64 protein-coding genes and 1 pseudogene (1 of these 65 running past the window's edge) are annotated in these 57671 nt (G+C 32.5%); 43 read left to right on the top strand and 22 right to left on the bottom strand.

All coding sequences use genetic code 11. The annotated features are described in order from the left end of the window. From ACFWM3_RS20825 to ACFWM3_RS20815, 3 genes are all read left to right on the top strand, one after another. Positions 1–19, top strand: partial view of a phosphocarrier protein HPr gene (locus ACFWM3_RS20825; protein ID WP_056474173.1) — the end only. 245 nt of this gene lie to the left of the window's left edge; only the last 19 of its 264 coding nucleotides appear in the window; the start codon falls outside the window, past its left edge; its stop codon occupies positions 17–19. After that, positions 19–1728: a phosphoenolpyruvate--protein phosphotransferase gene (gene ptsP, locus ACFWM3_RS20820; RefSeq protein ID WP_390312792.1), complete on the top strand. Its 1710-nt coding sequence runs from the start codon at positions 19–21 to the stop codon at positions 1726–1728. The genes ACFWM3_RS20825 and ptsP overlap by 1 nt, the downstream gene beginning before the upstream one ends. Before the next feature lie 172 nt (positions 1729–1900). Then, positions 1901–2200 (top strand): ArsR/SmtB family transcription factor, encoded by a 300-nt coding sequence (locus ACFWM3_RS20815; protein WP_056474180.1) that lies wholly within the window; start codon positions 1901–1903, stop codon positions 2198–2200. A 65-nt stretch (positions 2201–2265) separates the two neighbouring features. Here the strand turns inward: ACFWM3_RS20815 and ACFWM3_RS20810 are convergent, their stop codons facing one another. Further along, positions 2266–2880, bottom strand: a complete 615-nt coding sequence (locus tag ACFWM3_RS20810; RefSeq protein WP_056474182.1) for a nitroreductase family protein — start codon at positions 2878–2880, stop codon at positions 2266–2268. Positions 2881–3110: 230 nt separating this feature from the next. Between ACFWM3_RS20810 and ACFWM3_RS20805 the strand changes: the two genes are divergently transcribed. Both ACFWM3_RS20805 and ACFWM3_RS20800 read left to right on the top strand, forming a co-directional pair. Beyond that, the gene (locus ACFWM3_RS20805) at positions 3111–4001 is read left to right on the top strand and encodes an NAD(P)-dependent oxidoreductase (RefSeq protein WP_156339721.1); all 891 of its coding nucleotides are present in this window, start codon (positions 3111–3113) and stop codon (positions 3999–4001) included. A gap of 22 nt (positions 4002–4023) precedes the next feature. Continuing rightward, positions 4024–4473 (top strand): RDD family protein, encoded by a 450-nt coding sequence (locus ACFWM3_RS20800; protein ID WP_387361291.1) that lies wholly within the window; start codon positions 4024–4026, stop codon positions 4471–4473. A gap of 59 nt (positions 4474–4532) precedes the next feature. Here ACFWM3_RS20800 and ACFWM3_RS20795 read toward each other — a convergent pair whose 3' ends face one another. Then, positions 4533–5693, bottom strand: coding sequence for an aminotransferase A (locus ACFWM3_RS20795; RefSeq protein WP_390312791.1), 1161 nt, complete (start codon positions 5691–5693; stop codon positions 4533–4535). A gap of 146 nt (positions 5694–5839) precedes the next feature. Between ACFWM3_RS20795 and corA the strand changes: the two genes are divergently transcribed. Both corA and ACFWM3_RS20785 read left to right on the top strand, forming a co-directional pair. After that, positions 5840–6784 (top strand): magnesium/cobalt transporter CorA, encoded by a 945-nt coding sequence (gene corA, locus ACFWM3_RS20790; RefSeq protein ID WP_056474196.1) that lies wholly within the window; start codon positions 5840–5842, stop codon positions 6782–6784. 164 nt (positions 6785–6948) lie between these two features. After that, positions 6949–8265, top strand: a complete 1317-nt coding sequence (locus ACFWM3_RS20785) for an ATP-binding protein (protein ID WP_390312790.1) — start codon at positions 6949–6951, stop codon at positions 8263–8265. A gap of 96 nt (positions 8266–8361) precedes the next feature. Here the strand turns inward: ACFWM3_RS20785 and ACFWM3_RS20780 are convergent, their stop codons facing one another. The 5 genes from ACFWM3_RS20780 to ACFWM3_RS20760 all read right to left on the bottom strand — a co-directional run bounded on the left by ACFWM3_RS20780 (position 8362) and on the right by ACFWM3_RS20760 (position 12464). Continuing rightward, complete coding sequence (locus tag ACFWM3_RS20780; RefSeq protein WP_056474203.1) at positions 8362–9666, bottom strand: DUF3967 domain-containing protein; 1305 nt, start codon at positions 9664–9666, stop codon at positions 8362–8364. Positions 9667–9947: 281 nt separating this feature from the next. Further along, positions 9948–10211, bottom strand: coding sequence for a phage holin (locus ACFWM3_RS20775; protein WP_056474275.1), 264 nt, complete (start codon positions 10209–10211; stop codon positions 9948–9950). Positions 10212–10408: 197 nt separating this feature from the next. Further along, on the bottom strand, positions 10409–10948 hold the full coding sequence (locus tag ACFWM3_RS20770) for a YkyB family protein (RefSeq protein ID WP_082459565.1): 540 nt from the start codon (positions 10946–10948) through the stop codon (positions 10409–10411). A gap of 144 nt (positions 10949–11092) precedes the next feature. Then, positions 11093–11500 carry a hypothetical protein gene (locus tag ACFWM3_RS20765; protein WP_390312803.1) on the bottom strand — a complete coding sequence of 136 codons (408 nt, stop codon included), beginning with the start codon at positions 11498–11500 and terminating at the stop codon, positions 11093–11095. 130 nt (positions 11501–11630) lie between these two features. Next, complete coding sequence (locus ACFWM3_RS20760; protein WP_390312789.1) at positions 11631–12464, bottom strand: metallophosphoesterase; 834 nt, start codon at positions 12462–12464, stop codon at positions 11631–11633. A gap of 122 nt (positions 12465–12586) precedes the next feature. Between ACFWM3_RS20760 and fadH the strand changes: the two genes are divergently transcribed. Beyond that, the gene (gene fadH / locus ACFWM3_RS20755; RefSeq protein WP_056474213.1) at positions 12587–13351 is read left to right on the top strand and encodes a 2,4-dienoyl-CoA reductase; all 765 of its coding nucleotides are present in this window, start codon (positions 12587–12589) and stop codon (positions 13349–13351) included. 13 nt (positions 13352–13364) lie between these two features. Continuing rightward, positions 13365–14579, top strand: coding sequence for an EAL-associated domain-containing protein (locus ACFWM3_RS20750; RefSeq protein WP_390312788.1), 1215 nt, complete (start codon positions 13365–13367; stop codon positions 14577–14579). A gap of 71 nt (positions 14580–14650) precedes the next feature. Here ACFWM3_RS20750 and ACFWM3_RS20745 read toward each other — a convergent pair whose 3' ends face one another. Beyond that, positions 14651–15382 (bottom strand): class I SAM-dependent methyltransferase, encoded by a 732-nt coding sequence (locus tag ACFWM3_RS20745; RefSeq protein ID WP_390312787.1) that lies wholly within the window; start codon positions 15380–15382, stop codon positions 14651–14653. 517 nt (positions 15383–15899) lie between these two features. Beyond that, positions 15900–16133 (bottom strand): glutaredoxin domain-containing protein, encoded by a 234-nt coding sequence (locus ACFWM3_RS20740; protein ID WP_390312786.1) that lies wholly within the window; start codon positions 16131–16133, stop codon positions 15900–15902. Between the two features lie 250 nt (positions 16134–16383). On the opposite strand from ACFWM3_RS20740, the gene ACFWM3_RS20735 reads away from it, so the two are divergent. The 13 genes from ACFWM3_RS20735 (at position 16384) to ACFWM3_RS20675 (ending at position 25948) form a co-directional block, all read left to right on the top strand. Beyond that, the gene (locus ACFWM3_RS20735) at positions 16384–16620 is read left to right on the top strand and encodes a YkuJ family protein (protein WP_056474223.1); all 237 of its coding nucleotides are present in this window, start codon (positions 16384–16386) and stop codon (positions 16618–16620) included. 134 nt (positions 16621–16754) lie between these two features. Next, a complete protein-coding gene (locus ACFWM3_RS20730) occupies positions 16755–17255 on the top strand; it encodes a GNAT family N-acetyltransferase (RefSeq protein WP_390312785.1) in 501 nt (166 codons plus the stop codon). Between the two features lie 241 nt (positions 17256–17496). Next, a complete protein-coding gene (locus ACFWM3_RS20725; protein ID WP_390312802.1) occupies positions 17497–17970 on the top strand; it encodes a ribonuclease H-like YkuK family protein in 474 nt (157 codons plus the stop codon). A 53-nt stretch (positions 17971–18023) separates the two neighbouring features. Further along, positions 18024–18215 (top strand): antirepressor AbbA, encoded by a 192-nt coding sequence (gene abbA / locus ACFWM3_RS20720; RefSeq protein ID WP_056468609.1) that lies wholly within the window; start codon positions 18024–18026, stop codon positions 18213–18215. Positions 18216–18510: 295 nt separating this feature from the next. Next, complete coding sequence (cbpB, locus tag ACFWM3_RS20715) at positions 18511–18957, top strand: cyclic-di-AMP-binding protein CbpB (RefSeq protein ID WP_056468606.1); 447 nt, start codon at positions 18511–18513, stop codon at positions 18955–18957. A gap of 118 nt (positions 18958–19075) precedes the next feature. After that, on the top strand, positions 19076–19951 hold the full coding sequence (locus ACFWM3_RS20710; RefSeq protein ID WP_390312784.1) for a transcriptional regulator CcpC: 876 nt from the start codon (positions 19076–19078) through the stop codon (positions 19949–19951). A 76-nt stretch (positions 19952–20027) separates the two neighbouring features. Beyond that, on the top strand, positions 20028–20744 hold the full coding sequence (gene dapD, locus ACFWM3_RS20705; protein WP_056468599.1) for a 2,3,4,5-tetrahydropyridine-2,6-dicarboxylate N-acetyltransferase: 717 nt from the start codon (positions 20028–20030) through the stop codon (positions 20742–20744). Between the two features lie 428 nt (positions 20745–21172). Next, complete coding sequence (locus ACFWM3_RS20700; RefSeq protein WP_056468595.1) at positions 21173–22288, top strand: N-acetyldiaminopimelate deacetylase; 1116 nt, start codon at positions 21173–21175, stop codon at positions 22286–22288. 111 nt (positions 22289–22399) lie between these two features. Beyond that, on the top strand, positions 22400–22942 hold the full coding sequence (locus tag ACFWM3_RS20695; RefSeq protein WP_098231953.1) for a peroxiredoxin: 543 nt from the start codon (positions 22400–22402) through the stop codon (positions 22940–22942). 246 nt (positions 22943–23188) lie between these two features. After that, positions 23189–23644 carry a TlpA family protein disulfide reductase gene (locus ACFWM3_RS20690; protein ID WP_390312783.1) on the top strand — a complete coding sequence of 152 codons (456 nt, stop codon included), beginning with the start codon at positions 23189–23191 and terminating at the stop codon, positions 23642–23644. Positions 23645–23970: 326 nt separating this feature from the next. Next, the gene (locus ACFWM3_RS20685; protein WP_390312782.1) at positions 23971–25005 is read left to right on the top strand and encodes a cytochrome d ubiquinol oxidase subunit II; all 1035 of its coding nucleotides are present in this window, start codon (positions 23971–23973) and stop codon (positions 25003–25005) included. Positions 25006–25182: 177 nt separating this feature from the next. Next, positions 25183–25632, top strand: coding sequence for a hypothetical protein (locus tag ACFWM3_RS20680; RefSeq protein WP_390312781.1), 450 nt, complete (start codon positions 25183–25185; stop codon positions 25630–25632). Between the two features lie 79 nt (positions 25633–25711). Continuing rightward, positions 25712–25948 carry a DUF3977 family protein gene (locus ACFWM3_RS20675; protein ID WP_390312780.1) on the top strand — a complete coding sequence of 79 codons (237 nt, stop codon included), beginning with the start codon at positions 25712–25714 and terminating at the stop codon, positions 25946–25948. A 179-nt stretch (positions 25949–26127) separates the two neighbouring features. On the opposite strand, the gene rnjA is transcribed toward ACFWM3_RS20675, so the two are convergent. After that, entirely contained in the window at positions 26128–27795 is a 1668-nt protein-coding gene (gene rnjA, locus ACFWM3_RS20670; RefSeq protein WP_056468579.1) for a ribonuclease J1, read from the bottom strand. 3 nt (positions 27796–27798) lie between these two features. Further along, entirely contained in the window at positions 27799–28011 is a 213-nt protein-coding gene (locus ACFWM3_RS20665) for a DNA-dependent RNA polymerase subunit epsilon (RefSeq protein ID WP_056468578.1), read from the bottom strand. Between the two features lie 348 nt (positions 28012–28359). Here ACFWM3_RS20665 and ACFWM3_RS20660 point away from each other — a divergent pair, with 348 nt between their 5' ends. Both ACFWM3_RS20660 and ACFWM3_RS20655 read left to right on the top strand, forming a co-directional pair. Then, positions 28360–29268, top strand: coding sequence for a DMT family transporter (locus ACFWM3_RS20660; RefSeq protein WP_390312779.1), 909 nt, complete (start codon positions 28360–28362; stop codon positions 29266–29268). Between the two features lie 15 nt (positions 29269–29283). Continuing rightward, on the top strand, positions 29284–30057 hold the full coding sequence (locus tag ACFWM3_RS20655) for a Cof-type HAD-IIB family hydrolase (RefSeq protein WP_056468572.1): 774 nt from the start codon (positions 29284–29286) through the stop codon (positions 30055–30057). 191 nt (positions 30058–30248) lie between these two features. On the opposite strand, the gene def is transcribed toward ACFWM3_RS20655, so the two are convergent. After that, positions 30249–30806 (bottom strand): peptide deformylase, encoded by a 558-nt coding sequence (gene def, locus ACFWM3_RS20650; protein ID WP_056468569.1) that lies wholly within the window; start codon positions 30804–30806, stop codon positions 30249–30251. A 189-nt stretch (positions 30807–30995) separates the two neighbouring features. Beyond that, a complete protein-coding gene (locus ACFWM3_RS20645) occupies positions 30996–31139 on the bottom strand; it encodes a YjcZ family sporulation protein (RefSeq protein WP_069035541.1) in 144 nt (47 codons plus the stop codon). 163 nt (positions 31140–31302) lie between these two features. Between ACFWM3_RS20645 and ACFWM3_RS20640 the strand changes: the two genes are divergently transcribed. The 6 genes from ACFWM3_RS20640 to ACFWM3_RS20615 all read left to right on the top strand — a co-directional run bounded on the left by ACFWM3_RS20640 (position 31303) and on the right by ACFWM3_RS20615 (position 38022). Continuing rightward, entirely contained in the window at positions 31303–31950 is a 648-nt protein-coding gene (locus ACFWM3_RS20640; protein ID WP_056468566.1) for a YkyA family protein, read from the top strand. Positions 31951–32415: 465 nt separating this feature from the next. Further along, on the top strand, positions 32416–33495 hold the full coding sequence (gene pdhA / locus ACFWM3_RS20635) for a pyruvate dehydrogenase (acetyl-transferring) E1 component subunit alpha (RefSeq protein ID WP_390312801.1): 1080 nt from the start codon (positions 32416–32418) through the stop codon (positions 33493–33495). Positions 33496–33498: 3 nt separating this feature from the next. Further along, positions 33499–34476: an alpha-ketoacid dehydrogenase subunit beta gene (locus ACFWM3_RS20630; protein ID WP_056468564.1), complete on the top strand. Its 978-nt coding sequence runs from the start codon at positions 33499–33501 to the stop codon at positions 34474–34476. Between the two features lie 128 nt (positions 34477–34604). Next, complete coding sequence (locus tag ACFWM3_RS20625) at positions 34605–35960, top strand: dihydrolipoamide acetyltransferase family protein (RefSeq protein WP_390312800.1); 1356 nt, start codon at positions 34605–34607, stop codon at positions 35958–35960. A 5-nt stretch (positions 35961–35965) separates the two neighbouring features. Beyond that, positions 35966–37378 carry a dihydrolipoyl dehydrogenase gene (lpdA, locus tag ACFWM3_RS20620; protein ID WP_056468560.1) on the top strand — a complete coding sequence of 471 codons (1413 nt, stop codon included), beginning with the start codon at positions 35966–35968 and terminating at the stop codon, positions 37376–37378. Positions 37379–37782: 404 nt separating this feature from the next. Continuing rightward, on the top strand, positions 37783–38022 hold the full coding sequence (locus tag ACFWM3_RS20615) for a hypothetical protein (RefSeq protein WP_056468558.1): 240 nt from the start codon (positions 37783–37785) through the stop codon (positions 38020–38022). Position 38023: 1 nt separating this feature from the next. Here the strand turns inward: ACFWM3_RS20615 and ACFWM3_RS20610 are convergent, their stop codons facing one another. Then, positions 38024–38419 carry a DUF1885 family protein gene (locus ACFWM3_RS20610; protein WP_335412811.1) on the bottom strand — a complete coding sequence of 132 codons (396 nt, stop codon included), beginning with the start codon at positions 38417–38419 and terminating at the stop codon, positions 38024–38026. 161 nt (positions 38420–38580) lie between these two features. Here ACFWM3_RS20610 and ACFWM3_RS20605 point away from each other — a divergent pair, with 161 nt between their 5' ends. Further along, positions 38581–38874: a DUF3055 domain-containing protein gene (locus ACFWM3_RS20605; RefSeq protein WP_056468552.1), complete on the top strand. Its 294-nt coding sequence runs from the start codon at positions 38581–38583 to the stop codon at positions 38872–38874. Between the two features lie 167 nt (positions 38875–39041). Next, complete coding sequence (locus tag ACFWM3_RS20600; protein WP_056468549.1) at positions 39042–39164, top strand: GapA-binding peptide SR1P; 123 nt, start codon at positions 39042–39044, stop codon at positions 39162–39164. A gap of 159 nt (positions 39165–39323) precedes the next feature. Here the strand turns inward: ACFWM3_RS20600 and ACFWM3_RS20595 are convergent, their stop codons facing one another. Together ACFWM3_RS20595 and ACFWM3_RS20590 are read right to left on the bottom strand one after the other, a co-directional pair. Continuing rightward, positions 39324–40148: a protein-glutamine gamma-glutamyltransferase gene (locus ACFWM3_RS20595; RefSeq protein ID WP_286131622.1), complete on the bottom strand. Its 825-nt coding sequence runs from the start codon at positions 40146–40148 to the stop codon at positions 39324–39326. Positions 40149–40487: 339 nt separating this feature from the next. After that, positions 40488–41939: an aminotransferase class I/II-fold pyridoxal phosphate-dependent enzyme gene (locus ACFWM3_RS20590; RefSeq protein ID WP_056468543.1), complete on the bottom strand. Its 1452-nt coding sequence runs from the start codon at positions 41937–41939 to the stop codon at positions 40488–40490. Between the two features lie 276 nt (positions 41940–42215). Between ACFWM3_RS20590 and ACFWM3_RS20585 the strand changes: the two genes are divergently transcribed. Then, a complete protein-coding gene (locus ACFWM3_RS20585) occupies positions 42216–42485 on the top strand; it encodes a UPF0223 family protein (RefSeq protein ID WP_390312778.1) in 270 nt (89 codons plus the stop codon). Between the two features lie 210 nt (positions 42486–42695). On the opposite strand, the gene ACFWM3_RS20580 is transcribed toward ACFWM3_RS20585, so the two are convergent. Continuing rightward, positions 42696–43325 carry a YktB family protein gene (locus ACFWM3_RS20580; RefSeq protein WP_390312777.1) on the bottom strand — a complete coding sequence of 210 codons (630 nt, stop codon included), beginning with the start codon at positions 43323–43325 and terminating at the stop codon, positions 42696–42698. 195 nt (positions 43326–43520) lie between these two features. Here ACFWM3_RS20580 and ACFWM3_RS20575 point away from each other — a divergent pair, with 195 nt between their 5' ends. Together ACFWM3_RS20575 and ACFWM3_RS20570 are read left to right on the top strand one after the other, a co-directional pair. Then, positions 43521–43709: a hypothetical protein gene (locus tag ACFWM3_RS20575; RefSeq protein WP_056468536.1), complete on the top strand. Its 189-nt coding sequence runs from the start codon at positions 43521–43523 to the stop codon at positions 43707–43709. A gap of 214 nt (positions 43710–43923) precedes the next feature. Continuing rightward, on the top strand, positions 43924–44724 hold the full coding sequence (locus ACFWM3_RS20570) for an inositol monophosphatase family protein (RefSeq protein WP_056468534.1): 801 nt from the start codon (positions 43924–43926) through the stop codon (positions 44722–44724). Between the two features lie 210 nt (positions 44725–44934). Here ACFWM3_RS20570 and ACFWM3_RS20565 read toward each other — a convergent pair whose 3' ends face one another. Continuing rightward, on the bottom strand, positions 44935–45120 hold the full coding sequence (locus ACFWM3_RS20565) for a DUF5325 family protein (protein ID WP_056468531.1): 186 nt from the start codon (positions 45118–45120) through the stop codon (positions 44935–44937). 199 nt (positions 45121–45319) lie between these two features. Here ACFWM3_RS20565 and typA point away from each other — a divergent pair, with 199 nt between their 5' ends. From typA to ACFWM3_RS20550, 3 genes are all read left to right on the top strand, one after another. Further along, positions 45320–47167 (top strand): translational GTPase TypA, encoded by a 1848-nt coding sequence (gene typA / locus ACFWM3_RS20560; protein ID WP_056468618.1) that lies wholly within the window; start codon positions 45320–45322, stop codon positions 47165–47167. A gap of 149 nt (positions 47168–47316) precedes the next feature. After that, on the top strand, positions 47317–47634 hold the full coding sequence (locus tag ACFWM3_RS20555; protein WP_235821791.1) for a YlaH-like family protein: 318 nt from the start codon (positions 47317–47319) through the stop codon (positions 47632–47634). A 30-nt stretch (positions 47635–47664) separates the two neighbouring features. Next, complete coding sequence (locus ACFWM3_RS20550; RefSeq protein WP_056468528.1) at positions 47665–47937, top strand: hypothetical protein; 273 nt, start codon at positions 47665–47667, stop codon at positions 47935–47937. A gap of 126 nt (positions 47938–48063) precedes the next feature. On the opposite strand, the gene ACFWM3_RS20545 is transcribed toward ACFWM3_RS20550, so the two are convergent. Continuing rightward, the gene (locus tag ACFWM3_RS20545; RefSeq protein WP_056468526.1) at positions 48064–48264 is read right to left on the bottom strand and encodes a YlaI family protein; all 201 of its coding nucleotides are present in this window, start codon (positions 48262–48264) and stop codon (positions 48064–48066) included. A 153-nt stretch (positions 48265–48417) separates the two neighbouring features. Between ACFWM3_RS20545 and ACFWM3_RS20540 the strand changes: the two genes are divergently transcribed. Both ACFWM3_RS20540 and ACFWM3_RS20535 read left to right on the top strand, forming a co-directional pair. Next, the gene (locus ACFWM3_RS20540; RefSeq protein ID WP_390312776.1) at positions 48418–48873 is read left to right on the top strand and encodes a PNPOx family protein; all 456 of its coding nucleotides are present in this window, start codon (positions 48418–48420) and stop codon (positions 48871–48873) included. 158 nt (positions 48874–49031) lie between these two features. Then, positions 49032–50360 carry a PhoH family protein gene (locus ACFWM3_RS20535; RefSeq protein WP_129689248.1) on the top strand — a complete coding sequence of 443 codons (1329 nt, stop codon included), beginning with the start codon at positions 49032–49034 and terminating at the stop codon, positions 50358–50360. A gap of 70 nt (positions 50361–50430) precedes the next feature. On the opposite strand, the gene ACFWM3_RS20530 is transcribed toward ACFWM3_RS20535, so the two are convergent. Next, entirely contained in the window at positions 50431–50919 is a 489-nt protein-coding gene (locus tag ACFWM3_RS20530) for a peptidyl-prolyl cis-trans isomerase (RefSeq protein ID WP_390312775.1), read from the bottom strand. A gap of 332 nt (positions 50920–51251) precedes the next feature. Here ACFWM3_RS20530 and ACFWM3_RS20525 point away from each other — a divergent pair, with 332 nt between their 5' ends. From ACFWM3_RS20525 to pyc, 3 genes are all read left to right on the top strand, one after another. Next, complete coding sequence (locus ACFWM3_RS20525; RefSeq protein WP_056468514.1) at positions 51252–51542, top strand: Fpa/YlaN family protein; 291 nt, start codon at positions 51252–51254, stop codon at positions 51540–51542. Positions 51543–51718: 176 nt separating this feature from the next. Further along, complete coding sequence (locus ACFWM3_RS20520; RefSeq protein ID WP_056468511.1) at positions 51719–52861, top strand: FtsW/RodA/SpoVE family cell cycle protein; 1143 nt, start codon at positions 51719–51721, stop codon at positions 52859–52861. 79 nt (positions 52862–52940) lie between these two features. Then, the gene (pyc, locus tag ACFWM3_RS20515; protein ID WP_390312774.1) at positions 52941–56390 is read left to right on the top strand and encodes a pyruvate carboxylase; all 3450 of its coding nucleotides are present in this window, start codon (positions 52941–52943) and stop codon (positions 56388–56390) included. 120 nt (positions 56391–56510) lie between these two features. On the opposite strand, the gene ACFWM3_RS20510 is transcribed toward pyc, so the two are convergent. Beyond that, entirely contained in the window at positions 56511–57446 is a 936-nt protein-coding gene (locus ACFWM3_RS20510) for a COX15/CtaA family protein (protein ID WP_390312773.1), read from the bottom strand. Positions 57447–57577: 131 nt separating this feature from the next. After that, positions 57578–57671: pseudogene (locus tag ACFWM3_RS20505) on the bottom strand (hypothetical protein); the annotation flags it as partial.

The raw sequence follows: 57671 nt of genomic DNA, 5'->3' as shown, positions 1-57671 counted from the left end.
AGAAGGTTTAGGCGAATAATGTCTTTACATATCAAAGGTATTGCCGCTTCTAGTGGAATTGCAATTGCAAAAGCATTTCGCTTAGAAAATCCTGAATTAAACATTGTTAAAAAACAAATTTCAGATATCGATGCTGAAATTGCTAAACTTGACAATGCAATTCAAGTTTCTAACACTGAATTAGAAAAAATTCGTGATCATGCGAATGCTGAACTTGGTGAAGATAAAGCTGCAATCTTTTCTGCGCACATCTTAGTTTTAAATGATCCAGAGCTAGTTAACCCAGTTAAAGATAAAATTAAGTCTGAAAGTGTAAACGCTGATTTTGCTATGAATGAAGTTGCTTCAATGTTCGTTCAAATGTTTGAAAGCATGGATAATGAATATATGAAGGAACGTGCTGCAGATATCCGCGATGTTACGAAACGTGTAATGGCGCATCTTTTAGGTGTTACCATTTCTAACCCTGCCAATATTACTGAAGAAGTAATCATTATTGCAGAAGATTTAACACCATCTGATACAGCGCAATTAAACCGTAAATATGCTTTAGGTTTTACAACTGATATTGGTGGTCGTACATCTCACTCAGCGATCATGGCTCGTTCTCTTGAAATACCTGCTGTTGTAGGGACAAAAGAAGTGACAAGTAAAATCGAAAATGGCGTAATGGTCATTGTAGATGGATTAGATGGTCATGTAATAGTAGATCCTTCTAATGAAGAATTAGAAGAGTATAAAGCTAAAAAAGAAAAATTCGAGCTTCAAAAAGTTGAATGGGCTAAGCTGAAAAATGAGCCAACTGTTACAAAAGATGGACATCATGTTGAGTTAGTAGCTAATATTGGTACACCAAATGATGTAGAAGGCGTTATCAATAATGGTGGTGAAGGTGTTGGCCTTTACCGTACTGAGTTCCTATATATGGGACGCGATAACTTCCCATCAGAAGAAGAGCAGTTTGAATCTTATAAATCAGTTCTTGAAAGTATGGGTGACAAACCGGTAGTAGTAAGAACACTAGATATCGGTGGAGATAAAGAATTATCTTATTTACACTTACCAAAAGAAATGAACCCATTCTTAGGATACAGAGCGATTCGTTTATGTTTAGATCAGAAGGACATATTCCGTACTCAATTACGCGCATTACTTCGTGCTAGTGTTTATGGTAATTTAAAAATTATGTTCCCGATGATTGCAACTTTAGATGAATTTAGAGCTGCAAAGGCTGTTTTATTAGAAGAAAAAGAACAGTTAATAAAAGAAAATGTTCAAGTCTCAGACAATATTGAAATTGGTATGATGGTTGAAATCCCTGCTTCTGCTGTTCTAGCAGATGTATTTGCTAAGGAAGTTGATTTCTTTAGTATTGGGACAAACGATTTAATCCAATATACAATGGCTGCAGACCGTATGAATGAACAGGTTGCATATTTATATCAACCATATAACCCATCTATTTTAAGATTAGTTAAAATGGTAATCGATGCTGCAAATAAAGAAGGTAAATGGGCTGGAATGTGTGGAGAGATGGCTGGAGATGCATTAGCTATTCCTTTACTTGTTGGATTAGGCTTACATGAATTCTCTATGAGTGCTACTTCAATCCTACCTGCTCGTAGTCAAATGGCTAAACTTTCTAAAGCTGAGATGGAATTATTAGCTGAAAAAGCTTTATCTATGTCTACAGCTGAAGAAGTTGTTAATTTAGTAAATAGCATCTAAAATAAAACAACAGGGAAACCTGTTGTTTTATTTTTAGGATTTATATATATATTCAGTAACAAACCGAATCGAAAAGTTCCTACTGTTGACAAATTCGCTTCTTTAATTTAGTGTATGTTTAAATTATTAAACGAATAAGATTATTTTTGGATAATAAAAGTAGGTGGAAGATTTGAGTAAAGAAGCAATTGAAGTATTTAGAGAATGTATTCCCTTGTTCCAAGCGTTAAGCGATCCTTATAGACAGGATATCATTTTAATGTTATCAGAAGGTGCAGCGCTAACTGTTAATGAAATTACAGAAAAAACTTCATTATCTAGACCTGCTATATCACATCATTTAAAGATATTACGTGATAATCAATTAGTTCAAATTGAGCAAAAAGGCACTCATAGATATTATTCATTAGCAATTGATTCTTCTCTAGAATTACTTAAGAAATTAATCATAACTGTTGAACAACATTGTTAATGAATCGTAATGACATAAAAGGGACTCCGACTATTGTCAGAATCCCTTTTACTTTTCATGTACTATTAAATCCAAATAGACATTTCTTTTGCAGAAAAACGTTTAGTAGGATGTCCAGGTACTTTTTCTTTACCAATGGCAACCAACATCGTTGGAATATAGCGATCATCAGTTAAGAAAGTTTCTTTAAATGCTTGTTCGTTAAATCCACCGATTGCACAAGTGTTCCAACCTTTTGCAGATGCAGCCATTATTAATTGCATACCAGCAAGAGAAGAATTCAAAATACCTTGTTCGCGATTACGTTGCTCTGTTGCATAAGCATTTTCAACATTGGCTTTTAATTTGTCTTTTGCTTCTTGTTTCATAAAACCAGCTTCCACTGCAGGTCCGAAAACTAAGTCAACATTTTTTGCTGATTGTGTATCGGCTAATACAGCAATTACACATGAAGCATCTTTAATCTGACCTTGGTTATATGCAACAGGTAATAATTTACCTTGTGCGTTTTCACCATGGAATACAACGAATTTCCAATGTTGTAAATTCCAAGCAGATGGTGCAGTCATTGCAGCATCAAGAAGCTCAGTAATTTCACTGCTACTGATTTCAGTAGAAGAGTCGAATACTCGAGTAGAGTTTCGTTCTTTAATCATTTCAAAAAATTGTTCATTTTTCATATGAAATACCTCCAAATATTAGGTGCATTAGTTACATTTTTATGTACTTATTTAATATAGATAGTTCCATTATTAGAGTCAACAAATTAGTGTTGAAATAACCTAAATTTAATTTGAATAAGGTTTAGTTTACTTATTTTTTTATAAGAATAGCTCATGCTTTTTTATTAATAATTTTTATGGTAATTTTATTTGTGGATATTAAATGAGGAGTGTGTAAAATGGAAGCAATTAATTTAAAAGATTTACAAGTTGGATTTATCGGAATTGGCGTTATGGGTAAAAGTATGGCAAAGCATTTAATCAATGCAGGTGCAAAATTACATATTTATAACCGTACAAAAGAAAAAGCAAATGAATTAATTGATTTAGGTGCTACTTGGTATGATACACCTAAAGAATTAGCACCAAATTGTCAGGTTATTTGTACGATGGTCGGTTATCCAAGTGACTTAGAAGAAGTATATTTTGGCGATAATGGGATCATCCAATCGGCTTCAAAAGGGACGACTTTTATCGACTTTACAACTTCGACACCAACTTTAGCAAAAAAAATTGATGAACTAACGAAATCAGTAGGTATGTCATCATTAGATGCACCTGTGTCAGGTGGGGATTTAGGGGCAAGAGAAGCTAGATTAGCGATTATGGTTGGTGGAGAAGAAGAAACTTTTCATAAAATGTCCACATTATTTGATGTTTTAGGAAAAAATATTGCTTATCATGGAAATGCTGGTAGTGGACAACATGTAAAAATGTGTAATCAGATTGCAATAGCTTCAGGTATGTTAGGAGTTTGTGAGGCGCTTGCATATGCTTCATCAGCAGGATTAGACGGTGAAAAAGTATTAGGAAGTATTTCTACTGGTGCAGCAGGTAGTTGGTCATTATCTAATTTAGCACCTCGTGTATTAAGAGGCGATTTCGAGCCAGGATTCTATATTAAACATTTTATAAAAGATATGGGAATCGCAATTGAAGAAGCGGAAAAGATGGAATTAAATCTACCAGGACTTTTACTTGCAAAAAAATGCTACGATGAACTGTCTAAAAATGGTTTAGATGAAAAAGGAACGCAAGCACTTTATACTTTATACGATCCGTCTCACCACATTCAATAATTTAATGAATAGAGGTTAACAAGTGCAGAATTTTCAACTTGCAAAGTTTTATCAACGATTAAGTGCGTTTTTATTCGATACGTTTATTGTTTCAGTAGCCTATGGGATCATTATCGCTATTATTACAATGAATCCTGAGAAGATATTAAGTCGTTTTAATTCTACATCAGGAAATTCAACGGTCGATTTAATCGTTATTTCAATTATTATGATCATATTATTTGTAGTTGTTCCACAATTTAATAAAGGGATGACATTTGGTCAAAGATTTTTAGCTATTAAAATGATAAAAGATAACTATGAAGAAACAACAATGATCCTATTTTTCATTCGTTTTATCTTTATCGCAGCAATATCAGTTCTACTTTTAGGTGTACCATTAATAGCTAATGTCTATTTAATGTTATTTAGAAAAGATCATAAAACAATTCAAGATTTGTTATTCAAAACAAGAGTAATACAAGCTAGATAAAAAAAGCAGGGAAGGATTAAGAAATCCACCCCTGCTTTTTTATTTCCGTAATTTAACTTTTAATTTCTAAGACTAGTTACAAACTCTTCTAATCGATCACACGCAAGTTCTAGTTCCTTCATTGAATAAGCGTAAGATAGTCGAATATATGAATCTCCATATTCAGAAAAAGCTTCTCCTGGAATGACGGCCAGATTATGTTTTTCTACTAGATTTAGTGCGAATTCCATGGAAGGCATATTGAATTCTTTAATTGAAGGGAATAAATAAAATGCACCTTCTGGCTTAATACAAGGTAGCCCCATCTTTTCTAATCGATCAATCATATAATTACGTCTTATTTTATATTCCTTTGCCATTTCGATCGGAGAATCAATGCAATCAGTTAATGCTGTAATTGCTGCATATTGAGAGATTGATGTAGCGCATGATACGTTATACTGATGCACTTTTAAGATTTCCTGAGCTAAATAAGCAGGCGCATAGATAAAACCAATTCTCCAACCAGTCATAGAATGTGATTTACTAAGACCGTTTATGACAATTGTCTTTTCTCTCATTCCAGGGAAACTGGCAATAGAAGTATGAGTAGTATCATATGTCAGTTCACTATAGATTTCATCAGATAAAATGAATAGATCTTTCTGAGATAAATAGTTAGCTAAATTCTCAAGTTCCTCTTTCGTTAATGTGACACCTGTTGGGTTATTTGGATAAGGTAAAACAATACAGCGTGTTTTTTCAGTAATCTGTTCTTCTAATAATTCAGGCGTTATTTTAAAACCACTAGTAGATGTATCTACAAATACTGGTTTTGCACCACATGTTTGAATAATTGGTGCATAGCCAGGATAGATTGGTGCTGGAAGAATAACCTCACAATCATCGTTAAGAATTGTTCTAAATGTAACGTCGAGTGCTTGACTAGCTCCTACTGTAACAATTACTTCGTTCGTTGGATCATAGGATAAAGAATATTTTTTCTGTAAAAAATTAGAAGCAGCATTTCTAAGTGCAGGCAGTCCTGCATTAGGGGTATAAACTGTTTGATTTTGATTAATTGCATGAATAGCAGCTTCTTTAATAGGTGCTGGAGTTGGAAAATCAGGTTGACCCAATGTCAATGCAATGACATTGTCATATTTTTCAATTTTTTGGGCAAATTTTCTAATACCAGAGATTTGAATTTCTTTTACACTTTCGTTTATAAATCTGTTCATTTTATATCCCTCAACTTATTATTTTTATATTAAAATTAAAACTTTTTAATCGAACTATTCAATGAAATTTCCTTCATTTTACCATATAATAAAAAAAGTATTTAGTAGTGAAATAATTTGATTGACTAAAGAAGGTGAGTAAAAACTTGTTACAAGTAATCGGAATAACTAAAAATAAAGTTATCGATCGTAATATAACGATTGCAGATGCTAAATCAAATAATTACCTATGGTACTGGGTAGATATTAATGAACCGACCGAAGATGAGATTCAACTTTTATCAACTGAATTTAATTTTCATCCTTTAGCGATTGAAGATTGTTTGGAATATGTACAACGACCTAAACTTGACTACTATGAAGGATATCATTTTTTAATTTTGCACGAATTAAATAAATTAGACTTAGATGAAACGGAATTGGATATTTTTGTAAGTGATCATTATGTTATCACCTTTCATATACATAAAAGTCCGATTGTACAACTAGTTTTAGATAATATAATGTCAGATCGTCGAGCTTCGAAGAGTCCACTTCATTTAACTCATCGAATTATTGATGAGCTTGTAGATAGTTATTTTCCATTAATTTATCGTTTGGAGGATGAACTATCAGACCTAGAAATTGATCCATTAAGGAAACAAGTAGATAATGCTGTAGAAAGATTATATGATACTAAATCGGATTTATCGAAATTAAGAAGAACGATTTTACCAACGCGTGATTTATTATATCGAATCCTTAACTCGAATCGATTTAAAGATATATCTGAACATCGAATTTATTTTGAAGATATACACGATCATTTAATGAAGCTTTCGGATATGATTGAGACGAATCGAGATTTAGCTTCTGATATTCGAGAAAGCTATTTTTCATTAAGCTCAGAAAAAATGAATAATATTATGAAAACATTAACAATCATATCATCTTTCTTTTTACCACTAACGTTTATCGTAGGTTTATATGGAATGAATTTCCACTATATGCCAGAATTAACATGGAAATATGGTTACTTATTTATCTTAATTTTAATGGGATTTGTTACGATCATAATGTACATATTTTTTAAAAGAAAAGGTTGGTTTTAAGTCGTTAAGCGCTTAAGCTTGACGACTTTTCTTATATTTTAGAATACTTTGTAATAATGTGACGTTCTATGTAGAAATGTTTTTTTCGAATTTTTTGTATTAATAATTAGAAGTTTAAATAACTATGTTATAATTTGTTGAAAGAAGGGGTGGGGGACACTTTAATGCTGCAATTAAAAGATTTATTAATTCAATTTGCAATCATAATCATTCCGGTCTTTTTATACGAAATGTTCTGGCTTAGTAGATACCACAATACAAGCCCGAAACAAAATAGAATATTAGTTGGATTGCTAACTTTTTTTAATATTTTTATTTGCTTGCTTTACCCAATTCACATTAGTAAAAGCATGGCTATTACTTTTAGTATTTTATTAATCTATTCATCTATTTTATATGGTGGAAGATTGATCGGAACGATTATTATTTTAACGAAAGCAGTTTTTGTGTATTTGCTATATGGTTTAGCATCTTTGAAATCTTTACCTTTTGAATTGATTTCGTGTATTTTACCATTTATTGTTTCACCACATTGGGTTAGTTTTTCTAAACGAAAGAAATTTGCTTTAAGTATACTAATGCCAATTTTATTTTCGTTCAGTATGATCTGTTTGCTTTATTATGAAGCAACGGTAAATGGTATTAAAGAGTACCAATCAGATCAAACAATTTTTTCGGCGTGCATATTTTTTACTGTTTTAACAATTACAATGCTGTTTCATGTTTATTTACGAGAGTTTCTATTTGAAAATGCTGAAATTCGTGTTCAAATGCAGAAATCGGAGAAATTAAATATGGTGAGTGAACTTGCGGCGAGTGTAGCTCATGAAGTTAGAAATCCATTAACAGTTGTAAGGGGTTTCATTCAGTTGATTGAGAATCAAGAAAGTGGAACGAATAGGGAGTATATGAAACTTGTATTAGCTGAACTAGACCGAGCAGAAAATATCATTTCGGATTATTTAAACTTAGCTAGACCTCAAATTGAAGAAAAGAAAATAATCAATATGACAGAGCAATTGAATGAAGTAACAACATTAATGTCGAGTTACGCCTCACTGCAAGGTGCTTTCTTACAAGTAAATGTAAATGAGGATATGTATACTGTCGGAGATCGAGCTAAGCTTAAACAAGCAATCATTAATGTTCTAAAAAATGGCGTAGAAGCTATAAAGGACACGAAAGGTTATATTAAGATTGAAGCTAATATAGAGAAAGAAAGAGATCGAGAGTACATACGAATTGTTGTTAAAGATAATGGAGTAGGTATGTCAAAAGCACAATTGGACCGGTTAGGACAACCTTTTTATTCTTTAAAAGAAAAAGGAACAGGTCTTGGACTAATGGTTACCTTTAGTATCATTGAAGCCCATAAGGGAACGATTGAGTATTTAAGTGAAGAGGGAAAAGGTACTGAAGTTCATATTGTGTTACCAGCATACCATCAAGAACAGAGTGAAGAGATCCAAATGAAAGAATAAAGAGAAGGGAAATTGGAAATTTCCCTTCTCTTTTCAAACTAATTATCTTTAAATTTAATGTTCGTGAATAGTGATAAGTGCTAAATAATAAACAAATTATTTTGCTGACTTAGGTTTAAAAAAGAGTGATTTAATTGCATTCTTCCAGTCTCTTTCTTTTGAGGCAGCTACCATCTTTTTTGTTTCCTGTAATTCTCTAATCATCCTCATTAATTGAGCATCTCGACCAGATTCTTTTGATTTAATTTCTTCAAACATTTGCTCTAATTTTTCATCTTTTTCTTCAATTACTGTTGCTAACCCTTGAAGCTCTTCACTTTTTTCTTCAACTGAATATAATATTTTTTCTAACTTTTGATCCTTCTCCAAGTTTTGATTAATTAATGTTTGATTTTGAGTTAGAATTTGTTCATTTTGATATGCTAGATTCGTAATTTGAGACATAAATTCTTCAAACATAATTTGATTAGAATTTGTCGGTACAAAAGTAGTGACATTTTCTTTTGAAACAATAGGTTCAGTTACTGATCCATTTAACTTCGAAAGAACTACTTCATCAGGTAGTTTTTTATTTTCCTCAAGTACTTGTTCAACAGTCATTTCTTCAAAACGATATTCTTGGACTACTTCAACCTCAGTGTTTTGATCTGTTTGCTCATTTAATGCACCAGATACTGTAACTTGCTCTTCTTTTTGTAAAGATTGATCTGTTACATCTTCTTCAATTATTTCGAATTGTGATACGGACTCTTCAAACTTCTCAGTATCATGTGAAATAGATTGCTCCATTACGATTTCATCAATTGTTTCTAGTTGTGAAAGTGATTTTTCTAAATGATTTGTATCTTGTGAAGTTATTTGGCTTATCTCTGCTACTTCGATTGTTTCTTCTTGGGATACAGACACTTCTAAAGGTGTTTCTTCTTGTAATAGTGAATGATGGATTAATTCCGAATCAATTGTTTCAATTTGGGAAACTGCTACTTCAACTATTTCATTCTTTTCTACTTCAATTAGTTCTGAGTCATACTTCATGTCAAAATTTTTATGTATGTTAATTTCTAGAGGAATATTCGGGGTGTTATTTGGATTGATTTCAGTAATTTTTTCTGTAATTTCATTCTCAATTGAAGGTGTTTCAATTACATGAGCTTCAGATTGACTTTGAACTGATTGGTTATTTAAAGCATATTCAACTGATCGTAGAAGATTTTCATTCTGTTGGTACTCTTTAATAATCATTTGAAATAATTCGAAATCGTTTTGATTATAGATTCTAGTATCTTGGTTCTTTGTAAAATGATATTCTTTCTTTTCTAATTCCTTACTAATCTCTCTTACACGAGATTTACCTATTTTTAATTTCTTTGAAATGTCTTTACTTGTAAAAATTACTGACATTTGATATCCTCCTGAAAAATGTGTGTTTTTAGAACATTCAATACAAAGTTAAAATTTTCCTACCTAATCTTCTTAAAATAATTCTACAATGTATAACAAAGTCCATATGTTTACTACAATTAAAATCAATATATGAGGAAAAATAGTGAAAAATAGAAAATATTACTTAAAAAATAGCATAAATTCGACTCAAAATTAGAGAGTGAAACAATGTTTAATCACTCTCAAACCAAATCTTTAAATTTGTAATCTAATCTATCAAAAAGTAGACATAAAGTAATCTATTGATCTGAATTTGTCTGCTTATTTGTTTTTTCTAATCCTGCTTCTTGAAGTACAGCCTTTTGAGCTTGTCCTTTTTTACCTAAATAATTATGCTTAGCACCGAAGTATAAAATAAAAAGGAATGAAATTATATTAATTACAGCATCAATTTGTTCATTATTTAAGAATTTAAACCCAAAAGAATTTAGTAACAATTGAAGTGCAAATAAGAACCCAGCAACATAACGAATAATATCTTGTAAGTTATTTTTACCGAACAGATCAATCACCCCCTGTTAATAAAGTATGCTTGCTTCATATAATAGGTGTGACAAATCTACTAAAATAAAAGGGGGAAAATATGAATATCCGTACATTCAAATAAAAAAAGGGAAGGATAAAAACCATTTAATTTAAAAGGTTTTTAATCTTCCCATTTAATCTATATTAATGTTATTTTAGTAAGAATTGTTTCAACTTATCTCTCTTGCTTACCTTTATTTTTACGAATTGGTTCACTCGGAAAAGTAAATGTAGAGTTATTTAGAAATGAAGAAGCTCTTAAAAATTGCCCTGGGGTATTTTTTCGGTAGTTAGATCCGTTTTTGAAATGGTTTTCAGATTTAACGTTTTGAATACCTAAGAAATGATGAAGTATTTTTTTTGCATAACTTAATGACATGGATACCTTTGGGTTACGGTGAGTATTTTCTAATATTCCTAAATGCGGGAGAAGTTTAAAGTCTTCTTTTAACGGTGGTATATGAAAGAAAAATTCTCCACAAGCAATCAACACATCAGATTGTTGTTTACTTGACTTGGGGTTATTTGAAAAATGTAATCCAACTTTCTTAGCAATTCCTTTATCAATAAGCTTTAATATAGCTTGTCTTTTTAGTGAATATAGTTCACTTGGTTCAAGTGCTGTTTTAGCATGTTTATTTACAACAAATATTGCCTGAAAAATTTCTTCATTTGTAAAATTTAGTTTATTCAGGCTAGGTTCTTTCGATTTCATGCTTCTTGGTTACCTCCAAAAAATAATAGATATGAGTATATTATATCTTTAGTTTAAATTTTTTCAAATCAAATCTAGAGAAGTGGTAATATAATAAAAAGCTAATCGAAATAATATTCATTAATACGACTAGCTTTTTTCTATTTAGTATGGATAGGGTCCTATATTACCTGGCGAATTTAATCCGGCATTACTAGGTAAAAAAGCACCAGGATTTACAGGTGGGTAAGGTTGTTGGTATCCAGGAAACCCACCGCCGAATCCGCCACCGAATCCACCGCCAAAGCCACCACCGCCAAAGCCACCACCGCCAAAGCCACCACCACCAAAGCCACCACCGTACGGAGGATAGGGTCCGTATGGAGGATAAAAAGGTGGTCTAAACGCTAGTGCACCTAACGCGAATCCGCCTGCTAATCCCGCTAATCCTCCAATTATTGGCAAGATTGGGAAAAAAGGTAGAAAGCGTTGTTCGTTATGATCAAAGTAGTAGGATGGAGCATGATCTTCTCTATAATAATAATGTAAATTAGGGTCATATTGATAATTCATGTATTTAACCTCCTCTCTTGTCTTCAATATAGTGTATGGAGTACGAAAATAATTGAGCAAGTACCCATAAAAATAGGTAACCAACCTAGTACGGGTGAGAGCTGTGGGGAATAATAATTCTTGATCATTATTATTTTTTATTTTTGCCTGTGATTTCAATTGATACGATTTCAGGTGGAGTAAATAGGCGAATTGGTAGTTTAGTTGTCCCAATTCCATTTGAAACGACTAAATGACTATTAAATTTACTTGAAAGGGTGTAAACACCTCGGTTGTATTTCTTTGCATATGGAGGCATTATAAAGGACTTATATATAGGTAAATAAATTTGTCCGCCATGGCTATGGCCAGAGAGCTGAAGATTGATCGGATAGTTTTTCGTCATATCAGCAATGTCAGGTTCATGTGCTAGAACAATCGTATAACTATTTTTTTGAATTCGTTCTAAAATATCATTATATTGCTTGTTTCCTAGCATATAATCATCGAGACCGATAAATGATACTTTTTGTTTTTGAACGAAATAAGTTTTTTCTTCGTTTTTTAATAAGATAAAATTGCTTTGGGTTAACAGCTCTTCGTATTGTTCAGTAAAATAACCCCCATGATCATGGTTACCATATATTGCAAGTTTTCCTATTTTTGGATTAAGTTCTTTTAAAAGTTGAATAACTTCATGCTTGTAAGAAAACTTTCGTATATCACTAACCAAATCTCCAGTAAATAGAATAAAATCAGGCTTCATTTGGTTTATATTATTTACAACCTTTTTAAATCGCTCTATATCTTTTTTATTATTAAAGTGAGTATCAGAGATTTGTATTAATTTAATAGTAGTATTCGAATGTAATCGATAGTCTGAAAATGTTAAATGCTTAGTTCGAATTGAAGTTGGCTCAACATAGACTGAATAATAGATTGTACAAATTAATAGTAAAAAAAATGATGTTAGTTTAATTTTCAATTGTCCCCCGACCTTTTTAAAGAAATAAATACTGCATACTATATTAAATAGTTTAATTCTTAAAAATATTCTCAAAATAACAAAATGTTGTTAAACTATAGAATACAAAGGGAGTGATACGAGTGAAGGATAAGGTTGTGATCGTTACTGGTGGCTCTAGTGGTATGGGGAAAGCAATGGCTATGCGTTTTGCAAAAGAAGGTGCAAAAGTGGTTATTGCCGGAAGAGATTTAGAAAAATTAAATAATGCAAAAGAGGAAATTGAACAATATGATGGTCAAGTATTACCAATTGTTATGGATGTACGGGATCCGGAATTAATTAAAAATATGGTAAATGAAGTTGATCAAACATTTGGAACGATAGACTTCTTAGTAAATAATGCGGCTGGCAATTTTATTTGTGCTGCAGAGGATTTGTCTGTGAACGGTTGGAACACGGTTATAAATATCGTATTAAATGGAACCTTTTATTGTAGTTCTGAAGTTGGACGGTATATGATACAACATAAAATTAAAGGAGCGATTACAAATATAATTGCTACATATGCTTGGGATGCGGGTCCTGGAGTCATTCATTCTGCATCAGCTAAAGCTGGTGTCCTCGCTATGACAAGAACATTAGCCGTTGAGTGGGGTAGAAGATATGGAATTAGAGTCAATGCGATCGCTCCTGGACCTATTGAGCGTACAGGTGGTGCGGCTAAACTATGGCTTTCTGATGAATTAGAAAACCGCACAATACAAAGTGTACCACTAGGCAGGTTAGGCACTCCAGAAGAAATAGCGGGACTTTGTGCATATTTATTTTCAAATGAGGCTGGTTATATTAATGGTTCTTGTTTTACAATGGATGGAGGACAGTCCTTACATCAATACCCATTTTAGAAGGAGGTTCAAAATGGATCCTTTAGACGTAATAAGTAACTTAGATAAAGTCGTACCATATTTTCAACCAATATATGGAGCCGATACACAAAATTGTGTAGGAGTTGAGGTTGTTGGTAGACTTAAACTTGAAAATTTACACAGCCTTGAATTCTTCTTTGCAAATGATTTGGTGCCAGATGACTACTTATTAGAGGTTGACAATCATATTTTAATTCAAGCTCTCGATGAAGTTGTACAATTTAAATTCGATGGTGGTATTTTTATTAATCGTCACCCTTCAGCACTTCTTTCAGATGACCCAGAAAATCTTTTATCGATTTTACAATCATATGAAGAAAAGGGCATACAACTAAATAAAATTGTCATTATTCTTCAACATCAACTTTTTTATGGTTTTGAGAAAGAATTAAAAAATTTAATTACTTATTATCAAACATATGGTATTAAATTTGCGATTAATAGCGTAAATGAGAAGTTAATTAACTTAGAAAAACTACGGTTTTTGTCTCCAGATATCATTAAAATCGATTTTAAAATGGTTCAACAACTACATACATCATCATTTCAAGATTTATTAAATTCCGTAATTTATGTGGCAAGAAAAGTAGGGGCATCGATGTACTACGATGGAATAATCGATTCAATTCAATTAAGAAATGCATGGAAGAATGGTGGAAGATTCTATCAAGGTGCATACTTATTTACACCACAACCATCAATTAGTCAATTAAATCATGAATGTGAGCCACTAAAGAATGATATCTTAAAATATATTCGAGGCGAAAAAAACAAATTAATTGCGCTTAGAGATATGACAAATTTAATACAACAAAAAGTCGAATCGGCAATTAATAAATTTAAATTAGGAGCGGATTTAAATTCATTTTTAATTAATATTTCAAGTGAATTAAATTCATTTTGTTTTAGGATGTATATTTGTGATGAGGACGGTTTTCAGCAATCAGCTAACTTGTTTAAAGTTAATGGCGAGCAGTGGGAGCTTCAGGAAAAGTATAAAGGTAGAAACTGGAGCTGGAGGCCATATTTTTTAGAAACCGTTTTGAAAATGCAATCAAATGATCAGGGACAATTATCAGATATGTACAGAGATATTGAAACCGGTGAAAAGATTCGAACGTTTTCTTATCCAATGAATAATGGAAGCTATTTATATATTGACTTAAGTTATGATTTTTTATTTAAACATAATGAGTTACTTTTTTAGTGATTCTCTTATAAGATTTAATCAGAAAATGACTGTCGTCTCAAAAATGACAGTCATTTTTTATGCTTTGTCTATTTAAAACAAGAAAAAACAAGTACGATTGGTATTCTTTGTCTTCTTAAAAACTCTTCTTTGCTATTAAAATGTATTTGTTGTGGAGTACCTTCTTTTAATTGATCAATCCGGAATCCAGTCTTTCTTAAAAGAGTAAAATATTGTTCAATTGTGCGATGGTATTTGACTACTATTTCATTTATCCATGGTTCTTTTCTTTCGCCAGTTAGAAAGTAATCGTCTACAATCCAATTTTCACGTCGATCTCCTGATTGTTTACTTAAAAAGGAGGCAGTAGTTAAAGGATGTTGAACACTAAATACAAAATGGCCGGTTTCTTTTAAGCTGATAAATATTTTTTGAAATAATAGCTCAATGTTTGAAATATAGTGTAGTACAAATCTAGAAGTGACAAGTTCAAATGAATTCGTAGGAAAATGATAATCCTCGATTGAAGTATGTTGGACGGTACCTACTGTATCCTTTAAAGTAGTCAAGGCTGCTTTAATCATGTGCTCTGATCCCTCTATACCTGTATAGGTTTTAGCTCCATGTAGTAGAAGTTCATTACCAAATGATGCGTCACCACATCCTAAATCTAATATGTTTTTTCGATCAACATTCCCAATTAGTTCATTGATGATTGGTCCTTCAATCGCATTGTTAGGACTATCTTCTCTATTTTTTCGTCGAATATACTCTGAAAAAAAATCATCTTGATTGTAAACCGTAGAACCACGAAACTCCATATTAACACTCCCTAATCGTCCAAAAGTTTTTGAAAATTGAAAAGTTAACACAAATTATCTAACTTTAACATTAAATTTTATTTAGATAAAGGGAGAAATTACCCAGAAAAAATTTTGTTTTGGAACATAGAGGTTTAGTTAATTTTATCAAAAATCGACGAATTCATATATAAAACCTAATTTTAATTAAAAGTAGTGTTTTTCTCTGTCAACTAATGTAAAAAAGATAAGAACGATTCGTGTGGTAAATTTCAATATAGAAATGATACGATTAGTAAAAGTTCAGCCCGAGGAGGATTTTATTTGAGAGGACTTATTTCGAAAGTTCTTTTTACATCGTCCGTCTTGTTTTTCGTTTTTCATTTTATTGGAGTTGGGTAATGAGAAACTATATCTGGACAAGTCCTTGAAACGATATTAAAAACAAATGAAGTATAGAACTATAAAAAACACCTAAATGAATGTAACAGTTCATTTAGGTGTTTTTTATTTGAAAAGGAAACGAATAGATAATGGATTAACGTTTTTGTAATGCAGCTTCAATTTGCTCCATCTGAACGCCTCTAATTACCTCATCATCAATTATTAAAGTAGGTGTTGAGAATGAATCTAACTCAAACATCATTCTTTTTTTAGCACTTTCATCTATTGAAACGTTATATTCAATATAAGAAACATTCATTTCTTTTAAATAATTTTTCAAAAATTCACAAGGAGGGCATCCATCTTGTGTGAATAATTCGATCTTCATAAACCGACATCCTTTTTTATTTTTTCTTAAAGCAATTGTATAAAACTATTATGACATAGAAAAATATAGTATATAAAGAAATTTGTTTATAGTTGAAACGACTATTTTTCTTGAATTTATCTTGAAATACAAGTATTCTTATTAATGGACACTTACATAGCTGAAATCTATCAGAAGTTTTTTGGATAGAAATTGTAAGAAAGTAAAACCTATATTTAGGGAATGACACATGGTAGAAAGGAGTTCTAATATGTCTTTATTATTAGGAATTTTAGAACGCTTAGAAAGTTTAAAACAACAAGCTACGAACGGTGAGGTTGCTCAAAGATATTTTGAAGTTAACGGTGAAAGAAAGTGTAGCGTAAAGTATTCTGAGAAAAATGAAACATTTGAATTAGAAGTATTTCAACAAGGTGAAAAACCACAAACGTTCCCATTCGATAATATCGATATGGTAGCAATTGAAATATACGAAATTATTTCATAAGAAAAGAAAAAACAAGCATAGCTTGTTTTTTCTTTTTTTTGCCTTTTTTAAAGATTACCCCCTGAAAACTTAGTAAAATATGTATGAGAATAAACATTCGGGGATTACTTGGTAATAAAAGGAGAGTTGAAACTATGGAATTCAATTTAAAAAAATTATCAACTAATGATGGCCAAGAAATTTACGCGATGCTTCAAGAAATTCCTTATAATGAAAATGGGTTCTTAAATGATATGAATGGAGCAACTTTAGAGGAATTTCAGGCGTGGCTGATTAAACGTGATAACGAATCGAAGGGGATTGGAATTGGGGAAGGTAGAGTTCCTCAAGATATTTATTGGCTTTTTGCAAATGGATTTCCAGTAGGTTACGGTAAGATCCGTCACAGATTAACAAAAAAGTTGTTAGATGATGGAGGACATATTGGATATTCAATTCTTCCTTCTGAACGAGGAAAAGACTATGGCAAACTTCAATTAAAGTTATTGCTTGAAAGAGCTAAAGAAATGGGAATTGATAAAGTTTTACTAACGATACATATCAACAATATAAACTCATTAAAGGTTGCAATGAAAAACGGTGGAGTTATTGAAAAACAAGACGAAAACAAATGCTGGGTTTGGATAAAGTGTTAGAAATAATCTTGAAATGGTTTTACCGAATCAAAATGTAAAAGACCGTTCAATTTAAACAGTCTTTTTTATAGTAATTATAAATACTAACTATAGCAGATTTTCTTTAATATTTTATTACAAAATAGTAAGGTCGTGCTAATCCCAATTCTTAATGAATACATTATTATGTATTGTTATGAAAAGGGAGGTCATATACGTGAATAAAGATCAGTATCGATTTTACAATGTAAGTGAGAGAAATATGAGTTTTGATCATGTAGTTGATCGGCTATATCATTTTGTAAAAAATGATCCTAATAAACAATATCGACTTTCCATTGGAACAGATTCTCAAGTTCATAGTAATGGAACTAAGTTTATTACGGCACTTCACTTGCATAGAGTAGGTAATGGCGCTTGGGGATGTTTACATACTTGTTGGCATCACAAGAAAATCCGAAATTTAAAAGAGAAAATATTTCTAGAAACTATGTATAGTCAGGAAATAGCTTTTTTATTATCACCTTTTCATTTAGAAAAAATTTTTAGTCCTCTTCATGAAAATGCTAATTCGAATAATTTTAGTTTTGAAATTCATCTAGACATTGGTACGATGGGGCTAACGAAAGAGTTTATACAAGAAATGACATCTAAAGTATCTGCAATGGGCATCATTCCTAAGATAAAACCTGATTCTTATACAGCATTTAGTTATGCAAATAAATTTACAAAATAAGAAGTTTAAACTAAATAAACATTGATTAGAATGAGGATTAGGAGGGATGATGGATGCTAAGTGAACAAAATTTCACAGAAGATGAACTGTCTTTATTGGTCGACACAGTGATGAAACAAAATTATGCAATTGAACTCATTTCATCACAGATAACGGATATAGAAAATGGATTAATGGATGCAGGCGAGGATCAATATGAAAGATTGATTCATTTATATCAAAAATTAAGGGATTTAGGGCTATGAAGACAAATATAGATGAACGTTTAGATAATAAATTATTTATCTAAACGTTTTTTTGTTTTTTGAATAGTTATAGATAAATAAGTAAATTTTTAAGAAAAGTTAAATTGGAAAGGGGTTACAAATCTGATAATATAGGGATGGGGACATAGTCCTTAATCGAATAAAATAGTGTATAGGATTTTTTCCATACAGATGAATAGCAAAGTTGTATGTGTATTTATTTGATGTTTGTTTATGAATAGATAATTTCTACCATTTTTAAATACTTTTGCTTTTCTATTGGGGGACGATGTTTGTGATTAGTATTGATGGTTCACAATTTTTTGAACATAAAGTAGAAGAAGTAATTATATCAAGTGAAAAAGTAGCTCATGTACAAATTGGTAACAGTTTGGAGCATGCATTATTAGTACTTACAAAATCTGGATACTCTTCAATTCCAGTGTTAAATCCGAAGTTTCAGTTGCTAGGTTTAATTAGTACGTCTATGATATTAGACGGAATACTTGGATTAGAAAGAATTGAATTTGAACGTTTGAGTAATATGAAAGTTGAAGAGGTAATGGGTACTGAGATACCTTTATTAAAAACGACTGATACGCTCGCTAAAGGGCTTGAATCTGTAATTGATCATCCATTTGTATGTGTGGTTGATGCTAATAATACTTTTGAAGGTATATTAACTCGTAGAGCGATTTTAAAACAATTGAATAAAAATGTGAGAAGATATAATAAGCATTAGCGATTAAAAAGTAAGTCATCATCAAATTGACTTACTTTTTTAATGTTGGTTTTCTTGGGAAAAAGAATTGTTGACGAGTCAAATCCAATTTTTATGAATAAAGGCAAGGGGGGATTATGTGCAAATTGATGATATACGTTTAATAATTACTTTGTCTGAAGAGAAGAATATGAGGAAGGCAGCAGAGAGGTTATTTGTTTCTCAACCAGCTTTAAGTCAAAGGCTACAAAATTTAGAGAAGCAGATTGGTAGTGAATTGTTTATTCGTTCTCAAAAAGGATTGATTATTACTGCATCTGGTGAAATCATATTAAATTACGCGAAAAAGATGGAAGAAACATATCAAACAATGTTAGAGCAGTTACAAATTTTAAAATCCGATATTTCGGGTACTTTAAAGATTGCCGTTTCTTCTGTTGTTGCACAATACTGGTTACCACCAGTTTTAAAAAAATATGTGTCAAGCTATCCTGAAGTACAAGTTTCACTTTTTACAGGTTGGAGTAGTGAAATTACAAATCGCTTATATGAAAATGAAGTTCATCTAGCAATTGTCAGAGGAAACCAAAATTGGTTGGGAGAAAAGGAATTACTATTTTCTGATGAATTATTATTAGTTGATACAAAAAAACATAGTCTTGAGGAATATAAAACAATTCAAAGACCATTTATTCAGTTTAAAAGTAATTCAAATTATTATCAGCTTATCCAGTCATGGTGGTATGAGCATTTTAATTCATTACCAAAACATGAAATTGTAGTCGATCAAATTGAAACATGTAAGCAATTTGTTTTGAATGGTTTAGGCTTTGCGATCTTACCTTCCTCTGTATTACATGATGTTAGTGATGAAAATATTATAAAAACACCTTTAATTACAAAAGAACAATCAGGTTTATATCGCGATACATACTTACTTTATAATCGAGATGCAATGAAATTAAAACAAGTAGAAGGATTTATAGAATCAATTCGAAAAAAAAATAAAGATTAATCGACAAAATGTTGCTAGTTACTTACTAGATTTGATAGAGTATTCTTATTGATAATAATAAAGGGGGCAATTCATTATGAAATTAATGGACGCAAATGAAATTATTGCATTTATTGCAAATAGCACGAAAAAAACACCTGTAAAGGTTTATGTAAAAGGTCAATTAGACAAGCTTACTATTTCTGAATCAGTTCAATCATTTATTTCTCAAAATTCTGGAGTTTTATTTGGTGAGTGGGATGATGTTAAAGTAATCCTTGAAGAGCAAAAAGAATACATAGAAGATTATGTAGTAGAATCAGATCGTCGTAATTCAGCAATTCCACTTTTAGATGCTAAAGGTATTAAAGCTCGTATCGAGCCAGGTGCGTTTATTCGTGATCAAGTTACAATTGGTGACAATTCAGTTATTATGATGGGTGCTGTAATTAATATCGGTGCAGTAATTGGAGAAGGTACAATGATCGATATGAACGCCGTACTTGGTGGTCGTGCTACAACAGGTAAAAACTGTCACGTAGGTGCTGGTGCTGTTCTAGCTGGCGTAATTGAGCCACCTTCAGCAAACCCAGTTATTCTTGAAGACAATGTACTAATTGGTGCAAATGCAGTAGTTTTAGAAGGTATTAGAGTAGGTGAAGGCGCAGTAGTAGCTGCAGGTGCAATTGTTACTGAAGACGTTGCTCCTTATACTGTGGTTGCAGGTGTTCCTGCTAGAAAAATCAAAGATATCGATGATAAAACAATTTCAAAAACTGAAATCATTCAGGCTTTACGTCAACTAAATCAATAATAACATGAAGTAAGCGTAGAATTTATTTTTCTACGCTTACTTTATAGACATTATACTAAAATATGAGTTCAGACTAGATACAAGCATTTGACTTTCGAGGCGTGAAGTCTGATAGGGAGTGGAGTTATCCCATAGATGGTAATGAGCACCGTGCAAAGCAGGCGAATCAATGAAGAAAGCGCTCGTTTGGTAGTCAGTCTGAAGGTAGAATTTATATTTCTACGCTCAGTGTGTGCCAAAGTACTTAAATTTGATTTTCAGACTGATTGCAAGCGCTTGTCTTTCGAGGCGCGAAGCCTGGTGAGGAGCGGAGTTACCCTACACGGTAATGAGCACCGCAGACAGGCGAAGCAACGAAGAAAGCGAGCGTTTGTCAACAGTCTGAAGCGTAGAATTTATATTTCTACGCTTTTTTTGGAGGAGTTAAAATGGATTCATTTATTAAAATTAGAAGGGATTTACATTTAATCCCTGAACTTGGTTTTCAAGAATTCAAAACACAAGCGTATTTACTAGATTATTTATCTAGTTTAAATCAAGAAAGAATGGTAATTGATACATGGAGAACAGGTATTTTCGTTCGAGTAAAAGGGTTAAAATCTACTAGAACGATTGGTTACCGTACAGACATTGATGGATTACCAATGAAAGAAAACACAGGATTAGAGTTTTCATCGATTCATGAAGGCAATATGCATGCCTGTGGCCATGATGTACATATGAGCATTGCGCTTGGTGTTCTGACTAATATTGTTAATGAGCCAATCGATGACGATGTCGTATTTATTTTTCAACCAGCAGAGGAAGGCCCAGGTGGAGCGGAACCCTTACTTAAAAGTGAAGAATTTAAACCATTTAAACCAGATGTAATCTATGGTTTACATATAGCACCTGAATATCCTGTTGGTACAATTGCAACGAAACCTGGTATGTTATTTGCGCATACATCAGAACTTTTTATTGATTTTCATGGCTTAAGCGGTCACGCAGCTTTCCCTCATTTAACGAATGATATGATCGTTGCATCAAGTCATTTTATCACTCAAGTACAATCAGTAGTATCAAGAAATGTAAATCCATTAGATAGTGCTGTCATTACGATTGGAAAAATAACTGGTGGTACAGTTCAAAATGTTATTGCAGATCATGTTCGAATAGAAGGTACGATGCGAGCGTTAAGTGAAGAAGCAATGCTGAAATTAAAAAATAGAATTGAAAGTCTTGTGAATGGATTTCAAGAGAGTTTTCAGTGTAAAATAGAAGTAGATTTTGGAAGTAATTACTATGGAGTAATAAACGATGAATCGTTGACGAATGAATTTTTTAATTTTGCGAAACAATATGACGGTATTGAGGCCGTGCTTTGCAATGTTGCAATGACAGGTGAAGATTTTGGTTATATGACAAAAGAAATTCCAGGCCTGATGTTTTGGATTGGCGTAAATTCGGAATTCGGACTCCATAATCAAAAATTAAACCCAGATGAAAATGTAATTCCATTAATGATTCGATTTATATCTGACTTTATGAAAAAGCAACAATGAAAATGATTTTCAGTTAATAATAATTATAAATTAATATTGACTTTAAATAAGTAGTTTACTATAATATCACTTGTATGATAAATAGTTACATAAATATTGGAGGTAATAACGATGGCAGAACGTTTAGTAGGAAAACAAGCACCACGCTTTGAAATGGAAGCAGTTTTAGCAAATAAAGAATTTGGTAAAGTAAGCTTAGAAGAAAACATGAAAAACGATAAATGGACAGTATTATACTTCTATCCAATGGACTTCACTTTTGTATGTCCAACTGAAATCATAGCAATCTCTGATCGTTACGACGAGTTTGAAGATCTTGATGCAGAAGTTGTAGGTGTTTCTACAGATACAATTCACACTCACTTAGCATGGATCAACACTGATCGTAAAGATAATGGTTTAGGTCAATTAAAATATGCATTAGGTGCAGATACAAACCACGCTATTTCTCGTGACTATGGCGTATTAATTGAAGAAGAAGGTATTGCATTACGTGGATTATTCATCATCAGCCCAGAGGGTGAATTAATGTACCAAGTAGTACACCACAACAACATCGGTCGTGAAGTTGATGAAGTTTTACGTGTACTTCAAGCTTTACAAACTGGTGGACTTTGCCCAGCTAACTGGAAACCAGGTCAAGCAACTCTATAATTCTAAACAATTAAGAATTAATGTCAAAGGTCTAACTCATAGTTAGGCCTTTTTAAACACAATTACGAAAAGTGGAAGGCGTTTGTTAAAGACCCGACAAGCATAAGGCAAGGACCGAGAAAAGTTGGTTTTTACTTTTATCGGTCATTGACTTATGACCTCGAGGGTCTAACGCCTGGAACTAGACAAAACGAAAAGTAGAACAAGCTCACTTAGAGCTAATGAAACAAGTAGGAGGACTATAAAATGAGACTGCGCTCACCAATGCCTGAATTAGATGGTGCAACAACAGTATTAAATGGAGAAATTCAAAAAGAAAACCTAATCGGTGACAAACCAACATTAATTCATTTTTGGTCTGTTAGTTGCCATTTATGTAAAGTAGCAATGCCAAACATTAATGCTTTCAGAGATGAATATAAAGATCGATTAAATGTAGTAAGTGTTCATATGCCAAGATCTGAAGATGATTTAGATACCGATAAAATTAAAGAAGTTGCTGAAGAACATGGAATTACACAAACAATATTAGTTGATAACCAACATACAATTACAGATGCTTTTGAAAATAAATACGTACCATCATATTACGTATTTGATAAAACAGGTGTATTACGCCACTTCCAAGCTGGAGAAGGCGGAATGCCAATGTTAGAAAAACGTGTTAATCGCGTACTAGATGAAGCGGCAAAAGTAGAATAATTTTCAGATTGCATCATCACTTGGGAGACTTTTTTTAAAAGTCTCTTTTTGTATGTATACAAAATCCAAAAAACTTGAGTTTCAGACTGATTGCAAGCGCTTGTCTTTCGAGGCGCGGAGTTACCTTTGCCGGTAATGAGCACCGCAGACAGGCGAAGCAACGAAGAAAGCGAGCGTTTGTCAAAAGTCTGAGGGGACTTTTTTAAAAGTCTCTTTTTGTGTTTGAGCAATCTTCATCTTGAAACTAGTAGAAAGTGTATTTTATAGTTATAATGAAAGAAAACTAATCTTTAGTTTAAGGAATTATTCTGTAGGAGGAAAAAAGTTTGGAGATTCAAACAATCGCAATCTTTATCTTATGGTTGTTTTTATATGCCTACATGATTATTGCTTCAATTGATTTTGGTGCAGGATTTTATGCGTTTTATACGATTACAACTAAAGAAGAACCAAAATTAATTGGCTTAATAAATCGACATCTTTCATCTATTTGGGAGCTGGCTACATTATTTTTCATTTTCTTCTTTATAGGAGTAGTTGGTATATTCCCGAGGGTAGCATATTATTATGGTGTTCCACTATTAGTTCCAGGTAGTGTAGCGATGATTTTTTTAGCAATTAGGGGCTCGTTTTATACTTTTCAGCAATACGGTGGAAATAGGAGTAAGTTCTTTTTAATTTTGTATGGGGCGACAAGTCTATTGATACCTGTTACATTATCGACTGTTTTAACAATTTCTGAAGGTGGATTTATTATCGAGAATGGAACAGATATACGTTTTTATCCATTTAAATTAATTACGAATTCATATTCACTATCTGTAATGCTTTTAGCTGTATGTTCAGTTCTATTTATTAGTGCAATGTTTTTAATTTATTCTGCAAATCTTATAAATGATACAGAGTCGGAAATTAAATTAAGAAAGTATGTACTAGTGTGGTCATTACCAACTATTATTTCAAGTATCATCGTATTTTTGTCAATGAAATTACATAATAAAGTTCATTTTGATCGAATGCATAATGTATGGGAATTCTTCCTTATATCTTTTATTTGCTTTTGTATAGCGATTTATTTTGTAATAAAAAGAAAAAGATATGGTTTAGCGTTTATATTAGTATTATTGCAATATTTCTTCGCATTTTTTGGATATGGAATAAGTCATCTACCATTTATCTTATATCCTTATCTAAGAATCGAAACAAGTTTTGCTAAGAGTAGTTTAGCAATCGTGCTAATTATACTGTTTGTAGTATTTTTTATCTTATTTACTGTGTATTTTATATTTTTAGTTCTTAATAAACCTTTCTTTATGAAAGTGTTTTTAAAAAGTAATGATAAAAATGACTTTCAAGATTAATAAGAAGATAAATATTTATTATTATGGAAAACCACGAATTAATGAATTCTGTGGTTTTTTATTTTTTATAGGCTCTGTGAAAACAGATTGCTGATTTACTTATGCAACTAAGTGGCGGTTTAGTTTCATAAGAAATGGTATTATAAAATTAACAAAAAGACTATTTAGGAGGAATTAATGGGGTTAGAGCATGAATTTTATCTTATTCCAGATACAATTAGCGTAAACCAAATTTGGAAATTAAGAAAAAACAATAATGTAATTGAAAGCGTTAGAATACATGATGATATTATCCAATATATAATGGACTCTTTAAATTGGATTCCTAGTAAAAATCCATCAACTAGTGGGAACATGGATAGAAAAGGACTTAATTATTATGGAGAGACTCTATTTGAACAACAGTCTTCAGAAAAGATAATTGCAATATTTACTTCATGGAAAGACTTATTTAGAAATGGACCCAAATTGTTAAAACTTAGAGGTAATTTTGTTTATGAGGAAGATGATGAATATGAAAAGTTATACATCAATCGAGACGAATTAATTAGCAAAATAGAAAAAATGATAGCAATGGCAGAGAAATTATCAGAAGGTAATTTTTATTTATATCATTTGGGGATTTAAATAGAACATTCGATTTTTTTATGTAACTAACGCAATGTAATAGTTGTATAAGCTATCTTTTAAAAAGGGAGAGTTTTGTTTGAAATTTATTGAGTTTGGAATCGGTAATACTTGGTTAGTTAGGACAGAAACAGAATTAGAAGATGGGACAGAATTTGAAGAAAAGGGAATTATTGGACCCGTAAAAATTAATTCTTTATATATAAGAATTTGGCTAGCTAGAACAGTTATAATAATTGACTCAAAAGAAGGCTTTAAACGTATAAAAAAGAAACGTAATCATTTTAAATTTATTTTTGGGATTAGTAGTTGTTAATTCATTTATTGAACTAGCGCAGTGCATTAGTGGTATAAGTGTTCCTAAGGTTGTCTAATTAGAAAACCTTATTTTAGTTCAAAAATCAACAATAAATTTAACATTGCATTTTTATAAAAAAAGGGCGGTCTCAAAAGTATTTTGACTTTTGAGATCGCCCTTTTAACATGTCCTATTGATTAAACTTCCATAATAATTGGGAGAATCATTGGTTTACGTTTTGTTTTTTCGTATAAGAAAGGTGATAAAGTATCAGTAATTTCATTTTTTATTTCTGACCATTGAGAAGTTTTACGTTCCATGATTTTGTTTAAATGAGTAGAAATCATTGCTTGTGCTTCGTTTATTAAATCGCCACTTTCTCTCATATAAACGAAACCGCGTGAAATGATATCTGGGCCTGCTGAGATTTTAAATTCCTTCATATCGATGCTTACGACAACGATTACAAGACCCTCTTCAGATAAAATTCTACGGTCTCTTAAAACGATATTACCAATATCCCCGATACCGCTTCCATCAATATAAACATTACCAGAAGGTACTTTTCCTGCAACCATAGCCTCATCGGCACGAAGAGCTAAAACTTCACCATTATCCATGATAAAGCAGTTTTCTTCAGGTACTCCACAGTCCATAGCAAGCTTAGCATGCATGCGCTGCATTCTATATTCACCGTGAATCGGCATAAAGTATTTAGGTTTCATCAGTCTAAGCATTAATTTTTGCTCTTCTTGACCACCATGACCACTAGTATGAATATCATTTAATGATCCATGAATTACTTCAGCGCCAGCACGATATAGTAAGTTAATTGTACGATTTACGCTCATTGTATTACCTGGAATTGGTGAAGAAGAAAATACTACAGTATCTCCAGGAATAATTTGAATTTGACGATGTGTACCATTTGCTATACGTGATAATGCAGCCATAGGTTCACCTTGACTACCTGTACATAAAATGACTAATTGGTTAGCCGGAATACGATTAATTTGAGATGCATCAATAAATGTATCTTTAGGACATTTGATATATCCTAGGTCATGACCGATCTCGATATTTGCTTCCATACTTCTACCAAAAACAGCAATTTTACGTCCGTTTGCAATAGCAGATTCGACAACTTGTTGAAGACGGTGAATATTAGAAGCGAAAGTAGCAAAAATGATACGACCATCAACCTTACGGAAAATTTCACTGATCGTGTCACCAACTTTTCTTTCTGACATCGTAAAGTGAGAAACCTCACTGTTCGTACTATCTGAAAGTAAGCATAAGACACCTTCTTTTCCTATTTCAGCCATTTTAGTTAAATTAGCCGAATCTCCAACAGGTGTGAAATCAAATTTAAAATCACCTGTATGGACAACTTGTCCTTGAGGAGTTTTAACGACGATACCATAACAATCAGGAATACTATGTGTAGTACGGTAAAATGTAACACTAGTTTTTCTGAATTTGATGATGTCATCTTCTTTGATTTCTATTAATTTAGCTTTACGTAATAGACCGTGCTCTTCAAGTTTATTTTTGATTAAAGCTAAGGCAAGTTTACCACCATAAATTGGAATGTTTAATTCTCTTAATAAATATGGAATACCACCAATGTGGTCTTCATGTCCGTGAGTGATAAATAAACCTTTAATTTTTTCCTCATTTCGAACTAAGTAGGAATAATCAGGTATAACGTAGTCTATCCCTAGTAGCTCATCTTCAGGGAACTTGATTCCGGCATCTATTAATATAATTTCATCTTGATATTGTACTGCGTATGTATTTTTACCAATTTCCCCTAAGCCACCTAGTGCGAATACGGCAGCTTGATCATTTTTAAGAAATTTCATAAATTACGCTAGCTCCAAAATTTTAAAGCTTTCACTTTGTTTTTCGAATTCAAGATGAGCACCGGTTAAAGCTTGAACAAGCTCAATATTATAATTGAAAGGTAATAATTTCGCACGAACTTCTCTTTCACTGTCTGCTTCTACATAAACTGTTTTAGTTTTTTCTCTTACAGGTACCTCTAATGGTAATTCCTGATAGTATACTTTAAAAATCATTTAAATCTCTCCTTGTCAAATCACTATCTTCTCAATATTATAAGTGATTTTCTATATATTTTCATTCTTTTTATTGAAGATTACCTAAAATACGGTCATTTTAAAAAAAAATTTGAAATTATTGAGATATATTTCTTCTTTTTCAAAAATTGTTTTAGCCGTTTTTTTAATTTTTTTCTAAGTTTACGTAACATTAGTTTTACCTCCAAGACATGAAATTAAACTTATATGTAGAGAACACGGACATAGTATATTTAAATGTAGTATTGTTCGAAAAAACATTTTCATTCAATATATTCAGAAAAGCAGTTAAAATAGAGGATATCTTAAAGTTAAGGGGAGAAGAAAGTGAAGAAGTTATATGCAGCCTTGTTTTTATTAAGTATTATTTGGAGTACATCTTTTTTATTTATTAAGCTCCTTTTAAACGATATGGGGCCAGAAGCAATTGTATTTTATCGCTGTTTCTTTGGTGCTATGACATTATTAATTATTATGTTAATTAAAAAGGTAAAGATTGATTATAAAAATTTACCGAAAATGGGATTAATTATTGCGATCTCATTATTTAATCATGCAATACCGTGGCTTTTTTTATCTTTTAGTGAGACCCATCTACAAAGTAATCAAGCGGCAGTATTAAATGCTTTTACGCCAATTGCAACACTTATTATTGGATACTTTTTCTTTTCTCAAAAAATTCATAGAAAACAATGGATTGGACTTATGGTAGGGATCGTTGGAGTTATGATAATGATGAATCTTAATCCATCAACAATTTTCTCCGATAATATAATTTATTCACTATTAATGTTATTTGTTACTTTTTGTTATGGACTTGGTTCACATCTAACTAAAAAGTATTTACAAAAAATTGATGTATTGATTGTTTCATTTTTAACCTTAGGTATTTCTGGTGTAATCGGCTTTATTTATATGGTCGTTTTAGGGAAGGGCACAATAAAACCATTTGTTAATTTTGAAGTTTTTAGTGGTGTGTTTGGACTAGGCGTTATATGTTCGGGGTTGGCATATTTATTATTTTATTATATGGTTAAAGAGGGAAGTGCAGAATTTGCAACAATGGTTACTTATATAGTACCTGTATTTGCTTCTATTTGGGGATTTTTCTTTTTAAACGAACCTTTATCTTTCAAAATGATTTTGGGGCTATTAATCGTACTTCTTGGAGTATTTATTACGAATAGTAAACAGAAGTCAAAAATGAAAAATTCAAAAGCAAATGCAGCGTCTTAGTGAGGAGAGAATAATATGACTAAACCAATCGTTTTTTTTGATATTGATGGAACGATTTTAAATCATGATAAAGTAATTCCGGAAAGTACAAAGAACGCAATTTCGGAACTTCAAAATAGAGATATCCACGTAGCGATTGCAACTGGTCGTGCGCCATTCATGTTTAAAGAAATTCGTGAAGAGTTAAATATAAATAGTTTTGTAAGCTTAAATGGGCAATATGCTGAATTTGAAGGTGAAGCTATTCACAAACATGCTCTACATCCAGAACAACTTCACCAATTTACTCAAAAAGCAAAAGAACTAAGTATACCGCTTATTTATTTAAATAATGAGACAATGCGAGCGTCAATTGATTCACATCCTCATATAAAAGAAGCAATGACATCGATTAGAATGCAACATCCTGAAGTTCAGCATGATTTTTATCATAATCGTGAAATTTACCAAGTATTACTTTTCTGCGAGGAGCATCAAGAGCCATCATTAACAAATGGATTTAATGATTTTAATTTTATTCGCTGGCATGAATATTCGTCAGATGTCTTACCAGTTGGAGGTTCTAAAGCGAATGGAATACTTCAAATGGTAAACCATCTTGGATTTGATATGCAAAATGTAATCGCATTTGGTGACGGATTAAATGATTTAGAAATGATCGAAAAAGTAGGTACGGGTATCGCCATGGGGAATGCAGTAGATCCACTTAAAAAATTAGCTAATCATATTACAACGAATGTTGATGAAGATGGAATTTTAAACGGTTTAAAATGGGCCGGACTTCTTTAAGTATGTTAGACAAATTACAAAAACATGAATTTTAGACTGACTGCAAGCGCTTGTCTTTCGAGGCGCGAAGCCTGGTGAGTAGCGGAGTTACTTTTAACGGTAATGAGCCCCGCTCAACAGGCGAAGCAACGAAGAAAGCGAGCGTTTGTCAGCAGTCTAAAAAGAGCGATTGGTTTTCCAATCGCTCTTTTTTAATTCCTCTCTAAAGGTGAAGCTCCTTCTGGAGGAGAAAAAGGGTTTGTTTTATTAATACGATCATAAAACATTACTCCATTTAGATGGTCAATTTCATGCTGGAAGCAAATTGCTGGTAAACCTTTTAAACGGATTTTTACTTCTCCTATTCTCGTGTCATAGCCAGTAACTGTTATTCTTGCATAACGTGGAACATATCCAGGAACATCACGATCAACAGATAAGCAGCCTTCACCACCTGATAAATAAACTTCCTCAACAGAATGACTTACAATTTTAGGATTTAATAATGCATAACTAAATAAATTACCTTGTAAGTCAGTAACATGAACTCCTATTGCTCTTTTAAGAATTCCAATTTGTGGTGCGGCTAAGCCGATACCTGATCGTAAACCGTATTCGGCAGTTATTTCTGGATTCTGACTATTTATAACATACTCTAATAATGAATTAGCTAAATTAATATCCTCAGCAGATGGAGGTAAGCTTACTTCACTCGAGATTTCCCTTAATCTAGGGTCGCCTTCTCGAATTATATCTTTCATTGTAATCAAATGAATTTCACTCCTGTCTTAATATTTCCTAAATATAAGTATGTACTATTCACTAGTATTATTAATTTAGTCTAACAAATCTTTTTTAAATTGTCAGTCACAAGTCAATAGAATGGAAAAAGGAGCGATAAAATATCGCCCCTTAAAGTTTGTGGTTATACATTAATAATAGAGGCTTACTAGTGTGAATTATAAAACGAAAGCTGCACCAACGATAATTAATAAAATGAATAGAACAACGATTAATGCGAAACCGCCGTAACCGCAACCGCATCCGCCGCCGTAACCATAACCAGGGTATCCACCTTTTCCACCGTATCCGTAACCGTACATATAATAACCTCCCTTTAAACTGTTTCCGCATATAGCGGATACTACAAATTATGAAAAACTACATAAAGTGTGTGGGTATGTGACCAGATTATTTTTTAGGACGTATAAAAAGTCTGAAAAGATGCAACATGGAAATAATAATGAAAAAAAATTGGGTGAAATTATGTATAAAAAATTCAATTCTCTATTGCTAGTAATAAGTATACTCTTTATCTTTTGTTCGGGTTGTACTTCTCAAGCAAAACAAAAGAATTTAGTTATAAATCAACTAGCTGAAATTGCAGAAATGGAACAAAAATTTCAAAAAGCTGGAGAAGGGATTCAAAAACTGGAAGTAAAAGAATTGGAGTATTATGAAAAAATTTATTTATATAAAATCAGCGAAGTAAATAAAAGACAAGAGGCGGCTAAACAAGCAATCAATTTGTTAAATGAACGGAAAGAACGGGTTAACGGGGAGTCAAAATTAATTCACGATATTGACATAAAAATTAAAGAACTTCAAACAATAAATATTGAAACGAAGGATGAACAGTTTCGAAATGAAGTTAATAACTTTATAAAAACATGGAGAGAAAGAACCGACTTATACGATAAATTGAATTCAAAATATAAAGATGCAATGGAAACGGATCTTTCAATTTATAACTTATTATCGCAGAAAAAAGTTGATTTAAAAAATGTAAAGAGTGAGACAAAGGATACAAATCACATTTATAAAGATGTCATTAAATATAATGATCAATTAAATCTTTATACTCAAAAATTAAATAATTTACAAAAAGACATATATGAAAAATATGGTAAATAACACAATAGGACTAGAATTACTAAACAAAAATCGTTGTAGTACAGTTTGGAATTTATGATAAAAAAAATCCTTTATTAGCTATTTGAGTATAATTTAAAAGAGTTTCTGTTATTGTATAACAGATTGCTGTTTCAAAGGTAGTACAGGGTAGAAATTTTGTGACGAATTTTCCGAAAAATCATGAATAAAATAATACAACAAAATATTTGACGAGTTTATGAACGTGTTATAAACTGTACTAGTGTTCAATGTTGTACTAGTGTAATACACGAATAGTATAAGTACAGATTTTAATTATAAGTACAAGTTGCTTGTAATTACTCTTAAGAAAATACACATGATGGATAAAGAAAATAAATCCTCCATAATTAAAGAAGGGTGTGGGTTTTAGTGGCAACTACTACGAAGAAAGTAGCTGGAAAGGAAACAACAGAAATGAAGAATACACAAACTGTTTCTGAATTAATGGATCAAATGCTTCAATTTGGCGATTCAGTTGGAACTCTTCAAATTTTAAATGAAGAGGGCGAAGTCGTTAATGAAGCAGCGATGCCTGAATTATCAGATGAGCAATTAAAAGAATTAATGAAACGTATGGTATGGACTCGTGTTCTTGACCAACGTTCAATTTCATTAAACAGACAAGGACGTTTAGGTTTCTATGCTCCTACTGCAGGACAAGAAGCTTCTCAATTAGCAAGTCAATTTGCTCTTGAAAAAGAAGACTTTATCTTACCTGGTTACCGTGATGTACCTCAAATGATCTGGCACGGTTTACCATTATATAAAGCATTTTTATGGTCACGTGGACATTTAGTAGGAAGTCAAATTCCTGAAGATGTAAATACAATCTTCCCACAAATTATTATTGGTGCTCAAATTATTCAAGCTGCAGGTGTTGCACTTGGTATGAAGTTGAAAGGCCAAAAATCTGTTGCCATTACATATACAGGTGACGGTGGATCTTCTCAAGGTGATTTCTATGAGGGTATGAACTTTGCTGGTGCTTACAATGCTCCTGCGATTTTCGTTGTTCAAAATAACAGATACGCAATCTCAACTCCAGTTTCTAAGCAATCAAAAGCTAGAACAATTGCTCAAAAAGCAATCGCAGTAGGTATTGCTGGTATTCAAGTTGATGGAATGGATCCATTAGCAGTTTATGCAGCTACATCAGAAGCTCGTAAACGTGCAGTAAATGGCGAAGGTCCAACATTAATTGAAACATTAACATTCCGTTATGGACCACATACAATGGCTGGTGATGACCCAACTCGTTACCGTACAAAAGATACTGAAAATGAGTGGGAAGCAAAAGATCCAATCGTTCGTTTCCGTAAGTTCTTAGAGAAAAAAGGTCTTTGGACTGAAGCAGAAGAAAATGCAATTATCGAAGAAGCAAAAGAAGCAATTAAAGATGCAATCAAACTTGCTGACCAAGAGCCAAAACAAAAAGTTACTGATTTAATGGCTAATATGTTCGAAACTAAAACAAGTAATATAGAAGAGCAATATGCAATTTATAAAGAGAAGGAGTCGAAGTAAGTCATGGCGCAAATGACAATGATTCAAGCTATCACAGATGCATTACGCGTTGAAATGAAGAACGATCCTACTGTAGTAGTATTTGGTGAGGACGTTGGAGTAAACGGTGGTGTATTCCGTGCAACTGAAGGTTTACAAGCAGAATTCGGTGAGCAACGTATATTCGATACACCGCTTGCTGAATCAGGTATCGGTGGATTAGCAATCGGTCTTGGAATTGAAGGTTTCCGTCCAGTAGCAGAAATCCAATTCTTCGGATTCTTATTCGAAATCATGGACTCAATCGCTGGTCAAGCAGCACGTATGCGTTACCGTACAAGCGGTCGTTTTACTTCACCAATTACTTTCCGTTCACCATTTGGTGGTGGTGTTCATACACCAGAAATGCACGCGGATAGTTTAGAAGGATTAATGGCTCAAACTCCTGGTTTAAAAGTAGTTATTCCATCAACACCTAAAGATGCTAAAGGTCTTTTAATTTCATCTATTCGTGATAATGACCCTGTTATCTATTTAGAGCACATGAAATTATACCGTTCATTCCGTGAAGATGTACCTGAAGGCGAGTACACAATCGAATTAGGTAAAGCGGATGTTAAACGCGAAGGTAAAGATGTATCAGTATTTGCTTATGGTGCAATGGTTCACGCTGCATTAAAAGCTGCTGAAGAATTAGAAAAAGACGGAGTATCAGTAGAAGTTGTTGACTTACGTACTGTTCATCCATTAGATACTGCTGCAATCGTTGCATCTGTTGAGAAAACTGGCCGTGCTGTTGTTGTACAAGAAGCACAAAAACAAGCTGGTATTGCTGCAAATATTGTTGCTGAAATTAATGATCGTTGTATCCTTTCATTAGAAGCACCAGTTTTACGTATTACTGCAGCTGATACTGTTTACCCATTCTCAGAAGCGGAAACAGTATGGTTACCAAACCATAAAGATGTAGTTGAAGGTATTCAAAAAGTTTTAAACTTCTAATTTAGTTTATAACAAAAAATAGTGAAAGGTATTTGATGAATTCATCAATACCTTTCTTACATTATAGATAAAATATTTTAAAAAATTAATTTAACTTTGTTCGGAGGTAGAAATCTGTGTCAAACTCAGTGGCAAGTCTATTTGAATTTAGATTACCAGATATCGGTGAAGGTATTCACGAAGGTGAAATTGTAAAATGGTTTATTAAAGCAGGGGACGAAGTAAATGAAGATGATATCATTTGTGAAGTTCAAAACGATAAATCAGTAGTAGAAATTCCATCACCTGTAAAAGGGAAAGTATTAGAAGTATTAGTTTCAGAAGGAACAGTTGCAGTTGTTGGTGACGTATTAGTACGTTTAGATGCACCTGGTTATGAAAACATTAGCTTCAAAGGACAACATGCTGAAGAAGCTCCAACAACTACACCAGTACCAGAAGCTGCTGAAGCAGTACAAGCAAAAGTACAAGAATCTTATGAGCAAAGTGAACCAAAAACAGATGCTGCACCACTATCACCTGTTGCTGCAATTGAACCAAAAGCTCATGTAATTGCAATGCCATCTGTACGTAAATATGCTCGTGAGAAAAACGTAGATTTACGTATTGTACCAGGTTCAGGTAAAAATGGCCGTGTAACAAAACAAGACGTAGATGCATTCTTATTAGGTGGAGTAGCACCAGCTGCTGCAGCACAAACAGAAGTTGCTGTTGAAGTTGTAACAGAAGCTAAAGCTGCTACACAAGAAGCTCCTAAAGCTATGCCAATTCCAGAAGGAGCATATCCTGAAACTCGTGAAAAAATGAGTGGAATTCGTAAAGCAATCGCTAAAGCAATGGTTAACTCTAAACATACTGCTCCTCACGTAACATTAATGGATGAAGTAGATGTAGCTAAACTAGTTGCTAGCCGTAAAAAATATAAAGATGTTGCAGCTGCACAAGGTATCAAATTAACATTCTTACCTTATGTTGTTAAAGCTTTAACTTCTGCATTACGTAAATTCCCAGCTTTAAATACATCGATCGATGATGCTACTAGCGAAATCGTACACAAACATTACTATAACATTGGTATTGCTGCAGATACTGATAAAGGTTTATTAGTACCAGTTGTTAAAGATGCTGATCGTAAAGCGATCTTCTCAATTTCTGCTGAAATTAATGAATTAGCTACTAAAGCTCGTGATGGTAAATTAGCTCCTGCAGAAATGAAAGGTGCTACATGCACAATCACAAATATCGGTTCAGCTGGTGGACAATGGTTTACTCCAGTAATTAACCACCCTGAAGTAGCTATTTTAGGTATTGGTCGTATTGCTGAAAAACCAGTAGTATTAAATGGAGAAATCGTAGTTGCTCCAGTATTAGCGTTATCTTTAAGCTTTGACCACCGTATTATCGATGGTGCAACTGCTCAAAACGCTTTAAACCATATTAAACGATTATTAAATGATCCAGAATTATTATTAATGGAGGCGTAAGATAAATGGTAGTAGGAGATTTTGCAATTGAACTAGATACGGTCGTTATCGGTGCCGGTCCTGGTGGTTATGTTGCAGCAATTCGTGCAGCACAACTTGGACAAAAAGTTGCTGTTATTGAAAAAGGAAATCTTGGTGGAGTATGTTTAAACGTAGGTTGTATTCCTTCAAAAGCATTAATTACAGCTGGTCACCGTTATGAAACAGCTAAGCATTCTGAAGATATCGGTATTACAGCAGAAAATGTAAAAGTTGATTTTACAAAAGTTCAAGCTTGGAAAAGCAGTGTTGTTAATAAATTAACTGGCGGTGTAGCTGGTTTATTAAAAGGTAACAAAGTTGAAGTTATTAAAGGTGAAGCTTACTTTAATGATGCTAACACTCTTCGTGTAATCACTGAAGAGTCAGCTCAAACTTATACTTTTAACAATGCGATCATCGCAACAGGTTCAACTCCAATCGAAATCCCAGGTTTCAAATGGAGCAACCGTGTAATCGATTCAACAGGAGCATTAAACTTACCTGAAATTCCTAAAAAATTAGTTGTTATTGGTGGCGGCTATATTGGTATGGAATTAGGTACTGCTTATGCTAACTTTGGTACACATGTAACAATTCTTGAAGCTGGTGACGAAATCTTAAATGGTTTCGAAAAATCTATGAGTTCAATTGTTAAACGTGGATTAAAGAAAAAAGGTAATGTTGATATCGTAACGAAAGCGTTCGGTAAAGGCGTTGAAGAAACTGCAGATGGCGTTACAGTTAAATTCGAAACAAATGGCGAAATGAAAGAAATCGAAGCTGATTACGTATTAGTAACAGTTGGACGTTTCCCGAACTCTCGTGACATGGGCTTAGAAAATGTTGGTGTTGAAATTAACGAACGTGGTGTAATTTCTACTGATAAACAAGCTCGTACAACAATTAATAATATTTACGCAATTGGTGACGTAATTGCTGGACCTCCATTAGCACACAAAGCTTCTTATGAAGGTAAAGTTGCTGCTGAGGCAATCAGTGGTATGTCAAGTCAAATCGAATACTTAGCAATTCCTGCAGTAGTATTTACTGATCCAGAATTAGCAACTGTTGGTTATACTAAAAAGCAAGCAGATGAAGAAGGATTAGCTGTTAGTGTAGCAAAATTCCCATTCGGTGGAAATGGTCGCGCATTATCTCTAAATTCAACTGATGGATTCGTACAATTAGTTTCTCGTAAAGAAGATGGAGTACTAGTTGGTGCTCAAGTTGCAGGTGTAAATGCATCAGATATCATTTCTGAGCTTGGTCTTGCAATTGAAGCTTGCATGAGCGTCGAGGATATTGCTCAAACAATTCATGCTCACCCAACATTAGGTGAAATCTCAATGGAAGCTGCAGAATTAGCGATGGGTCATCCAATCCACATTCTTAAATAATTCTTCTTTAAAAAATGATCTAAATAAAGAAGACCTTCATTAAATTGAAGGTCTTTTTATTTTGGAAATGAGCGTATGAATTAAAAAGTAATTTAGTTAAAATCCAATTCTTGTGCGAGATAGTCTCTATATACAAATGAAAAATTTCAAAGTATAGGAAGTTTTTCTGCATTTGATTACTTTAAAATACGCTCCTTACACATTTAATACGCCATATTTAGTTCGTTTTGAGTTAAGTTAACCATTAATACATTCAAAGCTGAGTGCTGGCAAAATAACGAAGAGAAAGATTGTCTGCAACCTCCTATTTGTTAGCAGGTTTTTTTGCATGATTAAAGCATGTCTAGCATAACGTTTAAAAAACAAACTTTCTAGTATTTGATGATTGATTGGTGGGAGTATTGATGCGAAAACAACTAATAGTATTAATGATTCATCAACTATTTTGGGTAGGATTTTCATTTGTTTTATTCTTGTCGAAAAGGGATCAAATATATTCTAAAGTCATATTGTTTCTAGTATTCTTTTACCAGCTTTATCTAATTGCAAAATACGTTGGAAACACAAGAAAAGCAAGTATTATTATTACTTGCTTTTATGCTTCGATATTTTTCTTTTGTCAGGCGATCGTAAATTTATTTTAAATTATCGTTTGTAAAAATACATGATTCGATTGTTAAATAATTCAAGCTTTGCTTCAATTTTTTGAGCTAAATATCGACATAGCTCATTTGCTTTGCCTTTATCACCATAAGTTGAGTTTGGTAAAAGTGTAATCACGATATTTTTATCATCTTGAATTGAAACAACAAAATGTTTATAACGAGAATCATTACTCTGTAAATAAAGTGCATCTTGGTCATCTAACTTTTTATTTGAAATAGTGTAAGGAAAGGAAACCCTTTCATAATTCCAGTCAACTTGTTGACCGATCTTAGTTGAAGATTGTATGTAATCATTTATTAAATTATTTATTAAATCTAAATTTGCTTCTTGGTATTTTGATTTCTCCACTAATTGAATGGTAGCTTGTTGAACCATTTTTAAATTTTCCCCCTAAGATGTTTTTATGAAAAACATCACTGTTAATCTTTTTTTATCATAACATTATTTCAAATTTTTAGACAAGTATTCGGTATGAAATTAAATTTTTCTTCATATGTATTAACTTACAATACTAAAACGGAGGAGTGGGTGAAACAATGTTTGAGAAATTATATGATGATCATGAAAATGTAAGAGTCCGATTTGTTGGCTTCGTTACGAACGATACAAGATACGATATTGGTATTGTATATACGAACATGTTCTTTGGTAAGCCACTCGTCATCTGCATGCAGTCTAGACAATGCATTGTATTAGATCGACAGGATGTTTCATTTCCAAATCAATTGAAATTTTTATGTAAACTAAAAACAGAGGAAGAGGCAATGGAGCTTGCAGAATATTTAGCTGACTGGTTACCATCACCAAGTATAGAAGAGAGTTATGAGTAAAAAATAAATGTGTTATACTAATTGAATAGCGGTCACCATATATAACCCCTTGAATAATCTAGTATTAGAAAATTTAAGTTATACTTATTTACCACTTGCGTAAATAAGTATAACACATTATAATGAAGTTAGTTAATTGATACAACATTATGAAAGGGGTTACAAAGATGGGAACGTTCGTATGTAAATGTTGTGAAAAAACAGTAGGTCATTTCGAGGATGAAAAAGTAACAACTCTTTACGTTAAAAACTGTGAAGATTGTGAACCAACTGAAAATGAAGTTTGTTAATTATAATTTATAAATTAAAATTTAAAGTCTAAGAGAATATCTATAGGCATCTATAAATGAGAAATTCCACAAGGGAAACATTTTTCCTTGTGGTTTTTTATGTTTTTAATAAATGCACAAAAAAAGGGAGACTCAATTAAGAATCACCCACATTTCTCTTTATGCAATTTGAGTTTGATCTCCAATTCTTGCAGTTATAACGTCGGATGAAGCTTCGCTCGTTGTAACTGGTATTAATTTTGAATTATCCTTTAAATATTGAGCCATTTCGTTTGAGTCAATTCTAGTATTTAAATTTGTTAAAAAGGCAGAAACCATCGCAAATGGATATCTATGCATATTTAAATGGAAAATGATTTCTGGTAATGAACGTACTCCGATACCGTGTCCGTAAAAATAATTACTCCCCATATTTACTGTGTTTTCTCCTTGCCATTCTGGAGTCATTGGGTCAACTTGAGGATTTTTGATATAAACAACATCGCCTGGAGCTGAGCGATCAACTTCAGATGTTAAAATGGCTAATTTAGGTTCGTAATTCCAAGTGTATAAGTATATTCCATTATCGAATATTTGATCAAAAATTTCATAGCCGTATAGATCTAGAAGGGCTTTATAAAATAACATTATAATTGCAGTTGCACATTCTGTTGCGTAAAATTGTCCGTTACGAAAAATATCATAAATTCCCATGGAAGGTCTTATGCCTGGCCTAAGTCTAAATCCACCCATTGGTGTACGAATCCAAAACATAGGATTACAATATGCTCTTCTAAAAACCCTAAATTGCATGCCGCTTGTTAATAAATCTTTAGAAGCCTGAAGTATATAAGTTCTAAGTGTCAAATCAAAAGATAATTCACGGTCAGATTTATAAATATGAGACTTTTTACTATTTGTTAGATCAGACAATATTTCTCGATAAAGTTTATTATTTGAATCACCGCTATTTTTTAATGAAGCATGAACAATTTTATTATTCACGACTATCAACGAGTCCACATCCTAACATAAAAACAATTTTTTCGTACGAAATCAATATAATTACCTTACCTATCATATGCCTATATAAATTAGATGTGATTTAGAATACAAAAAAACTAGGATTGATTTCCTAGTTTCAGACTGTTGACAAACGCTCGCTTTCTTCGTTGCTTCGCCTGTCTACAGTGCTCATTACCGTCTAAGGTAACTCCGCTCCTCACCAGGCTTCGCGCCTCGAAAGTCAAGCGCTTGCAATCAGTCTGAAAGTCAAGTTTTTAATACTTTGTCTACACACTGAAACTAAGATTTATTTCCTAGTTTCTTTTTATAAAACTTTAATTATTTTAATACTTTTAATGTTAATAAATCTTCGTCTTCTGGACCTTGAACAGGTAAACCTGCTTCAATATTCTTTTTAATATAAACAAGATTTTCAAGTGTGATTTCTTCACCAGGTAAAAAGATTGGAATTCCAGGTGGATAAACCATGACAAATTCAGCAATAATTCTACCGACAGAATCCTCAAGTGGAACAGATTCTGTTTCAGAGTAAAATGCATCCCTAGGAGAGACTGCTAAAGTTGGAATCGTTGGGATCTCAACGTTTAAATTCGTATTGCGCTCTGAGATGTCAAATTCAGTTGCTAATACCTCAAGTGCATGAATTAGCTGCTGGATGTCTTCTTCACTATCACCAGGTGTTAAAATGCAAAGAACATTATATAAATCAGACATTTCAACTTCGATATTAAATCGCTCTCTTAACCAAACTTCAACGTCATGGCCCGTTATACCCAGTTTTTTTACGCTGATTAATATTTTAGTAGGATCAAAGTTGAATGTAGCCTCTTTACCAACTAAATCATAACCAGGGCAATATAAACCATTGATTGAATTAATTTTATTTCGTGCATTATTTGCTAGTCTAATAGTATTAGTTAGTAATTCTTCACCAACAGTTGCTAATCTCTTTCTTGCAACATCTAGTGAAGCAAGTAATAAATAGGATGTTGAAGTAGTTGTTAGCATACTTAGTACAGATTGTACTCTGTGGACATTCACAATGCCTTCTCTTACATTTAAAATAGAACTTTGAGTCATAGAGCCACCAAGCTTATGAACGCTCGTAGCAGCCATGTCAGCCCCTGCTTGCATCGCAGAGATCGGTAATTCGTTATGGAAATGAATATGTACACCATGCGCTTCGTCAACTAATACGGCTAAGCCATGTGAATGTGCTAATTCAACAATGCTTTTTAAATCTGCTACAAATCCAAAGTATGTAGGATTAATAACTAATACTGCTTTTGCATCAGGATTAGTTAAAATGGCCTCTTTCACTGCATTTGTCGTAATACCGTGTGAAATACCTAATTCACTATCAATTTCAGGATGAACAAAAATTGGTGTCGCGCCTGAGAAAATGATTGCAGATAAAACAGATTTATGAACATTTCTTGGGACGATAATTTTATCGCCAGGTCCACAAACACTCATTACCATTGTCATGATTGCTCCACTTGTGCCTTGAACTGAAAAGAATGTGTGGTCAGCACCAAAAGCTTTTGCTGCAAGATCTTGTGCTTGTTTTATTTTACCTTTTGGATGATGTAGATCATCTAAAGGAGCAATGTTGATTAAATCGATCGATAATGCATTATCACCAATAAACTCTCTAAATGTTGGATCCATTCCATTTCCTTTTTTATGTCCCGGAATATGGAATTGAATAGGGTTCTTCTTTGCATGTTCTAATAAAGAAGAAAATAACGGCGTTTCAATTTGTTTCATTTAACATACACCCCATTTAATGAATAATAGTGTTTTTCGGAAGTGATATGTTTGTAAACAATTCAACTGTTTACTCTCATTAAGTTATAAACTGTCTTACCTTCATTTGAAAAACAAAAAGATTATATCATTCTATGAATTTTCTGTATAGAAAAATATGATAAGTTTATGAAATTTTATTCATCTGAATGAAATTATATCAATTTTTAAAATAAGAATGGAATTTTAAAAATGTGTTAAAATGGAATTAATTAGAAAATAGTAGGAGTGAAGTAAATGGATTACCAATACCCAATTTCATATGATTGGACAACAGATGAGACAGTCGAGGTAATACAGTTCTACACATCAGTAGAAAAAGCGTATGAAAAGGGAATAGATCGTGAAGTGTTAATGGCTACATATAAACAGTTTAAATCAATTGTACCTAGTATTGCAGAAGAAAAAAAATTATGTAATGAATTAGAAGAGATATCAGGCTATTCCGCATACAGAGTCATGCAAAAAGCTAAAAATGGCGCTCCTGGTGATAAAATTAAAATGTAGTATTTAATAAGTTAATAAATAGTAAGAAAAATTCTGAAGTGAAAAATAAGAGCCCATTAAAGGATTATTAGCTACCTTCAATGGGCTTTTCATTTGTCTGGATTGTTTAAATAATTCAATTTCATATTTCGTCCTGTCGAAAAATGTGTAAAGAATGGGCATAGACTTTTGTTTTTGACATATGTATAATTAAACAACACTTATATTAATTCAGTTTATACTTATTTTGTATAAAGGAATTAAAGTATTATATGTTTCTATAATACGTTGGATTAGATCTTCCTTTGTAAGTGTAATTGCTTCATCTTTTGCAATCGTAATTCCACATAGGTATTCTGCTTTTTTTACATCATGAAATCTTTGGATACCTTTATTGAATTCATCTTTATTCATTTTACTCTTTTGTATCACATCAGGCTTCATATGATCGTATGATACAACAAAATCTTTCGGAATCATTTTGTAAAGTTTAGCTTTATTCTTTTCAAAGTTAATGGCAATCGATTGCTTATTTGGACTTTCGTAAATAATTCCAAAGTAAACAAATAGGTGAGTACCCCAAAGTCCAAATTGGAAATGAGGAAGCATCTTGTATCCACGATTATTTGTTGCAAAAGCAATCCAAGTATCTTTTGGAGCATTCACAGTACGACGAGCATGCTTAGCAATATGGCCAAAGAAGTTTTGATCTGTTTGTACATTTAAAAATGGTAATATTTCTTCTACAATTTCTTTAAATTTTGGTTGAATTTCATCTTGTATAGCACTCATTCTAGTTTCTAATGTTGAGTCAGTTGTAAATATTTCAAAATCACTTTCTTTAAAAAAAGTTTGAGTCATTTTCGAACCCCCTAGTTGCATTATCTAATTAGTATACCATGTTTGTCCAAAACAAATGGGTAATATGTTTCTTCATAAAATAGTTACATTATAAGCTTAAACAACATATATTAGTAGCAAGATAAAAATCAGAAAATTTTGTTAATTAACTTTTACAATTTGTTTTGCCAACTTATATTCTATGGAGGGATAATGATGAGACAAGTGATTAATGCGTTAAAAAGAACTGATGCAGAAAAGAGAATTCCTGTACTTAGATTAGAATTAGATTACGAACTAGCTACACTATTCGATGCTATGACAGTCAATGATAATGAAGCAATGATTGAATCTAAGAAGAAATTAGAATTATTAAGATTAGAATTAATTCGTCTAGAAGCTTAGCGAGTTTATTTACCGAACCTTTAAATAGGTTCGTTTTTCTGTGCGCTCATCTTCCGCTTATGCCCAATGGTCTATCGTATGCCCACCCTCCAAAATAAGTTCCTCATCATTAAATAAAATCATTTCATTAGGTTTTTTTAGGTTAAAATTGGTAAACTGATAAACAGGACCATAAAAATATAGTTTTAGCACGAAGAGTTTGGAGTGTTTAATTATGAATGTAGACTGGAAAGAAATTGAACAATTCGCGAGGAATTTGCTTCAAGAGGCAGCTGAAAATATTAAAAGTTCTTTATACGACTCCATAACAATCAATACGAAATCAAACGAAAATGACTTAGTAACAAATAAAGATGAAGAAATCGAAAAATTCTTTTACGAAAAAATAAAAAAGAAATTTCCAAATCATTACTTACTAGGTGAAGAAGGTAAAGGCGATGAATTAGATCAAGTAAATGGAGTAGTATGGATTCTTGATCCGATTGATGGAACGATGAATTTTGTTCATCAAAAACGTAATTTTATGATTTCTTTAGGTATTTATGAAAATGGAATCGGTAAAATGGGATTTATAATGGATGTAATACATAATGAACTATATTTTGCTAAAAAAGGTGAAGGGGCATTTTTAAATGATCTCGAATTAACGCCTTTGAAAAATGTAGTACTAGAAGAGGCTATTGTAGCTGTAAATGCTATTTGGTTAACTAAAAATCGTTATGTAAACCATGAAAAATTAAGTAACCTTATTCGAAGAGTTAGAGGAAGTAGGTCATATGGATCTGCAGCGATGGAAATGGTCTATGTGGCAATGGGACGGGTTGATGCATATATTACCCCAAGATTATCACCTTGGGATTTTGCCGCGGGTAAAATTATTGTTGAAGAACTAGGCGGAATATGTACTACTCTCAAAAATGAAAGCCTTTCAATTCTTAAAAAAAGCTCAGTCGTAGTAAGTAATGCTTCGATTCATAACGAATTACTCACTGATTATATCGAATTTCTACAATAATAATAAAAAGAAGGCAGGTTTATAACTTGCCTTCTTTGAGTGTGTAGTCAGTGTTCAAAAAAGTTGATTTTCAGACTGATTGCAAGCGCTTGTCTTTCGAGGCACGAAGTCTGGTGAGGAGCGGAGTTACCTTTGACGGTAATGAGCACCGCAGACAGACGAAGTAACGAAGAAAGCGAGCGTTTGTCAACTGTCTGAAAGAAGGCAGGTTTATAACTTGCCTTCTCTTTTTAATTTAGCACGTAATGAAAAACCATAACCAACTAATGAAATGGAAATAATTAGTGAAATGACAGCGCCAATAATACTTAGTTCTGCTAGCATAATCCCAACTAGTATTAAGAAGATTACGGATAAAGTTGCAACGCAGAAAAGTCTAAATTTAGTGTTAGACATGGTGTATCCTCCTGTTCCTAATCTTATTTTACTCTTTGTCTATTCGGATGTAAATTTGAAAAAACTAAATCTTTCCTAAATATTTATTAATAATTTATATTTTTGATTAAACATTTTCTTGATATATTTCCGTGTGCATGTGCTATAATGTTTTAGTTAATAATGAAAATAGATGTGTAGACATTTTAGGAGTGAATATATTTTGAAAAAAAGAGAAGATTTACGCAATATAGCAATCATTGCTCACGTTGACCATGGTAAAACAACGTTAGTTGATGAGTTATTAAAACAATCAGGTACATTCCGTTCAAACGAAAACGTTAATGAACGTGCAATGGACTCTAATGATATAGAACGTGAACGTGGAATTACAATTTTAGCTAAAAATACAGCAATCCAGTATGAAGGTAAACGTATTAACATCATGGATACTCCTGGACACGCCGATTTTGGTGGAGAAGTAGAACGTATCATGAAAATGGTTGATGGTGTTCTTTTAGTAGTAGATGCTTATGAAGGTTGTATGCCACAAACTCGTTTCGTATTGAAAAAAGCTTTAGAACAACATTTAACACCAATCGTAGTAGTAAATAAAATCGACCGTGACTTCGCACGTCCTGATGAAGTAGTTGACGAAGTAATCGATTTATTTATCGAATTAGGTGCAAACGAAGATCAATTAGAATTCCCAGTTGTATTCGCATCAGCGATCAACGGAACTTCTAGCTTAGAATCTGATCCTTCTAAACAAGAATCAAATATGAATGCTTTATTCGATACAATTATTGAGCACATTCCATCTCCAATTGATAATAGTGAAGAGCCTTTACAATTCCAAGTAACATTATTAGACTACAATGACTATGTTGGACGTATCGGTATCGGACGTATTTTCCGTGGAACAATGCAAGTAGGTCAATCAGTTGCTTTAATGAAACTTGATGGAACAGTTAAACAATTCCGTATTACTAAAATGTTTGGATTCATTGGATTAAAACGTATTGAAATCCAAGAAGCAAAAGCTGGTGACTTAGTAGCAGTATCTGGTATGGAAGATATCAACGTTGGTGAAACAGTATGTCCTGCTGAACACCAAGAAGCACTTCCAATCTTACGTATTGATGAGCCAACTCTTCAAATGACATTCTTAGTTAATAACTCACCTTTTGCTGGTCGTGAAGGTAAATTTGTAACTTCTCGTAAAATTGAAGAAAGATTATTACAAGAGCTTCAAACAGACGTAAGTTTACGTGTAGAAAATACAGATTCTCCTGATGTTTGGATCGTTAGTGGACGTGGGGAGCTTCACTTATCAATCCTTATTGAAAACATGCGTCGTGAAGGTTATGAGCTTCAAGTTTCAAAACCAGAAGTTATCATTCGTGAAGTTGATGGTGTAAGATGTGAGCCAGTTGAGCATGTACAAATTGACGTTCCTGAAGAGTATACTGGTTCAATCATGGAATCAATGGGTGCACGTAAAGGTGAAATGAGAGATATGGTGAATAATGGTAACGGCCAAGTTCGTTTAACATTTATGGTACCAGCTCGTGGATTAATTGGTTATACTACTGAATTCTTAACTTTAACTCGTGGTTATGGAATCATTAACCATTCATTCGATAGCTACCAACCAGCAATTCAAGGTCAAGTTGGTGGACGTCGTCAAGGTGTATTAGTATCAATGGAAACTGGTAAAGCTTCAACATACGGAATTATGGGTCTAGAAGACCGCGGTGTAATTTTCCTTGAGCCAGGAACAGATGTTTATGATGGTATGATTGTTGGTGAACACAACCGTGACAATGATTTATCAGTAAACGTTGTTAAAGTTAAACATGCTACTAACATCCGTTCAGCAAATAAAGACCAAACAACAACAATGAAAAAACCACGTATTATGACGCTTGAAGAATCTTTAGAATACTTAAATGATGATGAGTACTGTGAAGTTACACCAACATCAATTCGTTTACGTAAAAAGCTTCTTGATAAAAGTGAGCGCGAGCGTGCAGCGAAAAAGAAAAAATTCGCTGAACAAGAATAATTAAATTTTAAAATAATTATGATATAATGAAACCGACTAGAAAATAGTCGGTTTCATTTTTGTAGAAAAAGTACAAAAAATTGATTTGTTAGACGGTCTAAAAACGAATAGAACTATTCAGTTTTATTATTAAATAGGGGGATATTGATTTGGAAAAAGCTCCAAAGGGATTTGAATTTGTCATAACACAGTTAATAAATATAACACATGATATTCATCTTTCAATGTGGATATTATATGGTTTAATTGTTGTATTATGTATTGTGGTATATCATTTAGGTTTCGCAAAAAAATTGAGCATCCTTAAAAGTTTAATCATTTATGTTTTACTTATGATCGGATGTAGTTTCCTTACTTTCTTAGCTTTAAGGATACCAATCGTGGAAGCATTACTTGCAAGTGTTTTCGTGTTAGGGGTATATAAGATTCGTTTACATCAATCAAAAAAGAATAATGCTACTACATAACGTAACACTTTATAGAGAGTTGGTATTTAGATGAAATCTGTTCAGGACGCATTATATAATTGGTTAACGATCAAAGTAATATATGAAGCAAGACCTTCGGATGAAGCTGCCAAAGAGACGTATGAGATGTTTGATTCGATTTTAAAAGAGGATCACGAAGTATCTAACGTAAAAATAGAAAAAATGGAAGATTTTTATTTAATCACATTTACACAAGCAGAAAAAGAGCGTACGACGCGCTTTCCAATTGAAATGATTGATTGCTTTTTAGATCAAGTAAAAGTAAATCCAGAGAAGTATTAAAAAACCTAGAAAATAATCTAGGTTTTTTTGTTTAAACGATTGGTGGATTTATAAATGCAAATTTTATTTAAGACTTGATCGTATTTCCGCAAAAAAAGAAGCCCAATTGGCTTCTTTTTTCATAATTTACCACTCGTCATTGTCCTTAACAGGTTTTAAGAAACGGAAATTTCCTGTTGCGATTCTTTGTTCTGTTTTTATTTTAATTCGATCGTAACATTCAGAGCATGTATATGTATGGATAGGACGATTTCTTAATTTTTTTGCAATAGGTGATTCATCGCTAATAGATTCGCTTTTATCACAAATCATGCATTTAACTCTCATGTGAAATTTCTCTCCTTATATATGGAACTTAAGTTAACATAATTATAACAGGTTTTAGAATATATTTTTAGAAAACAGTGGTTTTAGCAGGAAGTTTTCAATAAACTTTGAATTATATTAGTATACTCTTTATTTGAAGGAGATGAAATAGTGATGGCAAACAGTATTGAGAAAAAATTATCACCAAGCTTATTTGAAGATTGTAATAAAGAAAAGATTGTTTTTTTAAGTACTTTTAACTCCGAAAAGAATGCACCAGTTACGAATGCAATTTCTTGGCTTGTTGCTTTAGATGATAAGACAATTCGTTTTGCAGTAGATCAAAGATCAGCAATTATATCTAATATTGAAGAGGTTGAAGGAGTATCAATAAGCTTATTTTCAAATGAAACAGTTTATAGTATTTCAGGAAATGGAAAAATTTTAACGAAGCAAATGCCTGGGATTCCATTAAAATTAGCGTGTATCGAAGTAGAAGTTAATGAAGTGAAAAATATATTGTTTTATGGGTCTAAAATAACAGTCGAACCTGAGTACGCAAAGACTTATGATGAGAGGGCTGCAAAAAAATTAGATGTAGCAGTTTTAAATGGTCTTAGATCTTCCTGAGCTTTAAACAGTAAAAAATATTCTAAACTAGAGAGAATTTCATATAATATATTAACGGTTCGTCCATTCTTTGACTAGTAACCATATGTAAGACCAGTCAATTTAGAATTAAAACTAATTATTCTAATCTGAGTTATTTTTAGTCAGGAGGTTAAGGATTGAGTAAAATATATGTTCTCGACACCAATGTACTACTGCAAGACCCACTAGCAATCTTTTCATTTGAAGATAATGAAGTAGTTGTACCAGCTGTTGTATTAGAGGAAGTAGACTCAAAGAAGAGATATATGGATGAAGTTGGTCGTAATGCTAGGTATGTATCCAAACTAATTGATAGTTTTCGAGAACTAGGGAAATTACATGAAAGTATTCCTCTTGAAAATGGTGGTTCGTTTAGAATTGAATTAAATCATCGCTCATTTCAACAATTGCAAGAAATCTTTGTTGAAAAAACGAACGATAATCGCATTTTAGCTGTTGCAAAAAACTTATCACTTGAAGAAGAAGCAAAAGCAAGCGGCAAAACAGTGATTTTAGTTAGTAAAGATACATTAGTTCGTGTAAAAGCGGATGCATTAAATTTATTAGCTGAAGATTATTTAAGTGATCGAGTAGTGGAAGTTGATCATATTTATACCGGTTATCTAGAGTATTACATAAATACAGATTTATTAAACAAGTTTTACGAGAAAACTGAACTTCCTGTTTCAGATATAGCAAACCATCCATTTTATCCTAATCAATTTATCGTTTTAAAGGATGCTCTAGGTGGTAAGAGCTCAGCTCTTGGTGTTGTTGATAAAACGGGTACAAAAATTAAGAAATTTGTTTTCTCAAATGAACATATTTGGGGCATAAGACCAAGAAATGCTCAACAGTCCATGGCTTTAGAATTACTACTTCGAGACGATATACCATTAGTCACATTGATTGGTAAAGCAGGTACCGGAAAAACTTTATTAGCTTTAGCTGCAGGTTTAATGCAAAGTGAAGACCTACAAAGCTATAAAAAGTTATTAGTTGCTAGACCAATTGTACCAGTTGGAAAGGATCTTGGTTATTTACCTGGTGAAAAGGATGAAAAACTTCGACCTTGGATGCAACCGATTTATGATAATCTAGAATACTTATTTAATACGAAAAAACCGGGTGAACTTGATGCTATCTTAGCTGGAATGGGCTCAATTGAAGTAGAAGCTTTAACTTATATAAGAGGTAGAAGTATCCCAGAGCAATTTATTATTATTGATGAAGCACAAAATCTGACTAGGCATGAAGTAAAAACAATTTTAACTCGCGTTGGCGATAAGAGTAAAATTGTATTAATGGGGGATCCAGAGCAAATTGATCATCCATATTTAGATGAATATAACAATGGATTAACTTATGTAGTTGAAAAATTTAAAGATCAAAAAATAAGTGGACATGTAAAATTAATAAAAGGTGAACGTTCATCAATTGCCCAACTTGCAGCGGATATATTGTAATAATTAAATGCTTACAAAAGCAACATCTTACTACTATAATCAAGCGGTAAGATGTTGCTTTTGTTTTAAACTATAAAATAATTTTCTTGATTGAAGTAATTGGTGTTTCTTTATTTGTGCCATCAACAAAATATAAATGAACTGGCCCATCTTCAAGGATTCTCTTGCCATTGTACGAAAATGCTAAATAACTTTCATATATAGTATCAAAAGGCAATTTAATTAATTCACCTTCTGTTTCAATCGTAACTTCTGAATCACGATTTTTGGGTTTACTATTGTCTATAAAATAAGAAAATGGCATTGCATAGGATTCTTTAAGCCATTCTTTTTTTTGAGTAGCGAATAAAGGACTATTATCAACCTTAGCACCTTCAACGATTTCACGATCCCAATGCTTTGAAACACTTTTAGTATATTGCTCAAGCTCATCAACCTTTTTCAACTCACCAGCTAACAAACTCTCTAACTTAACCTTTCTTTCATCAAAAATCCAAACACTTGGATCAATCGTTAACGGAAACTCAACGTTACCTGTTAATTGAAAAACATCACTCATACTAAAACTCCTTCTATGTACAAATTCTATTTATAGTGTACGACTATTTTAAGTAAAAAGACAAACAATTGAACAAAAATAGCGCTTCTCTTTAATTAAGTTTTTTCATGTTTTCATCTTTTTTATAGTGATTACATCAGCGTTCTTTTTTTGTAGAAAATAGATTCTTAATTAAATCTATATCCAAACATAAGAAAACTCTAATAAATAAACTGTTGCAAAAATCTAATTTTCTAAAATACATATTTGCAAAACTTATGATTTAAGTTGATTTTTCATAAAAAGAACTATAATATTAAATAGATAGCTTGTACGGAAGCGGAGGGAGAAAATTGAGGTCTGATGCTGTAACAGATTACAAAGATAAAGCATTTGAATTATTAAAAAAAGATGCTGAAAAAATATTAAAATTAATAAATGTGCAACTTGATCATTTAACGATGCCACAATGCCCTCTATATGAAGAGGTTTTAGATACTCAAATGTTTGGATTATCAAGGGAGATTGATTTTGCTTCTCGTTTAGGTTTAATTGAAGCAGAACAAGGTAAAGAACTTCTTTCTGAACTTGAGCGTCAACTATCTGCTCTACATGAAGCGTTTACAGATCAAAAGAATAAATAATTATTAGCAATAAAAGTTCAAACAATAAATGTTTGAGCTTTTTTTTGTGAATTTTTTTAATTGTTATGAGTAATAAATCTATTAATCTATGTTACAATATTTTTATTTAAAAAGGGAATTTAGCAAAATAGTTGAATACATAAAGTATAATTAATCAAAGCAGGGATGATTAAATAATGTTAAAAAAATATTTGAAAAATATTGATTATATGATTTTTGTTCCATTATTAGTGTTGTGTTTATTTGGATTAATTATGGTGTATAGCGCAAGCTCGCCATTACCATCCATTAAATATCAGAGTGAACATTGGCCAAGCGATTATTTCTTTCATAAGCAATTAATTGCTTTTGAAGTAGGGATGTTTGTATTTGTTTTTTTAATGTTTTTACCTGCAACTTTCTTTAGAAAAAGAATTGCCATGTTATTAAATGTAGTTGTAAGTATTGGATTACTTATTGCAGTTTTACTCTTTGGTGAAGTAAGAAATAATGCAAAAAGCTGGGTATTTGGAATTCAACCAGCCGAGTTAATCAAATTAGGATCAATCGTTCTTTTAGCAGGATGGTACTCCAAGAGACAAAAGCGAATTACAAAGAACTGGAAAATGCTATTTGCTCCATGGAGCATAGTAGCTATTTATATCATCCTATTGAGATTACAACCGGATACAGGTACGGCGTTATTAATAATTGGTACTTGTGCTGTAGTTTCGTTTTGTAGTGGTTTTATAGTTAAGAGATTAATTCTCCTATTCGTTGGAGGAATTGTATTACTATATCCATTAATTAGTATTTGTATCAGTTTAGGGATCGGGTTAACAGATGTACAAGTTAATCGATTTTTAGCATTCCGAAATCCTTTTGATTATGCACAAGGAATAGGATTTCAAATCGTAAATTCACTAATCGCATTTGCAAATGGTGGCTTTACTGGAGTTGGATTAGGAAAAAGTATTCAAAAACTAGGTTACTTACCTGAGCCTCATACTGATTTTATTCTAGCAATAATCGGTGAAGAAACGGGTTTAATAGGAGTAATTGTAGTTATTTTATGTATATTCATAATTGTTTGGCGAGGCTTGTTAATAGCTCATCAATCAAAGGATTCTTTTGATTCATTATTAGCTACAGGTATTAGTGCAAGCATCGTCATTCAATCATTTGTAAATATTGGAGGAGTTACTTCACTAATTCCACTTACGGGTGTTCCGTTACCTTTTGTTAGTTATGGAGGAACTTCGTTAATCGTTATGCTTTCTATGGTTGGTATTTTAATGAATATTTCAATACGAAATAAGATTAATAAAGAAACTTTATAAAATCTTCAAAAATGCATTTTGAAAAAGTTTATTCTTAATTTATTGATAATTATCTTTCATAAATACAGGAGGCTTACAAATGACTTACACGAAACAGATTAAAAAAGTTCTTGTTGCTAACCGAGGTGAAATTGCAATTCGAGTATTTCGAGCTTGCACTGAGTTAGGAATTCGAACAGTTGGTATTTATTCTAAAGAAGATGAAGGGTCATATCACCGTTATAAAGCTGACGAAGCATATATAGTTGGAAAAGGTAAAAAGCCAATAGATGCTTATCTAGATATTGAAGGTATTATTGAAATTGCAAAGAAAAACGATGTAGATGCAGTACATCCAGGATATGGATTCTTATCAGAAAATATTAAATTTGCTCAGAGATGTGAAGAAGAGGGCATTATTTTTATCGGTCCATATTCAAGGCACTTAGATATATTCGGAGATAAAATTAAAGCAAAGCAACAAGCTCTTCAAGCTAATTTGCCAATCATTCCAGGAAGCAATGGTCCAGTAAACTCATTGGATGATGTAAGGGAATTTGGTGAAACTTATGGATTCCCGATTATTATTAAAGCTGCTCTTGGTGGTGGCGGTCGCGGAATGAGGATTGTCCGTACGAATGCGGGATTAAAAGATGCATACGAGCGTGCTAAGTCTGAAGCAAAAGCTGCTTTTGGTAATGATGAGGTTTATGTTGAGAAATTTATTGAAAATCCAAAGCATATTGAAGTTCAAATATTAGGGGATCACCAAGGGAATATCATTCATTTATTTGAACGCGATTGTTCAATTCAAAGAAGACATCAAAAATTAGTTGAAGTTGCACCATGTACTTCGATTAGTGATGATTTAAGAAATAGAATTTGTGACGCAGCTGTTCAATTGATGAAAGAAGTAGAATATGTAAATGCTGGAACAGTTGAATTTTTAGTTTCCGGTAATGACTTCTATTTTATTGAAGTAAACCCTCGTGTACAAGTTGAACATACGATTACTGAAATGATTACTGGAATTGATATTGTTCAAACGCAGATCTTAATTGCACAAGGTAATAGTTTACATAGTGATAAAGTAGGGATTCCATTACAAGATGAAATTCCAAGAATTGGTTTTGCGGTTCAAGCACGTGTTACAACGGAGGACCCACTAAATAATTTTATGCCTGATACAGGAAAAATTATGGCTTATCGTTCTGGTGGAGGTTTTGGTGTAAGATTAGACACTGGTAACAGCTTCCAAGGTGCTGTTATTACACCTTACTATGATTCATTATTAGTAAAAGTAACAACGCATGCCTTAACATTCGAAGGCGCAATTGCGAAGTTAAATCGAAATTTAAAAGAGTTCCGTATCCGTGGTATTAAAACAAATATTCCATTTTTAGAAAATGTTACGACGCACCCAGATTTCTTGTCTGGTGAGTATAATACTTCATTTGTAGATTCATCTCCGGAATTATTTGTTTTTGCAAAAAGAAGGGACCGTGGAACTAAATTATTAAATTATATCGGTAATGTAACAGTGAATGGATTTCCAGGAATTACGGTTAAAGAAAAACCAGTTTATGATGATATTATCATTCCAAATGTAAATCATATTAAAAGTGCTGAAAGTGGAACTAAGCAATTATTAGATAAATTAGGTGCGGATGAATTTTCGAAGTGGTTAAAAAATCAACCAAATGTTTTATTTACAGACACAACATTTAGAGATGCTCACCAATCACTGCTTGCAACGAGAATTCGTTCAAAAGACTTAGTTACTGTTGCGGAACAAACGTCAAAATTATTACCTAACTTATTCTCTATGGAAATGTGGGGCGGAGCGACTTTTGATGTAGCGTACCGTTTCTTAAATGAAGATCCATGGGAAAGATTATTAAATTTAAGAGAGCAAGTTCCAAATGTATTATTCCAAATGCTTTTACGTGGATCAAATGCAGTTGGATATAAAAATTATCCTGATAATCTTGTTAAAAAGTTTATTGAAGCATCGGCTCAGGCAGGAATCGATGTATTTAGAATATTTGATAGTCTAAATTGGATTAAAGGGATGGAAGTTGCAATTGATGCTGTAAGAGAGAGTGGAAAGCTTGCTGAGGCATCGATTTGTTACACAGGAGATATATTAGACCCAACTAGAACAAAATATAATCTGGCGTATTATAAAGAGCTTGCAAAGGATTTAGAATCGGCTGGTGCTCATATTTTAGCGATTAAAGATATGGCAGGTTTATTAAAGCCTCAGGCTGCTTATACGTTAATTAGCGAATTGAAGGATACTGTTGATTTACCAATCCACTTACATACTCATGATACGAGTGGAAATGGTTTATACACATATGTAAAAGCAATAGAAGCAGGCGTAGATGTTGTAGACATCGCAATTGGAAGTATGTCTGGATTAACTTCGCAACCAAGTGCAAATAGCTTATATTATGCTCTAAAAGGTTCAAATAACGAGACGAACTTAAATATAAACGGTTTAGAACAGTTATCAACCTACTGGGAAGGTGTTCGTAAGTATTATAGTAGTTTTGAAAGTGGTATGGTTTCGCCACATACAGAGGTTTACCAGCATGAAATGCCAGGTGGTCAATATTCTAACTTAAAACAACAAGCTAAAGGTGTTGGTTTAGGAGACCGTTTTGAAGAAGTTAAGGATATGTATGGCAGGGTAAATCAACTATTTGGAGATGTCGTTAAAGTAACACCATCTTCTAAAGTAGTTGGAGATATGGCATTGTTTATGGTTCAAAATAATTTAGACGAAGATTCTGTATATGAAAAAGGAGAAAATATCGATTTTCCTGATTCAGTAATAGAGTTTTTTGAAGGTAAATTAGGACAACCTCATGGAGGATTTCCAAAGAGTTTACAACGGGTCATCTTAAAAGGAAGACAGCCATTAACTGAAAGAGCTGGGGAAACATTAAAGCCAATCGATTTTAAAGATGTTGAGGAGTATTTATTCAAGACGTTAAATCGCCAGGTTACTAATTTTGATATACTAGCTTATTGCTTATATCCTAAAGTATTTATGGATTATCAAAAAAATGTAGAAAGCTATGGAGACTTATCTGTACTTGATACACCTTCTTTCTTCCATGGAATGAGATTAGATGAAGAGATCAAAGTTGATATTGAACGTGGTAAAACACTGATTGTTAAACTTGTTTCGATTGGTCAAGCCCAGCCTGATGGAACAAGAGTTATATACTTTGAATTAAATGGTCAGCCACGAGAAATTGTGGTTAAAGATTACTCTGTCAAATCTACTGTCGTTCAAAAAAGAAAAGGGGACACTAGTAATCCAAACCATATTAACGCAACAATGCCAGGTACTGTTTTAAATGTACTTGTTAAAAAGGGCGATGTAGTTGAAAAAGGTCAAACTTTAGCAATCACTGAAGCGATGAAAATGGAAACAACTGTCCAATCTCCATTTACTGGTGTTATAAGAGATATTCTGATTACATCAGGAGAGAGTATTTCTACAGGTGATCTACTAATAGAACTAGAACAAAGATAAAAAATACGATGTTTAGCGAAGATAGAGAAGCCCGCATTAAAAGGGCAACTCTTCTTCGCATTAAATTTAAATATAAAAAAAAGGTATTTCTTCTACAATTAAGTGGAAGAAATACCTTTTTTAAGAGATATTTTTATTTTGAAGTAACTCAGAATTTGAGCTTTTACTTCTTGTACAAACTAAACTTTGGAAACTAAATATTGCAAATAAGCACGAAATTAAAATCGCATGTGTTAATGCAACATAAATATTTAGGTTTGAAATAACAATAACAGCTCCACAAATTACTTGAAGTGTTACAAGAACTAAAGAGACTAACCAACCAAAATAAATGCCACGTTCATTACGATAGTATTTATAAGCATGTACAAATGCAATAATGATCCAAACGAATAAGATAAATGCAGCAAATCGATGTCCCATTTGTATCCATTCATGAAGCTGTGTAGGAATACCGTTGTTTGCTTTACTGCACAGTGGCCAGCTAGGACATGCTAAGCTAGCATTTTCGTGACGAACAAGAGCGCCGGTATAAACTACTAAGTATGAATAAATCCATAAACCGTAAGTATGAAATTTCATTCTTTTTCCGACATAAAAAGAATTTTTTTGATAATTGCGATCGCGTTCAAAAATTAATAATGTTAACATGACTACTGCAGCAAAACAAATTAGAGAAATACCAAAATGAATTGCTTTTACTGCTGGGATTTGACCCCAAACAACTGCAGCTGCTCCGATTAATGCTTGAGCAATTAGAAAAATACAAGAAATGATTGCTAAAAACTTTGTTTCTCTTTTATGAGGAATGACAATCCAAGCAAGCACTGCTAATAATAAAACGAATATCCCGGCAAGGCCTGATGCTGCACGATGAGATAATTCAATGACAGTTTGAATCGTTAGATGATCAGGAATGATTTGACCTTTACAAAGAGGCCAAGATCTTCCACAACCGAGTCCAGAATTAGTCTTTGTTACGAGTGCACCACCTAATAAAACAATTAAAAGAATGAATGAGGTTATTAACGATACCCCTTTTAAAACACGTAGCAAGTACATCCACCCACTTTTATAAAATAATAATAATTTTAAAATTTAATTATTAAAAAAATTATTCTGCTAATAATACTTCTATATCATATAAGATTACGACACAAAATTCAAAGGTAACCTTCATATTTAGACATAGGATCTGCAATCAAAGCCTGATTGTTCGTGCCAACATCCAACACGATTGGTAGAACACGGTTTGGATCAATACCAACTGCAGCCGTGTAC

Origin of the sequence: Gottfriedia sp. NPDC058432 (genome assembly GCF_042721555.1) — a bacterium.
Taxonomy (GTDB): Bacteria; Bacillota; Bacilli; order Bacillales; family Bacillaceae_G; genus Gottfriedia.
The sequence above is the reverse complement of the archived record's forward strand: the minus strand, read 5'-3'. Positions and strand labels throughout refer to the sequence as shown.

Excerpts from the sequence above, each read along its gene's own strand:
- ACFWM3_RS20545 (WP_056468526.1), bottom strand. The coding sequence starts at position 48,264 with ATGAGAGTTAAATGCATGATTTGTGATAAAAGCGAATCTATTAGCGAT.
- pyc (WP_390312774.1), top strand. The coding sequence starts at position 52,941 with ATGACTTACACGAAACAGATTAAAAAAGTTCTTGTTGCTAACCGAGGT.
- ACFWM3_RS20605 (WP_056468552.1), top strand. The coding sequence starts at position 38,581 with ATGTTTGAGAAATTATATGATGATCATGAAAATGTAAGAGTCCGATTT.
- ACFWM3_RS20600 (WP_056468549.1), top strand. The coding sequence starts at position 39,042 with ATGGGAACGTTCGTATGTAAATGTTGTGAAAAAACAGTAGGTCATTTC.
- ptsP (WP_390312792.1), top strand. The coding sequence starts at position 19 with ATGTCTTTACATATCAAAGGTATTGCCGCTTCTAGTGGAATTGCAATT.
- ACFWM3_RS20615 (WP_056468558.1), top strand. The coding sequence starts at position 37,783 with ATGCGAAAACAACTAATAGTATTAATGATTCATCAACTATTTTGGGTA.
- ACFWM3_RS20530 (WP_390312775.1), bottom strand. The coding sequence starts at position 50,919 with ATGAGTGATGTTTTTCAATTAACAGGTAACGTTGAGTTTCCGTTAACG.
- ACFWM3_RS20640 (WP_056468566.1), top strand. The coding sequence starts at position 31,303 with ATGTATAAAAAATTCAATTCTCTATTGCTAGTAATAAGTATACTCTTT.
- ACFWM3_RS20690 (WP_390312783.1), top strand. The coding sequence starts at position 23,189 with ATGAGACTGCGCTCACCAATGCCTGAATTAGATGGTGCAACAACAGTA.
- ACFWM3_RS20795 (WP_390312791.1), bottom strand. The coding sequence starts at position 5,693 with ATGAACAGATTTATAAACGAAAGTGTAAAAGAAATTCAAATCTCTGGT.
- abbA (WP_056468609.1), top strand. The coding sequence starts at position 18,024 with ATGCTAAGTGAACAAAATTTCACAGAAGATGAACTGTCTTTATTGGTC.
- ACFWM3_RS20680 (WP_390312781.1), top strand. The coding sequence starts at position 25,183 with ATGGGGTTAGAGCATGAATTTTATCTTATTCCAGATACAATTAGCGTA.
- ACFWM3_RS20700 (WP_056468595.1), top strand. The coding sequence starts at position 21,173 with ATGGATTCATTTATTAAAATTAGAAGGGATTTACATTTAATCCCTGAA.
- ACFWM3_RS20785 (WP_390312790.1), top strand. The coding sequence starts at position 6,949 with ATGCTGCAATTAAAAGATTTATTAATTCAATTTGCAATCATAATCATT.
- ACFWM3_RS20610 (WP_335412811.1), bottom strand. The coding sequence starts at position 38,419 with ATGGTTCAACAAGCTACCATTCAATTAGTGGAGAAATCAAAATACCAA.
- ACFWM3_RS20565 (WP_056468531.1), bottom strand. The coding sequence starts at position 45,120 with ATGTCTAACACTAAATTTAGACTTTTCTGCGTTGCAACTTTATCCGTA.
- ACFWM3_RS20575 (WP_056468536.1), top strand. The coding sequence starts at position 43,521 with ATGAGACAAGTGATTAATGCGTTAAAAAGAACTGATGCAGAAAAGAGA.
- ACFWM3_RS20570 (WP_056468534.1), top strand. The coding sequence starts at position 43,924 with ATGAATGTAGACTGGAAAGAAATTGAACAATTCGCGAGGAATTTGCTT.
- ACFWM3_RS20730 (WP_390312785.1), top strand. The coding sequence starts at position 16,755 with ATGGAATTCAATTTAAAAAAATTATCAACTAATGATGGCCAAGAAATT.
- ACFWM3_RS20645 (WP_069035541.1), bottom strand. The coding sequence starts at position 31,139 with ATGTACGGTTACGGATACGGTGGAAAAGGTGGATACCCTGGTTATGGT.
- ACFWM3_RS20665 (WP_056468578.1), bottom strand. The coding sequence starts at position 28,011 with ATGATTTTTAAAGTATACTATCAGGAATTACCATTAGAGGTACCTGTA.
- ACFWM3_RS20655 (WP_056468572.1), top strand. The coding sequence starts at position 29,284 with ATGACTAAACCAATCGTTTTTTTTGATATTGATGGAACGATTTTAAAT.
- ACFWM3_RS20695 (WP_098231953.1), top strand. The coding sequence starts at position 22,400 with ATGGCAGAACGTTTAGTAGGAAAACAAGCACCACGCTTTGAAATGGAA.
- ACFWM3_RS20725 (WP_390312802.1), top strand. The coding sequence starts at position 17,497 with ATGAGTTTTGATCATGTAGTTGATCGGCTATATCATTTTGTAAAAAAT.
- ACFWM3_RS20765 (WP_390312803.1), bottom strand. The coding sequence starts at position 11,500 with ATGAATTATCAATATGACCCTAATTTACATTATTATTATAGAGAAGAT.
- ACFWM3_RS20630 (WP_056468564.1), top strand. The coding sequence starts at position 33,499 with ATGGCGCAAATGACAATGATTCAAGCTATCACAGATGCATTACGCGTT.
- ACFWM3_RS20540 (WP_390312776.1), top strand. The coding sequence starts at position 48,418 with ATGGCAAACAGTATTGAGAAAAAATTATCACCAAGCTTATTTGAAGAT.
- ACFWM3_RS20580 (WP_390312777.1), bottom strand. The coding sequence starts at position 43,325 with ATGACTCAAACTTTTTTTAAAGAAAGTGATTTTGAAATATTTACAACT.
- ACFWM3_RS20585 (WP_390312778.1), top strand. The coding sequence starts at position 42,216 with ATGGATTACCAATACCCAATTTCATATGATTGGACAACAGATGAGACA.
- lpdA (WP_056468560.1), top strand. The coding sequence starts at position 35,966 with ATGGTAGTAGGAGATTTTGCAATTGAACTAGATACGGTCGTTATCGGT.
- dapD (WP_056468599.1), top strand. The coding sequence starts at position 20,028 with ATGAAATTAATGGACGCAAATGAAATTATTGCATTTATTGCAAATAGC.
- ACFWM3_RS20810 (WP_056474182.1), bottom strand. The coding sequence starts at position 2,880 with ATGAAAAATGAACAATTTTTTGAAATGATTAAAGAACGAAACTCTACT.
- ACFWM3_RS20520 (WP_056468511.1), top strand. The coding sequence starts at position 51,719 with ATGTTAAAAAAATATTTGAAAAATATTGATTATATGATTTTTGTTCCA.
- pdhA (WP_390312801.1), top strand. The coding sequence starts at position 32,416 with ATGGATCAAATGCTTCAATTTGGCGATTCAGTTGGAACTCTTCAAATT.
- ACFWM3_RS20590 (WP_056468543.1), bottom strand. The coding sequence starts at position 41,939 with ATGAAACAAATTGAAACGCCGTTATTTTCTTCTTTATTAGAACATGCA.
- ACFWM3_RS20770 (WP_082459565.1), bottom strand. The coding sequence starts at position 10,948 with ATGAAATCGAAAGAACCTAGCCTGAATAAACTAAATTTTACAAATGAA.
- ACFWM3_RS20735 (WP_056474223.1), top strand. The coding sequence starts at position 16,384 with ATGTCTTTATTATTAGGAATTTTAGAACGCTTAGAAAGTTTAAAACAA.
- ACFWM3_RS20780 (WP_056474203.1), bottom strand. The coding sequence starts at position 9,666 with ATGTCAGTAATTTTTACAAGTAAAGACATTTCAAAGAAATTAAAAATA.
- rnjA (WP_056468579.1), bottom strand. The coding sequence starts at position 27,795 with ATGAAATTTCTTAAAAATGATCAAGCTGCCGTATTCGCACTAGGTGGC.
- ACFWM3_RS20745 (WP_390312787.1), bottom strand. The coding sequence starts at position 15,382 with ATGGAGTTTCGTGGTTCTACGGTTTACAATCAAGATGATTTTTTTTCA.
- ACFWM3_RS20550 (WP_056468528.1), top strand. The coding sequence starts at position 47,665 with ATGAAATCTGTTCAGGACGCATTATATAATTGGTTAACGATCAAAGTA.
- ACFWM3_RS20750 (WP_390312788.1), top strand. The coding sequence starts at position 13,365 with ATGGATCCTTTAGACGTAATAAGTAACTTAGATAAAGTCGTACCATAT.
- ACFWM3_RS20740 (WP_390312786.1), bottom strand. The coding sequence starts at position 16,133 with ATGAAGATCGAATTATTCACACAAGATGGATGCCCTCCTTGTGAATTT.